Raw genomic sequence first — 45388 nt, forward strand, 5'->3', positions numbered from 1 at the left:
GTCGGAGGAGCTCATAAGCGGCCACACTACTGCGAGTCCCATCGGTGCCGCGGCCAATCCCTCTGGCCGCCAAAGGCAAAGACGTGAAGCAGCGCACACAACCAGCGGTTGTGTCCCCACAACAATCGCACCTCTACTGACGCCGCCGTAGCTCGTGCACTATGGAAATCGCGACCCGTGGGTCCAATGACGAACCTGCGGGTGCCACAGACCCAACATCATCGCGATGCCCGGTAGCCACGAAGGCCCTGCCCGCCTCTGGCCGCCCGCCGCCAATCTGAGCCGCCGCGAGGAAGTTCGCGAAGGAGATACACCGCATGACCACCGCACGTCCCGTCAAGACCCGCAATGAGGGTCAGTGGGCGCTGGGGGATCGCGAGCCCCTCAACGACACCGAGAAGATCAAGAACGACGATGGGCCGCTGAACGTCCGCGACCGCATCATCAACGTCTACTCCAAGCAGGGTTTCGACAGCATCGACAAGTCCGACCTGCGCGGACGGTTCCGTTGGATGGGCCTCTACACCCAGCGCGAGCAGGGCTACGACGGCAGCTGGACCGGCGACGAGAACACCGACAAGATCGAAGCCAAGTACTTCATGATGCGGGTCCGCTCCGACGGCAAGGCGATGACCGCACACACAATGCGCACACTGGGCCAGATCTCGACCGAATTCGCCCGCGACACCGCCGACATCAGCGACCGGGAAAACCTGCAGTTGCACTGGGTCCGCATCGAGGACGTCCCCGAGATCTGGCGCCGCCTCGACTCCGTCGGGCTGCAGACCACCGAGGCGTGCGGCGACTGCCCGCGCGGCATTCACGGTTCGCCGCTGGCCGGCGACTCGCTCGACGAGGTGCTCGACCCGTCGTCCGCGATCGACGAGATCGTCCGCCGCTCGCTGAACAACCCCGAGTACGCGAACCTGCCGCGCAAGTACAAGACCGCGGTCTCCGGTTTGCAGGACGTCTCCCACGAGACGCATGACATCGCGTTCGTCGGCGTCCACCACCCCGAGCACGGCCCCGGCCTGGACCTGTGGGTGGGCGGCGGCCTGTCGACCAACCCGATGCTGGCCCAGCGGCTCGGCGTCTGGGTTCCGCTGGCCGAGGTGCCCGACGTCTGGGAGGCCGTCACCCAACTGTTCCGCGACTACGGCTATCGGCGGCTGCGCGCCAAGGCCCGCCTGAAGTTCCTGGTCAAGGACTGGGGCGTGGAAAAATTCCGCGACGTCCTGGAAACCGAATACCTCAACCGCAGGCTGATCGACGGCCCGGCCCCGACGCCGGTCAAGCACACCATCGACCACGTCGGGGTGCAGCGAATCAAGAACGGCCTCAACGCTATTGGCGTTGCGCCGATCGCCGGGCGCGTGTCGGGCAGCACCCTGTCGGCCGTGGCCGACCTGATGGAAAAGGCCGGCTCCGACCGGGCGCGGTGGACCCCGTTCCAAAAGCTGGTCATCCTCGACGTGGCCGACGACAAGGTCGACGAATTGGTCGCGGGCCTGGACGCGCTGGGGCTGCCGTCGCGACCGTCGTCGTGGCGCAAGAACACCATGGCGTGCACCGGAATTGAGTACTGCAAGCTGTCGTTCGCCGAAACCCGCGTTCGCACCCAGACTTTGGTGCCCGAGCTGGAACAGCGCCTGGCCGATGTCGAGTCCCGGCTGGACGCGCCGATCAGCGTGCATCTCAACGGCTGCCCGAACTCGTGCGCCCGAATCCAGGTCGCCGACATCGGGTTCAAGGGCCAGTGGATCGACGACGGCGACGGCAATTCGGTCGAGGGCTTCCAGGTGCATCTGGGCGGCGGCCTGGGCGAGCAGAGCGGCTTCGGCCGAAAACTGCGCCAGCACAAGGTCACCAGCGACGAGCTGGGTGACTACATCGACCGGGTGACCCGCAAATACCTCGAAAAGCGCGACGCTGGTGAGGCTTTCGCGTCCTGGGCGCTGCGCGCCGAGGAGGACGACCTGCGGTGAGCACCCTCGTCCTCACCGCGCACGGCAGCCGCGACCCAAGGTCGGGGGCCAACGCCGAAGCCGTGGCCGACCGGCTGCGGGGGATGCGGCCGGACCTCGACGTGCGGCTGGCGTTTCTCGAGCTCAACGCCCCGAACTTCGTGGACGTGCTGGCCGGGCTGCCGGACAGCCGCCGCGCCGTCGTCGCGCCGTTGCTGCTGGCCAGCGCCTACCACGCGCGCCTCGACATCCCCGAGCAGATCGCCCGCGCCGGGGCCCACGGGATACGGCAGGCCGACGTGCTCGGCGAGGACGACCGGCTGGTCACCGTCCTGCGCGAGCGCCTGACCGAGGTCGGGGTTTCCCCGCTCGACGACGACCTCGGGGTGATGGTGGTCGCGATCGGTTCGTCGAACCTGGCCGCCAATGCGCGCACCGCGAAGGTGGCGTCCCGACTGGCCGCCGGCACCCGATGGGCCGGCGCCACAACGGCGTTCGCCACCCGGCCCGAGGCGTCGGTGGCCCGGGCCGCCGACCAGCTGCGCCGCCGCGGCGCGCGCCGGCTGGTGATCGCGCCATGGTTCTTGGCGCCGGGATTCATCACCGACGGCGTGTCAACCTTCGCCCGCGACAACGGCATTCGGATGGCCACCCCGCTGGGCGCGCACCGGCTGGTGGCCGAGACCGTGCTCGACCGCTACGACGAGGTGCTGGCCGCCGACGCCGCGGCCTGAGCGCTCCCGGCCCCTTCCCTTCCCGCCGAGCGTCCTATGCCGTTGCGCGGCTGATGATGTGACTCAACAGGTCGCGGATCGCCCCGGGCGGCGGGGTACGCCCGCCGACCCAGATGGCCCGAAACTTGCGGCGCAGATCCAGCTTGGGGATGTGGACCGCGTGCAGACGGCCGACCGCCAGGTCGTCGGCCACCGCCAGCCGGCTCATGGCCGCCGGGCCCGCGCCGGCCAGGACGGCGGCGCGCATCGCCGCCGACGACGTCAACTCCAGCACGGGTGCGGCTTGCTGCGTGTCCTCGCCGAGCACCTGGCGCAGCGCCGCCGCCAGCGAATCGCGGATGCCGGAATGGAGTTCGCGAGACACCAACGGCGTCTGCGCGAGCTCACGCGCGGTCACGATCCGCGACCGTCGGGCCCACTTGTGGTCCGGCGGGACGACGATCACCAACTCGTCCTCCCCCACCACGCAGCTACCCAAACCCTTTGGTGTGCCCGGGTTCTCGACGAACCCGAGATCGGCGGTCCCGTCGCGCACCGAGGCGATGGCGTGGTCACTGTTGGTGGCGGTCAAAATGACCTGCGGCGCGGTTTCGCCGCGCCGCGCCGCATCGGCCTGTAGGGACAGCAGCCAGTGCGGCATGAGCTGTTCGGAGATCGTCTGGCTGGCCGACACCCTGATGCGTTCGCGGCCCTCTTTGCGCAGCGAGCCCAGGCCGGCGTCGATCTCGTGGGCGACGTCGAGCAGGCGGGTCGCCCAGTCCGCGACGATCAGGCCCGCGGGCGTCAGCTGCGAGCCGCGCGTGGTCCGGACGGCCAGGGTGACGCCGATCTGGGCCTCCATGGTGGCCAGGCGCCGCGATATCGCCTGCTGGGTCAGTCCCAGCTCGCGCGCGGCCCGGCCGAGGCTGCCGGTCTCGGCGATCGCCAAAAACGCCTCGAACGAGGACAGTTCGGGCAGCCGAGGGCTGAGTGGCATGGTGCGGCGCTCACAATCAAATCGTGTGACCACAACTATAGCTTGTGACACCACAACGCCAAACCTCTACTCACGCCCCGCGCGGACCGGAAGCATGGGGACATTGCCGCCTCGAAAGGGCCGGTGAGCCGCGCGGATGCCGCCGCGCTAAATTAGCCAGCCTGACCGAGTTGCTGCGGCCCGCAGCCGGCCGACCCCGCTAGCCAGACGGAAGGACAACATTCGTGGCCTACGTGATCGCCGAACCCTGCGTCGACATCAAAGACAAGGCATGCATCGAGGAATGCCCGGTCGACTGCATCTACGAGGGCGCCCGGATGCTCTACATCCACCCCGACGAGTGCGTGGACTGCGGCGCCTGCGAGCCGGTGTGCCCGGTCGAGTCCATCTTCTACGAAGACGACCTGCCCGACGAGCACAGCGGATACCTGCAGATCAACGCCGACTTCTTCACCGAGCTCGGCTCGCCCGGCGGAGCCGCGAAGGTCGGCCTGACCGAGAACGACCCCGCCCCGGTGAAGAACCTGGAGAGCAGGGCCGAGGCGTCGTAGCCCGCTAATCCGACACGAACCCACACGTTTCGTAAGGTGAGGCAATGCGGACAGCTCGAATCATCCACCTCACCCGGCAAATAGGGTCGCTGGCGGTCACCGCGGCGACGGCGGCGTCCACCCTCAATGCCTACCGCCCCCTGGCGCGCGGCGGCTACCCGTCGCTGTACTCCTGGATGATCGGGCTCGTCGTCACCGAGTTGCCGCTGCAGACGTTGGTGAGCCAGCTCGGCGGGCTGGCCCTGACGGCACGCCGCCTGACGCGGCCCGTGCGGATAACGGCCTGGTTGGTCGCCGGGCTCTCGGCGCTCGGCTTGCTGAACCTGAGCCGCGCGGGCCATCGCGCCAACGTGCCGCTGACCGAGGCGTTGGACAGCGGGCTGGGAGCCGACCGGCTCACCGAATCGGCCAGCCTGTGGCGCCGGCCGAGCGGCAGCGGCACCGCCAAGACGCCGGGACTGCTACGGATGCTGCGGATCTACCGCGACTACGCCCACGACTCCAACATCAGCTACGGCGAATTCGGCGGCGCCAACCACCTCGATATCTGGCGGCGCCCCGATCTCGACCCGGCCGGCAAGGCCCCGGTGCTCTTCCAGATCCCCGGCGGCGCCTGGACGACGGGAAACAAACGCGGACAAGCGCATCCGTTGATGAGCCACCTTGCCGAGCTGGGCTGGATCTGCGTGGCGATCAACTACCGGCACAGCCCGCGCAACACCTGGCCCGACCACATCGTCGACGTCAAGCGCGCCCTCGCCTGGGTCAAACAACACATCGCCGAATACGGCGGCGACCCCGACTTCATCGTCATCACCGGCGGCTCGGCCGGCGGCCACCTCTCGTCGCTGGCCGCGCTCACGCCCAACGACCCGCAATTCCAGCCGGGCTTCGAGGACGTCGATACCCGCGTGCAGGCGGCCGTGCCGTTCTACGGCATCTACGACTTCACCCGATTCGACAAGACGCTGCACCCGATGATGCCGGGGCTGCTGATCAAGTCGATCATCAAGCAAAAGCCCTCGACGCACCTACAGACGTTCGAAGCCGCGTCGCCAGTCAACCACGTCAACGCCGACGCTCCCCCGTTCTTCGTGCTGCACGGCCGCAACGACTCGCTGGCCTACGTCGAACAGGCGCGCACGTTCGTCGAAAAGCTGCGCCAAGCCAGCGCGCAGCCGGTGCTCTACGCCGAATTGCCTTTCACGCAACACGCTTTCGACATTTTCGGCTCGGTCCGCGCCGCGCATACCGCGGTGGCCGTCGAGCAATTCCTCGCCGAAATCTACGCGCGCCAACGCCAGGTCGCCGTCGCGTAACCGCTACCGCCGCAAGGACTTACCGCACGGTCACGGTGAGGGTGTACACGCACCCCGGTTTGGCGTCCTTGTCCACAAAGCTGTTGTACGTCGCGACGATGGTGGTGGTCCCCGGCCGCATGGCCGCGAACGTCCACGTCTCGGTGCCCGGCGCCCCCAAGGCGTCAGAGGCCGGCGGCACGAACTCGTGACTGAGCTGCCTGACGATCGCGGAATCGCCGATCTTGGTGTCGGGCGTCCACCGGTAGGGCGTGGTGTAGTTCGAACCCAACTCCACGACCAACGTGTTGCCGACGTCCAAGGTGATGCTCTGGCTGATCTCGCTCTGCGTCAGCACCTCGGTCATGGGGACCTGGAGGGTTTTGGTCGACGGCGGATTCCGGGACGCGAAGTGGCAGCCCACCACCGACGACAACATGAGCACGGCGACTGTTGCCAGCAGCCTCACCTTCACCAGATCCCCCTTCAAGTCCGCTCCGGAGCCTAATAGGTCTGACCCAGACCGAAGATAGGCGCCGACGCCGTCGCGCGTGACCCCGACGGGTCGACATTGGGTCGCGCGGCCGCCCACCGTCTCATCCGGCAGGATGGGCTGGTGTTTGGCCTCGAACTGATCGTCGCCCTGGTCTCCACCGTCATCGTGGGGACGGTCATCGGTCGGCGCTATCGCGTGGGTCCCCCGGTGCTGCTCATCCTGATGGGCGTGTTGCTGGGTCTGGTCCCCCATTTCGGTCACGTGCGGGTCAACGGCGAGATCGTGTTGCTGCTGTTTCTCCCCGCGATCCTGTACTGGGAGGGCCTGAACACCAGCTTCCGCGAGATCCGGGCGAACGCGCGCATCATCGTGTTCCTCAGCGTCGCCCTGGTGATCGCCACCGCGGTCGCGGTGTCGTGGACGGCCCGGGCGTTGGGCATGAATCCGCACGCGGCGGGCGTGCTGGGCGCGGTGTTGTCGCCCACCGACGCGGCGGCGGTGGCCGGTCTCGCGAAGAAGCTGCCACGGCGGTCGCTGACCGTGCTGAAGGCCGAGAGTCTCATCAACGACGGCACCGCCCTGGTCTTGTTCGCCGTCAGCGTCCACGTCGCGATCGGCGGGGCCGCGATCAGCCCGCCCGAGGTGACCGCCCGGTTCATCGGCTCCTACCTCGGCGGCATCGCCGCCGGACTGCTGGTCGGCGGCGCGGTCACCCTGCTGCGCAAGCGAATCGACGCGCCCCAGGAGGAGGGGGCGTTGAGCCTGGTGACGCCGTTCGCAGCGTTCTTGCTCGCCCAATCGATGGACTGCAGCGGGGTGGTCGCGGTGATGGTGTCGGCGCTCGTGCTGGCCTACGCCGGACCCGTGGTGATCCGCGCGCGCTCGCGGCTGCAGTCCTCGGCCTTCTGGGACATCGCGACCTTCCTGCTCAACGGCTCGCTATGGGTCTTCGTCGGCGTCCAGATCCCGGGCGCGCTGCGCGGCATCGCCGGCGTCGACGGCGGCGTTCGCCACGCCCTGTTCGTCGCGCTGGTGGTCACCGCCGTCGTGATCGTGTCCCGCATCTTCTGGGGCGAGATCACCACGCTGCTGATCCGGCTCATCGACCGCCGCCAAGCGCAACGCGAACGTCGGGTCAACTGGCGCCAGCGGTTCGTCACCGTCTGGGCGGGATTCCGTGGGGCCGTATCGCTGGCCGCCGCGGTCGCCGTGCCGATGACCACCCTCAACGGCGCGCCGTTCCCGGACCGCAGCCTGCTGATCTTCATCGTGACCGTCGTCATTTTGGTGACCGTCCTGGTCCAGGGCAGCACCCTGCCGGCCGTGGTCCGATGGGCGAAAATGCCCGAGGACGCCACCCACGCCGAGGAACTGCAACTCGCGCGTTGCCGGGGGTCCCAGGCCGCCCTCGCCGCCCTGCCGACGGTCGCCGACGAGGTCGGCATCAGCGACGACCTGCGCCGGCGGCTGCAAAAGGAGTACGAGGAGAAGGCCGCGCTGGTGCTGGCCACCGAGGACGGTTCGCCAGACCACCGCATCCTCAAGGGCCGCGAGAAGGTCCGACAGGTGCGTTTGGGCGTGCTCGAACACAAGCGCCGCGAAATCACCGCGCTGCGCAACCAGAACCTGATCGACGACATCGTGCTGCGCGAGCTGCAGAACGAGATGGACCTCGAGGAAGTGCAACTCCTCGCCGCCGCGGCCGACGAGGACGAGGACGAATAGGGGCCCGTCGGTGGCCGACCGTACAGTCGGCCGCATGCTGCAGACCGTCGCCATCCGCGGATATCGCTCGCTGCGCGAGGTGATCCTGCCGCTGGGCCGGCTGTCGGTGATCACCGGCGCCAACGGGTCCGGCAAGTCGTCGCTGTACCGCGCGCTGCGACTGCTGGCCGACTGCGGGCGCGGCGAGGTGATCGGGTCGCTCGCCCGCGAGGGCGGGCTGCAATCGGTGCTGTGGGCGGGCCCCGAGCAGTTGGCCGGCGCGCGACGCACCGGCAAAACCGAGGGCACCATGCGTACCCGTCCCGTGTCTCTCGAAATGGGCTTCGCCGCAGACGATTTCGGCTATCTAGTGGATCTGGGCATCCCGCAGTCCGCCGGAAAGTCGGTGTTCGCCCGCGACCCGGAGATCAAACGGGAGCTGTTGTTCGCCGGCCCGGTGCTGCGGCCGAGCACGACGCTGGTGCGCCGGTCTCGGGGGTTCGCCGAGGCCCGCGCGGACTCCGGTGGTGGTTTCGACGAGTTGTCCCGATCGCTGCCGTCGTATCACAGCGTGCTCGCCGAATACGCCCACCCGCACGCGCTTCCCGAGCTCGCGGCCGTGCGAGAACGGCTGCGCGGGTGGCGGTTCTACGACGGCTTCCGGGTCGACGACGGGGCGCCCGCGCGGCACCCGCAGGTCGGCACCCGCACCCCGGTGCTCTCCGACGACGGCAGCGATCTCGCGGCGGCGATCCAGACGATCCTCGAATCGGGGTTCGACGACCTCAGCCGCGCGGTCGCCGAGGCGTTCGACGGCGCCACCATCTCGGTGGCCATCCACGACGGATTGTTCGACGTCCAGCTGCGACAGCGCGGCATGCTGCGCGCGTTGCGCGCGGCCGAATTATCCGATGGCACACTGCGTTTCCTGCTGTGGGCCGCCGCGCTGCTCAGCCCGCAACCGCCCTCGCTGATGGTGCTCAACGAGCCGGAGACCTCGCTGCACCCGGACCTGGTGGCGCCGCTGGCGTCGCTGATCCGCACCACCGCCGCCAAGTCCCAGGTGGTGGTGGTCACCCACTCCCGCTCCCTGCTGGAGTTCCTGGACGCCGTGCCGCTGAGCGAAGACTCCGACGGAGCCCTCGAGATCGAGCTGTACAAGGACTGGGGCGAAACACGCATCAGCGGCCAGACCCTGATCACCACGCCGCGCTGGGATTGGGGCGCGCGCTAGGCGGTCTCGGCTCCTGCGGTGAATGTCCGCTCGCCTTCGCGGCGAGTGTGAATCCTGGGCGTTGCGAGTGAATCCTTGTCGGCCTTTCACGGCGTGTCGCCGCCGTGGCTTCACTCCGGAAGCCCTCAGCGCACACTCAAAGCAAATTGCCTGTCGGGCAATATTGCCTACCGGGCAGGTTTTGCGTACGGTGGCACCTATGTCCGGACTGCGCGAGCGAAAAAAAGCCGACACCCGTCGCGCGCTCAGCGATGCCGCCCTGCGCCTGGCTTTCGAGCGCGGACTGGACAACGTGACGCGCGAAGACGTCGCCAACCTGGCCGGCGTCTCACTGCGCACGTTCAACAACTACTTCAGCGGCAAATACGAGGCGCTGGCCTACCGGCAAGCCGAACGCCTGCGCCGCAGCATCGCATTGCTGCGCGAGCGCCCCGCCGACGAGCCACTGTGGACGGCGATCACCCACGCCGTGCTGGAGCCGCTGGAGGACGACTTCGGCGACGTGTACGGCGACGAGAACCGGGCGCCCAGCCGCCAGGAACTCGTCGAGGTGCGAAAGCTGCTCATGCAGCCACAGGTTCGAAACTCCGTGCCGCAGCAGCTTTTCGACGAATTCCTCCACGTCATCGCCGAACGCACCGGCACGGACCCGAAGCATGATCTGTACCCGCGATTGGTCATGGCCGTCGTGCGGGCCGTCGGCGACGCCGCGGCGGACGCCTATGCGTGGGCCGATCCCCCGGTGGCGATCACCGCGCTGATCCGGTCGGGCTTCGCCGACGTCGAGGCGGGGCTACCGGAACCCACCAGAAAGAAGGCAGCTCATGGCTGACGAACACGCCGACGTCGTCATCGCCGGCGCCGGCCCCAACGGGCTGATGCTGGCCTGCGAGCTGGCCTTGGCCGGTGTCAGGCCCGTCGTGCTGGACGTCCTCCCCGGGCCCAGCTCCGAACCGAAGGCCAACGGCCTTGTCGGACAAGTCGTTCGGATGCTCGACATGCGCGGGATGTATCAGGACTTCACCGGTGACGAGGGGCCGCCCCAGCCCAGCCCGGGATGGATGTTCGCGGCCATGCCGCTGGTCTTCTCCGAGGGCCACGACAACCCGATGTACGCGATGCTCATGCCCCAGCCCCGGCTCGTGCGGCTGCTCGAGAAGCGGGCCCGCGACCTCGGGGTGGATGTGCGCTGGGGCCATGGACTCGTCGGGATCGTGCCGGGGCCGGAATCCGTTGCGCTGCACGTCTCGTCACCCGAAAGCGACTACGCCATCTACGCGGGTTACGCCGTCGGCGCGGACGGCGGGCGCAGCCTGGTGCGCAAGTCCCTGGGCATCAACTTTCCCGGCACCACCTCAGAGATGGTCGGTCGGCTGGCCCACGTGCACATTCCCGACGAGTACCGCCGCCCGGACATCGCCAGCATCGAGGTTCCGGGATTCGGTCCGCTTCGCTTCGGGCACAGTCGCTTTGACCGGGGCGGGATGATCTATGCCGAGTTCGAGCAGGGTCGTGCGCTGCTCGGGACCATCGAATTCGGCCCGCCGGTCGATGAGGTGCCGATGAGTCTGGCCGAGCTGCGCGAGAGCGCTCGCCGCGTGCTGGGTGTCGACGTTCCGTTCGAGGCGCCGAAAGGTCCTGGGCCGCATGCCCTTCGGCGCATCAACGGGCAGAACACTCGGCACGCCGAACGCTACCGCGACGGCCGGGTCCTGCTGCTCGGCGACGCCGCGCACGTGCACAGCGCGATGGGCGGTCCGGGGCTGAACCTGGGGCTGCAGGACACCGTGAACCTGGGCTGGAAGCTGGCCGCCGAGATCAATGGCACGGCGCCGCCCGGATTGCTCGACACCTACCAGTCCGAGCGCCATCCGGTCGGTCAGCGCGTCATGATGCATTCGCTGTCCCAGATCGCGCTCATGGCGCCGGGGCCCGAAGTCGCCGCGCTGCGAACGTTGTTGGGCGAGCTCTTCACCTTCCCGGACACGCAACGGCACATGGCGGCGCTGCTCGCCGGCTCCGACGTGCGGTACGACGTGGGCGACGACCACCCGCTGTCGGGCCGCCTCGTGCCGGATCTGACCCTCGATGACGGCCGACGGGTGGCCGAAGTTCTCCACGATGGCCGGCCGGTCCTGCTCGACCTCGGCGGCGGCTTCGCGAACGCGGCGGGTGGCTGGGCCGGCCGCGTCGACGTCGTCGCCGCGAGCGCCGCCGAGCCACCCGCCGCGGCGCTGCTGATCCGGCCGGACGGCTATGTGGCATGGGCGGCCGACGAGTTCGGGGCGGCGCACGCAGAGGCCCTGCGCGCGGCGTTGCGCCGCTGGTTCGGGCCGCCGGCGACCGGATAGCGCCGCGCGCAAGCGAAATTCACAGACTGTTCAGGTGGGCGTCGGGTCGGCATTGGTGAGTGCACACGCGCACCGCGTGTCCTCGCCTAATGCGCGTTGTACAGGTCGCCAATTTCTACGGCCCTCGCTCCGGTGGCCTGCGCACCGCGATCGACCGGCTGGGCGCCGAATATTGCGCCCACGGTCACGAGGTCTTCTTGATCGTTCCCGGCCAGCGCACCGGGCGCGTCCAGCTGTACACCGGCGTGGTGCGAATCACCCTGCCCGCCCGGCTGATTCCCTTCACCGGCGGCTACCGTGCGGTGATGCCGGGACCCGTCAAGGCCCTGCTGGCGGCGCTGCGACCCGACGCGCTGGAGGTGTCGGACCGGCTCACGCTGCGGTCGCTGGGCCGGTGGGGACGCGATCACGGCGCCACGACGCTGATGATCTCCCATGAACGCCTGGATCGCCTTGTGGGCCAAATCCTTCCGCGCCGGGCCGCGCGGAAGTTCGCCGACGTGGCCAACGCTCGCACCGCCGCGAACTACGACACCGTGGTGTGCACCACCGGTTTCGCGCGCGAGGAATTCGACCGGATCGGCGCCGGCAACACCGTCACCGTCCCGCTGGGCGTGGATCTGCAGACGTTCCATCCGCGCCACCACTCGTACCTGGTGCGCCGGCGCTGGGCGGCGCCGACACAGCTGCTGCTGGTCCACTGCGGCCGGCTGTCGGTGGAAAAGCGCGTCGACCGCAGCATCGACGCGCTCGGCGCGTTGCGCCACGCCGGCGTCGACGCGCGGCTCGTGGTGGTGGGCGAGGGCCCATTGCGGGCCCGGCTGCAGCGCCAGGCCACGCGGCTACCGGTCGATTTCACCGGTTTCATCTCCGATCGCCACGTCGTGGCGCAACTGCTGGCCTCGGCCGATGTGACGCTGGCCCCGGGACCGCACGAAACCTTCGGGCTGGCGGCGCTGGAGTCGCTGGCGTGCGGAACACCGGCCGTCGTCTCGCACACGTCGGCGCTGAGCGAGATCATCACGCCGGACAGCGGCGCGTCGGCCGACAACGACCCGGCCGCCATCGCACAAGCGGTCAGCGCCATCGCTGGCCGGCCCGAACGGCAACGCCGCATGTCCGCGCGGCGTCGCGCCGAGGACTTCACCTGGCATCGGGCCGCGACCGGCATGCTGGCATCGATGGGTGCGCCGGCCTTTGACGGCGGCGCCTCCGAACGGACCGCCTAGCCGCCCACCGTGCCATTCGGCTGGCTAGTCTCGATAGAGACGACAAGGAGGAGCCGGTGCAAGCACGCGATCGGGTGTTGATCACCGCCGACGAGTTGGCCGGCATCATCGAGGCCGGCGACCCGGTGAGCGTCCTGGACGTGCGGTGGAGGATCGACGAACCCGACGGGCGCGCGGCCTACCTGGACGGCCACATTCCGGGGGCGGTGTATGTCTCGCTCGAGGACGAGCTCAGCGACCACTCGATCTCCGGCCGCGGCCGCCATCCCCTGCCGTCCGGACGCGACGTGGAGGCCGCCGCGCGTCGCTGGGGGATCCGGCAGGACGCGCCGGTCGTGACCTACGACGACTGGAACCGCGCCGGTTCCGCGCGCGCATGGTGGGTGCTGAGCGCGGCCGGACTGCAAAACGTCCGCATCCTCGACGGCGGCTTGGCCGCGTGGCGCTCGGCCGGCTACGGTCTCGAGGCCGGACCCATCGAACCGCCGACCGGCAATGTGACTGTGCCGCACGGTGATTTGTACGCCGGGAGCCGTCCCACGCTGACGGCCGAGCGGGTGGCCGAGGGCACCGTGACGCTGCTCGATGTGCGAGCGCCGGAGCGCTACCGCGGTGACGTGGAACCCCTCGACGCCGCCGCGGGACACATCCCCGGCGCGAAGAACCTTCCCAGTGTCGCAGTCTTGGGGGCCGATGGCACGTTCCTCGGCGACGATGCGGTTGCGCGACTGTTGTCCGATCGCGGGATCGAGCGTCACGACACGGTGGGCGCCTACTGCGGCTCGGGTGTCACCGCCACGGTCGCGATCGCGGCGCTCGCCGCGATGGGGCGGGAGGCGACCTTGTATCCGGGGTCGTGGTCGGAGTGGAGTTCGGATCCGTCCCGTCCGGTGGAGCGCGGCTGAATCACGTTGTGCACGGCAGCCTTTTGATGCCGTGGAAGAACGACGAGCGCAGCCGGTCGGGCGGTCCGGTGACGGCCAGGCCGGCCACGTTCGGATAGAGCTCTTCGAGCATGACGCGCAGCTCGAGCCGGGCCAGTTGCGCGCCGAGGCAGAAGTGCACTCCCCCGCCCCCGAATGCGGCGTGTCCGGCGTCGGGGCGGGTGATGTCGAACTGGTCCGCCCGGTCGAAGACGTCCTCGTCGCGGTTGGCGGACAGGTAGTGCATCAGCACCCAGTCGCCGGAAGGGATTCGCTGCCCGCGGATCTCGACGTCACGGGTCACGGTGCGCCGGAAGTGCATCACCGGGGTCGCCCAGCGCAACAGCTCTTCCACCGCGGGCTTGATCGCCGCGGGGTCGCGGGCGAGCAGCGCCTGTTGCTCGGGGTGCTCGGCGAGCGCCAAGATGCCGTGGCTCAGCGTGTTGCGGGTCGTTTCGTTGCCGGCGATCGCCAGCAACAGGAAGAACTCGTTGAGCTGGTCCCGGTTGAGCTTTTCGCCGTCGACCTCCGCGGCGAGCAGCGCCGACAAGATGTCGTCGGTGAGGCCGTGCTTGCGCCGATGCTCCACCAATTCCCCGCAGTAGTCGAACATTTCGGCGGCGGCCCGGCCCAGCGCCTCCGGCGTGGGGGCGTAGTCGGGATCTTCGATGCCCAGGCTGCCGATGGCGTTGCTCCAGCGGAAGACCTCCATCCGGTCCTCGGCGGGAACGCCGAGCACGTCGGCGATCACTTGCAGCGACATCTCGGCGGAAATGTCTGTCACGGCGTCGAATTCGCCCTTATCGATGATGGTGTCGACGATGTCGCGGGCCACGAGCCGCATCCGCGGCTCCAGCCGCTGCACGTTGCGCACGGTGAAGCCCTGGTTGATCAGCTTGCGAAAGTGGATATGACGCGGCGGATCGATGCCGGGCAGCATCGCCGAGTTGGGGCCGGCCTCGGCCTCCACCAGTGTGTTGCCCTTGCTGCTGCTGAAGGTGTCGGTATCGCGGCTGACCAGGCGCACGTCGGCGTGTTTGGTCAACAGCCACGCCCTGGGCAACCCGGGCAGCTGCACCGGGTGCACCGGCGAGCTGGTCCGCAGCCTCGTCATCGCGTCGTACGGGGCGCCGGTGACAAAGGTGTCGGGGTCCAGCACGGCGGCCGCGTCGCGGTCAGCCGCGGTGTCCAGGTTCTGTGGGACCAGGGATTTCACCAGCGTGGGTTTGGCAATGCTCATCGCCGCTCCGTTCCTTCTTGTAGCGAGGCCCTGATTCCGGCGACGATTACCTCGAGGCCCGCACGAAAGTGGTTGGCGGCCTGGCGCTTTCCGCGCTGCCCGGGCCGCGTCTCCTGCAGGCCCACCGAGCCCAGCAGATAGGTGTACAACACCGAATGGGCCGCCGCCGCAACCGGTTTGGTCAGGCCCGCCTCGGCGAGCAGCGATCGGCTGAGCGTGTCGAGCCGACAGGCCGACTCGCCGCCGCCGGTTTGCAGGACGCCCGCGATGCCGGGCACCGACAGGATGACTTCGCGGGCGGCGCAGTAGAGCTCGGCCAGCCGGGTGTCCCACGGCCCCGTCTCGATGACCGGGATGTCGGCCAGCACCGATTCGGCGAGCAGATCCAGGCAGGCCTGCTTGCCCGGCACGTGGTAATACACCGAGGGCACCGCGGCGCCGAGCTCGGCCGCCAACTCGCGCATCGTCACGCCCTGCACGCCGACGCGGCAGGCCAAATCCCGCAGGGACGCCACCACGCGCGCGCGGTCGAGTTCCCCATAAGGTCGGCGCACCGCGGCCGTCATCGCGACCCTCGCTTACTCGCAGCGGGCGGTCGACTCGTGCCAGATTCGAGCACTGTTAGAATCTACCCCGGTATGAATCATCCTGGGAAGAGCCCGTTATGACCGGCCGGCCGGCCAAACTGTCGGTGGCCACCCCGGTCGTGACGATGTTCCCCCAGAGCAGCGGCGACTGGGAAAAGAACGCGACCATCGAGGACCTGGCGCAGATCGCCGAGGCCGCCGATCGGCTCGGCTACCACCACCTGACCTGTAGCGAGCACGTTGCGCTGCCCGCGGCCGAGACGGACCGCCGCGGCACCCGCTATTGGGACCCGCTGGCGACCTTCGGCTACCTTGCCGCGCGCACGCGACGAATTCGGTTGGCCACCAACGTGCTGGTGCTCGGCTACCACCACCCGCTCGAGATCGCCAAACGCTACGGCACCTTGGACCAGGTCAGCGGCGGCAGGGTGATCCTGGGGGTCGGCGTGGGCAGCCTCAAAGCCGAGTTCGATCTGCTCGGCGCGCCGTTCGACGACCGCGGCCGGCGCGCCGACGACGCCCTGCGGGCCCTGCGCGCCGCACTGTCGGCACCCGAACCCGAATACCACGGCGAGTTCTACTCCTTCGGCGGCATGGTCGTCGATCCCTGCGCGACGCAGGACCACGTCCCCATCTGGATCGGCGGGCAAACGCTGCGATCGCTGCGCCGCGCCGCCACCCTGGCCGACGGGTGGGCACCCTTCAACGTGAACCTGCGCCAGGCGCGAGACTGGCTGAGCCGCTTCGAGTTCAGCCCCGGTTTCGACGTCGTCCTGCCGCCTCCCGCGCTGCTGGACCCGATCGGCGAGCCGGAACGGACCCGCGACCTCGTCGGCGAGACCGCCGCGCACGGCGCGACCATCGTCAGCGCCGCGTTCCGCCACACCTCGCTGCCGCATTACCTGGAGAACCTGCAGGCCCTCGCCGAACTCCACCCCCCGTCCGGCGGCGCCACGTAGGACCCGCTGACCACCATCGGCGCCTACGAGGCGCAGCAGGTGGGCTGCGATTCGTCGGCGGGCCCGAACGTCTCGGAATCGGCCTTCACGGTGTAGATCTCCCAGCGCTCACCGCCCGGTCCGCTCACCCACACCTTGTCTTGGGTGGCGTAGCAACAGGTCGAGTCGATCTCTTCGTCGGTGAGCAGACCCGTCTCTGCGAGCCGCCTGTTCTCGGCGAGCACGGCGTCGCTGGAGGCGACCTCGACCCCGAGATGGTTGAGGGTGCCGCCGTCGCCGGCGTTTTCCAGCAACACCAGTTTGAGCGGCGGGTCGGCAACGACGAAGTTGGCGTAGCCGGGCTTGACCTTGGCCGGCTCGACGTCAAAAAGCTTGCTGTAGAACGTGATCGCCTCGTCGAGGTTGTCGACGTTGAGGGCCAGTTGGATGCGCGACATGGTTACCGTCCTTTCGTGGCGGGTACATCGATCGTCATCGCGATCCCGAGCAGCTCCCGAATGAGGGCATGCACATGCTCGGCGATGTCCTCACGGATGGCCCGCACCGTCTCGACCGGCTGGCCGGCGGGATCGCGCAGGGGCCAATCGCGGTACGAGACGCCTGGGAAGAACGGACAGGTATCACCGCAGCCCATGGTGATCACCACGTCACTCGTCCGCACCACGTCGGCGTCAAGTGCTTTCGGGACGTCGGTGATATCGATGCCCCATTCGGCCATCACGGCCACCGCCGCGGGGTTGATCTGATCGGCGGGTTCGGTTCCGGCGGAACGGACCTCGATGCGGTCGCCGGCCAGCTGGTGCAGCAGCGCGGCGGCCATCTGGGAACGACCGGCGTTATGCACGCAGACGAACAGAACGCTGGGCCTGTCGCCCGACGAGGAACTGCCGGCACCGAAGAGCCGCGGGCGCAAAGCCAGCGAAACGTAAACGAGGGCGACCAGGATCGGAACTTCGATCAGGGGTCCGACCACGCCGGCCAGGGCCTGACCCGAGGCGGCGCCGTAGGTCGCGATCGCCACCGCGATCGCGAGCTCAAAGTTGTTGCCGGCGGCGGTGAACGCCAGGGTTGTGGTGCGCGCATAGCCGAGCCGCAGCAGCACCCCCAGCGCATATCCGCCCGCCCACATGATCGCGAAATACGCCAGCAGCGGCACCGCGATTCGGGCGACATCCCAAGGCCGGGAGGTGATTTGGTGGCCCTGCAGCGCGAAGAGAATGACGATGGTGAACAGCAACCCATACAACGCCCAGGGCCCGATCCGGGGCAGGAAGCGGCCCTCGTACCAACCGCGGCCCCTGGTGCGTTCGCCCAGACGGCGCGACAGGTACCCGGCCAGCAGCGGCAGCCCCAGGAAGATGAGCACCGATTTCGCGATCTGCCAGGCAGACACGTCGATTCCGGTGGTGCTCAGACCCAACCACCCCGGCAGCACCGACAGATAGAACCAGCCCAGGGCGGCGAACATGACGACCTGGAAGATCGAGTTCAGCGCGACCAGGACGGCGGCGCCTTCGCGGTCACCGCGGGCGAGGTCGTTCCAGATGATGACCATGGCGATGCAGCGTGCCAGCCCCACGATGATCAGCCCGGTCCGGTACTCCGGTAGATCCGGCAGCAGGAGCCAGGCGAGCGCGAACATGACCGCGGGTCCAACCAGCCAGTTCAGCGCCAGCGATGTCACCATCAATTTGCGATCCGCGGTCACGGTGTCCAGCTGGTCGTACCGCACTTTGGCCAGGACCGGGTACATCATCACCAGCAGCCCGATCGCGATCGGCAAGGAGATCCCGTCGACCTGAACGGCGCTCACGGCTTTTCCCAGGCCCGGGACAAGCCGGCCCAGCAGCAGGCCGACCACCATCGCCATCGCGATCCATCCCGGCAGGAAGCGATCCAACGTCGATAGCCGCGCGCTTACCGGTTGGCTCATGACCCGCATCCCGCGGCCGACAGGGCGTCAACATGCAACACCGACGAAAGTTGTTGCAACGCTTCGGGGACCACCCAGTAGTACACCCACGTGCCGCGTCGTTCGCAATCCAAAAGCCCCGCAGACCGCAGCGTCTTCAGGTGATGGGAGATCGTCGGCTGCGACACGTCGAACGTCGGGGAGATCTCGCAAACACAGGCCTGACCGCGCGGGTGGCTGGCGACCAGACTCAACAGTCGCAATCGCACCGGATCGCTGAGCGCCTTGAACATCGCCGCCAGCTGCGCGGCTTGCGGCTCGGCCAGGGCGGCCGCCCCCAGCGCGGGGCAACACTCCTTGGTTTGATTCGGCATTGGTCTATATAAACACGTATCGAATCAGGATGCCAGGTTCTATAGTCCTCATGACCGTCTAACGGAGGACCGATATGACAAACCTTCAGCGGTGGATCGTTCGTGCGGCTGCCGCGCTCGGTGCGCTCGCACTGGGGGCGAGTCTGCCGGCCTGTTCCGGCAAGGAAAGTCACCCGGCCGCTCCCACAAGTTCGACTCCGGCCTTGACGAGCACGACCGTCATGATCGACGGGAACAAGCACACGCTCATCGCCGCGGTCGACTGCACAAGCTCGGCGGCCCAACCGAATGCGTCGCCACCGGAATCGGGAGACCTCACGACCCGCATCAGCGTGCGCGACGACGCGGCGTCGGTGTCCCTGGCCGTCTCGGACGAACGGCCCCCCACCGTGGACGGCTTCGCGATTTCGCTCAAGCTCGACAATGGCAAGTATCAGCTGCCCTATCAGGGAACTAATTCGCCGACGCAGGTGCAGGCGACCAAGGACGGTAAGAGCTACACGATCACCGGCACGGGCCAGGCGACCACGCCCGGGCAAAGCGGTGTGCGCGACGTGAGATTCGGCATCCACGTGACATGCCCTTAGTCGTCGCGGTTGTTTGCCGCGACGTCCTCTGAGAGGCTGACAGCTTGGACATCTTCGCGCAGTGGCAAAACGGCGGCACCGAACTTCGCTGGCGGTCGACCACCGCGGCCAACGATGCCAGAGAAGTCGCGATTTTCAGCCGCCGTTGCGGCACCCCGGGCGCGCCCGCGCTAGTGCTGGTGCACGGCTTTCCGACGTCGAGCATCGACTACTTCGCCCTGACGGCCGAGCTCGCCGCGGAGTTCGACATCTACCTGCTCGACTTTCCCGGCTACGGGCTCTCCGACAAACCGCCCGCGCCGTACGTGTACTCGCTCTACGACGACGCGCGGCTGCTGGTCTACGCCATCACCGAGGTGTGGCAACTCACCGGCTACCGCATGCTCACCCACGACCGCGGCAGCAGCGTCGGCATGATCGCGCTGGGCATGCTGGCGGCCCTTGATCCGCCGGCGGTGCCCGCCGACCTGATCGTGACGAATGCCAATATCTACCTTCCGCTTTCGAATCTGACCGCGTTCCAGACCGCGCTGCTCGATCCCGGGACCGGGCGCGCCACCGCGGCGGCGACGACGCCGGAGATGCTGGCGGCCGGGATGGGCGCCAGCACGTTCATGCCGCGACGGACATTGGACGATCCGGAAATCGCCGCCTTGGCCAAGTGCTTCGCCCACAACGACGGAATCCGCGTGCTGCCCGACACCATCCAATACCTCAACGAGCGCGCCGCCGACGAAACAGGTTGGCTGGAAACGCTTTCCACGAGCGATGTCAACACCACCGTGGTGTGGGGCGTGCACGACAATGTGGCACCGTTGCGGGTTCCCAACCACGTGTGGCTGACGTATTTGAAGAACAAGCCGGGCCGCAACCGCTATTGGCTGGTGCCGGGCGCCGACCACTATCTGCAGTGCGACGCCCCGAGGCAGCTGGCGCAGATCGTGCGCGTCACCGCCCAGGGCGACGACATTCCGTTGCAGACATTGGGAAACCGGCCCGACGGCGCGGTGCTGGTCGACCAGAGCGACCAGAGCGCGCCCTAGCGGGTCACTACCCTAGCCCCGCCCAGCGTGACGCCACAGTCACGTTCGGCGCCGAGCGTGACTGCACAGTCACGCTGGCGCGCGAAACGGGCCGAAAGTCATCCCGTCACGACGGGCAGGCGCGCCCACCCACGCACACTCGCGGTGTGCGCGCGCTCGGCGTTGGCGTAGTCGACCTCCCAGTCCGGCCAGCGTTTGAGGACCTCTTCGAATGCCACCCGCGCCTCCATCCGGGCCAGCGCCGAGCCCAGGCAGAAGTGCAGGCCCTGCCCAAAGCTGAGGTGGCCGCCCGCCTGCCGGTGGATGTCGTAGCGGTCCGGATCGGCGAACCGCCGCGGGTCACGGTTGGCGGAACCGTTGAGCAGCAACATGAATGAGCCCTCGGGGACGACGCGTCCGTACTGCTCGGCATCGCGGGCCACGTAGCGCGCCTGGACCGGCGACGGGGGTTCGAAGCGCAGCGTCTCCTCGATCGCGCCCGGGATCAGGGACGGGTCGGCGACGAGCTCGCGGCGCTGCTCGGGGTGATCCGACAGCAGCTGTCCCATGAAACCGATGAGCCGGGCGGTCGTCTCGTTCCCGGCGCCGGCGATCATGGCGGTGTAGGCCAGCACCTCGGTGCGCGACAGCGGGCGCCGGGTCCCGTCGGGCTCGTCGATCTCGGCCCGCAGCAGCTCCGTCATCAGGTCGTCGGAGGGATGACTGGCCCGCCACTCGATGTACTCGGCGAACAGGGCAATGGAATTCGCGAAAACGTTCGCATCGACCGCAGCGGGGTCGCTGTCCTTCGACAATTCGATGTTGGCGACGCTGCGGTCGCGGATCTTTTCCTGATCGGCCTCGGGGATGCCCAGCAGGTAGCCGATGGTCCGCATCGGCATCATCGCCCCGAGATCGGCGATGAAGTCGAACCTCCCGGCGCCGACCAGCGGGTCCAGCTCGCGGACACAGAATCCGCGCACCAGATCCTCCACGGCCAGCATCCGCCGGGGCGTGAAAACACGCGAGAGCAGGCGCCGATGCAGATCGTGCAGCGGAGGATCTTCGAACAGCAGAATCCCCGGCGGCACTTCGATATTGGCGAACAAGATATCGGCGGTGGTGCCCCGGCCGGATCGGTAGGTCTGCCAGTTCGGCAATTCGCGCGCCACGTCGTCGTAGCGGCTCAGCGCGTAGAAGTTGTACTTCTCGTTGTAATACAACGGCGCTTCTTCGCGCATCCGCTTCCACACCGGATAGGGGTTGTCATCGATCGCGGAGTCGAAGGGATCGTAGTACAACTCGATCGCGCTCGTGTCTGTCATGAACTAATTCCTCTGAGTAGAGCGGTCTTTGGAGAGCTCAGCCGTTCCTGTGCAGGAAGCCGTGCAAGATGGCCTGGATCAGTTCGTCGACGATGGTCTCCCTCGACGGCGGCTCGGCCCCGAAGTAGGTCGACCGCAACGCCGCCATGCCGGCGATCATCGCGACCGTCGAATGGGCGGGCAGGTCGGGATGGTCGGAGCGCAGCCCGCGCAGGTGCATGCCCTCGGCGCTGATCTGACCGAGCGCCGTGACCGCCTGCCGGATCTCGGCGATGCCGGCGTCGGCCTTTTCCTCCTCGGACAGCGCCTCGGAAGCCATCAGGGTCAGCAGCAGACCCTGATGTTCGACGAACACGTCGTAGAGCTGCCCCACGAAACGACGCGCCAGCTCCTCCTCGTCGGTCTCCTCCGGGACGACCGACTGCCAGGTCTGGCGAAATTCCTCGACGAAATCGGTGAAGGGCAGGACGAGCGCCTCACGAAACAACGCCGCCTTGGAGCCGAAGTGGCGAAACAACAGGTGCTCGGTAACCCCTGCGGCCTGGGCGATTTCACGCGTCGTCGTGCTGCGGTAGTCCTGGCGGGCGAAGCGGGCCCGGGCGGTGTCGAGCAACAGCTGGCGCGGAGCGCCGCGGGGCCGGCGCACCGAGGCCGACGCCGCACTGCGTTTCGTGGTGGACGGCCGCTGGGCCACGTCGCTGCCTCCTCACCCGATGGTTGACTGTCTTTAGGATAGTGTGCACTATCTAACGAGTCGAGCTCGAATCGGAAGGGGTTGCGACTGTGGGCGCCGTCATCATGCTGGGCACGCTGTTCGGCTTGATCGTTGTGATCTTCGGGCTGGTGCTGCGCTTCGACCCCCAGGCACGCCGCAGCCAAGGACGCGACCAGTGAGCTCCCAGATGACACCGGTGATGCAGGCGGCCAGCGACTTCGCGCTCGTCGGGGGCATCACGTTCACCGCCCTGGGGATCTATCTGAGCGTTCGTCAGCGGCGCGTGCACCCCCTTCTGCTGCTGTGCATCTCGGCGATGTCGTTCTCGTGGATCGAGGCCCCCTACGACTGGGCGATGTACGCGCAGTTCCCGCCTGCCATCCCCCGGATGCCGTCGTGGTGGCCGCTGAACATGACGTGGGGTGGGCTGCCGCTGTTCGTCCCCGTCGGCTACGTCTCCTACTTCGTGCTGCCGGCCGTGACCGGCGCGGCGCTGGGGCGATGGGTGGCCGCCCGGTTCGACTGGCGCAGGCCCCAAACGCTCTTGGTGGTCGGCCTTGTCGTCGGCTTCTGCTGGGCGCTGTTCTTCAACGGGTTCCTGGGCGCCAAACTCGGCGTGTTCTATTACGGCCGCGTGATTCCCGGGCTCTCGATCCGCGAGGGCACCCTGCACCAGTACCCGCTCTACGACTCGCTGGCGATGGGCATCCAGATGATGCTCTTCACCTACCTGCTGGGCCGCACCGACGCCCAAGGGCGCAACGTCATCGAGATGTGGGCGCAGAACCGGGCGAAGAACCGCGTCGCCTCGTCGATCCTGTCCGTCGTCGCGGTGGTGGTCATCGGAAACGTCCTCTACGGCGCCGTTTTCGCGCCCCACCTGGTGACGAAGCTGGGCGGCTGGGTGACCACCGAGCCGCCCGGCCAGCTGTTCCCGGGCGTCCCGAACCAACCGCGCTAGCCGCCGAAAAATTACGACAGAGCCTCGGGCAGCACGACCTCGCCCACCCGCTTGAGATAGGTCCACGCGATGTCCGGGGACAGCCCGCCGCACAGCGGCGACAGGTTGAGCACCTGACCGGCCTTCACCCGCGAAATCGCCTCGGGGACAGAGATGATCACGTGCGACGTGCCGGTCTCGCGCAGCTCGTCGACGGTGTTCACGTGCGAGAAGCCGGCCGTCGTCTCGTCGCCGGGGTTCCACGCGGCATAGGTTTTCACGTCGTGCAGCAGGTGATCGCCGATCTCTTTCCACGCCTGATCGACGTCTTCGGCGACGAACACGACGGAAGGGGTGTTGCGGTCGGGAAACATCGTCGGGCCCGGCGTGTGGCCGTGCTCGCGGCAGGCCTCCTCGTAGGCCTCCCGGATGCCCGGCGCGTTGGCGTTGCCCAGCATGCCCAGGCCGTACCTGCCGGCCCGGCGGGCCGCCGCCAGGGTTCCCCCACCCCACATCAGGCCGGGGCCCCCGGGGGTCAGCGGGCGCGGCGTGACCGTGATCCGCCGCCCGTCTTCGACCACGGTTTCACCGGCGAGCAGTCGCCGCAGCAGCGCGAGTTTCTCGTCGCAGAGGCGACCGCGCTTCTTGATGGGCACGCCGAAGTGCTCGAACTCCTCGGGCCGGTAGCCCAGGGCCAAAATGTATGACGCCCGGCCGTTGCTGATGATGTCGAGGACCGCCATGTCCTCGGCGAGGCGCACGGTTTCGTAGAACGGAAGGATCAAAATCAGGCTCAGCGCCAGGCGCTGCGTTCGCGCCGCCACCGCCGAGGCCAGCAAGAACGGCGAGGGCAGGTAGCCGTCCTCGGAGCCGTGGTGCTCACACAGCACGGCGGCGAGACCGCCGTGCTCCTCGGCCCAGGCGGCCATTTCGGGCGCCGCGGCGTACAGATCTGTTGGGGCCGCGGCCCATTCGGGATCGCGCATGTCGAAGCGCAGTGTGTACACGGCAGACTCCTAGGTGGCCTAATCTTGGTGATGCACGTTACACCTTCAGTCGAAGGCGTAAAGCGGCAGCGTCATGGGAATGTCCAGCGAGCTGAGCAGGCCCGCGGGCGCCGCGACCACATACGGGATCGCGTTGACGACCCGCATCGCCGTCGACGCCATGGCGGCGTGCCCGGCGCCGTGGCCCGCGGCCTCCCCCATCGTCATCTCGCAGTGCACGTCGGGATCGCCGTCGATGTCGACCCGATAGGTGGCGTCGGACTCCGAGGTCGGCCAATCGGGCGCGACGTCGCGGGCCATCCGGATGACGTGCTCGATGACGATGGCCTCGCGGCCGTTCACCACGCCCGCCGCCCGCGTCCGCACGGCAGCGCAGGTGCCCGCCTTGATGGTGCCGAATGCCACCTCGATGTCGCGGTCGGTCAGCCGTCGGTCCAGCGACCCGCACACCTCTTCCACCTCGACCCCGAGACCGCTGGCGATCAGGTATATCGGTGCCTTCCAAGCTATTTCGATGAATCCGGGGGTGGCGAGCATCGGTTGGAAATCCAGCGGGTGGCCGAAACCCATCCCGTTCATCATCACGTCGGCCACCGGATAGTGGTCGTTGAGGGCGACCTCGCTGGCGGTGATGGTCCGGATGCGCTTCGACTGCGTCGTCATCAGCAGCGCGAGCTGATCGGAGGCGAATCCCGGAAAGATGCCGGACGCGTAGAGCGAGGCACCGCCGGCCGTGGCCGCCGCCTCGAGCTGGTCGCGCCAGTCCGGGGCGAAATACGACGGCGGATGCACCAGGCTGGTCGACGACGTCGACACGACGTTGATGCCGGCCGTCAGCAGCCGCACATAGTCGGGCACTGCCGCCCCGTCGCGCTCCGGACCGCTGGCCGCGTACACCACGCAGTCCGGGGCCAGGGCGATCAGGGCGTCGGCGTCGTCGGTCGCCGTCACGCCGAGCGGGTCGCCGCCGGCCAGCTCGCCGGCGTCGCGACCGACCTTGTCCGCCGAATGTACCCATACCCCAACGAGTTCCAGATCCGGGCGTCGGCGGACGGCGTCGATCGCGACCTTGCCGACGCCGCCGGTGGACCACACGACAACCCGCATAGCGCTTCTCCTCACCTGTTCTGCGCCGAGGGTGAATCCTGCGACGCGACACGCCGCCACGGCGTCGTGGAATTCACTCTCGCGGCCCCGCTGAATCGTGCGCGCGGGTGGCGGCGCGCGCGGCGCGTTCTAGATAGGGCCAGGCAACGTCGGGTGCGATGCCGCCGCACAACGGGTGCAGGGGCAGCGGCCGGCCGCCACGGACGTACTCGGTTGCCTCGTCGGGAGTGAAGATGCGGTAGGGGCCGCCCTCGTCGCGCAGTGCGTCCACGCTGTCGGCCCGGGTGATGCTGGCCACCGAGTCGTCATCGGGGCGGTAGGAAGCGGCCATCACGGCGTCGTGCACCAGGTGCGGACCCAGGGCATCCCAAGCCCGGTCCACGTCGTCGGCGACGAAAACCGTTGTGGGGTGGCCGGGGACGGGAAACTGGACGATGCCGGGTTCATGCCCGTGGGCCCGGCACTGCGCCTCGTAGAAATCCTTGAGGGTCGGCGATTCCGTTTGGGACACGAAGCCCAGGCCGAGCCTGCCGGCGCGCCGCGCGGCGGCTTCGGTGCCCCCGGCGATGAGCATCATCGGCCCGTTGGGCGACGCGCACGCGGGTGTGACACGCACCGTGCGGCCCTGGTATTCGACGGCCTCACCCCGAACCAGCGGGCCGAGCACGGCGAGGATTTCGTCCGCTTTTCGCCCGCGGGTGGCCATGTCGGCGCCGAAGTGGTCGTACTCCTCGCCGCGGTGCCCGACGCCGAACACATAGGACACCCGCCCCCGGCTGATCAGGTCCAGCACGGTCATTTCCTCGGCGAGCCGGACCGGGTCCCACAGCGGAATCGGCACCGCCGCCAGCAGGATTGCCAGCGTACGGGTCCGGGCCGCGATCGCCGACGCCAGCAGCAACGGCGCCGGCAGGTGGCCGTCGTCGGCGCCGTGGTGCTCGGAAAGCACCGACATCACGGCGCCGCGCGTCTCCGCCCACGCGCACATGTCGATGGCCGCCGCATACAGATCGGTGGGCGGCGCGCCCCAACCGGGCGCGCGCATGTCGAACCTGAGCGTGAACATCAACTCCCGCCCGCGCTCCGCTGAGGATCGGGCGTAGTGCCCGCCTCGCAGCGACAACGCGGTCCCGAATCGTCGCCCGGAGGCGGGAAAAACCCTGATTCGGCGCTCACCGCTGCAGACTAACCTAAAATTTGTTCGTTAAGATAGTGCTTGCTTTCCTAACCTGAAACCACCCGCATTGGCGCGCACGTCGCGAACGCACGAAAAGCGCGGCGGCCCTTAGCCTTACACCGCCGGCGGGCGGATGAACCTGAGGAGGAACGAGATGACAACACATCGCGTGGTGGTGTGGGCGACCGGCGGCATCGGCTCAATCGCGATCCGCGCCCTCTCGCGGCGCCCCAATCTGGAACTGGCCGGCGTCTGGGTGCACTCGGACGAAAAGGTCGGCAAGGACGCGGGCGAACTGGCCGGGGGCGAGCCGATCGGCCTGGAAGCCACCAACGACGCGGACGCGCTGATCGCGCTGAAGCCCGACTGCGTCATCTACGCGGCCAGCGGCCCGGAACGCGACGCGTTGGCCATCCCCGACTACGTCAGGCTGCTCGAAGCCGGGATCAACGTCGTGACGACCAGCACCACGCGGCTGGTCAACCCGCACGCCTACGAACCCGCGGAATGGCGCGACCAACTCGTCGCCGCCGCCAAGCAGGGCCAGGCGTCGCTGTACGCGTCGGGGATCGAGCCGGGCTTCGCCGCCGACTACCTGCCGCTGGTGCTGTCCACCCAGTCGTCGTTCATCGAAAAGATCCACTCGTTCGAGATCGGCCTCTACGACGACTACGGGGTGCCCGACATCATGAGCGACGCGCTGGGTTTCGGCCGTCCGCTCGACTACCAACCCTGGATCAGCTATCCCGGCGCGATCGCCGGCGAATGGCAGGGGCAGATCCGGTTGATCGCCGACGCGTTGGGGGTCGAAGTCCAGGAAGTCCGCGAGAGTTTCGATCGCGCCGTCACCAACCGGACGCTGGAAGTCGCGATGGGTACCGTCGAGGCCGGAACCTGTGGCGCGCTGAGGATGCAGGCGATCGGGGTGGTCGGCGGTCGCGAAGCCATCGTCATCGAACACGTCACGCGGCTGGCCCACGACGTCGCGCCCGACTGGCCCACCGGGATCGGCGATCTGTCCTATCGCGTCACGATCACCGGCGACCCCGACCTCGACTGCACCCTGGCGGCGACGTTGCGCCATCCCGGCAGGGCCGGGATCGCGGGCATGACCTCGGGGGCGGGCGCCATGGTCGCCACCGCGATGCGCGTCGTCAATGCCGTGCCCTATGTCGTTGCCGCCGAGCCGGGATTGCTCAGCTCGGTCGACCTGCCGTTGACGATTCCGAAGCACGCGTTCGCCACCTAATCTGCCCGAGTGACGTTTAATCCCCTCGAGGAGCTCACGCTCGCGCAACTGCGGCTTCGCACCAGCATGAAATGGCGGGCACACCCCGCCGACGTCCTGCCGCTGTGGGTCGCCGAGATGGACGTCAACCTGCCGCCGACGGTGGCCGAGGCGCTGCGCAGGGCCGTCGACAACGGCGACACCGGATACCCCTGCGGCACGGCGTTGGCGGAGGCGGTCGGCGCGTTCGCGGCGCGGCACTGGCAGTGGCATGACCTGGAGGTGGGCCGCACCGCGCTCGTACCCGACGTCATGCTCGGCATCGTCGAGGTGCTGCGCCTGGTCACGGATCGCGGTGACGCCGTCGTCGTCAATCCGCCTGTCTACGCACCGTTTTACGCGTTCGTGGCGCACGACGGTCGGAGGGTGATCGAAGCGCCGCTCGCCGAGGGGCGGATCGATCTGGAGGCGTTGGAGGAAACCTTTTCCCGGGCCCGCGCGACGCACGGGAACGTGGCGTACCTGTTGTGCAATCCGCACAACCCGACCGGCACGGTGCACACCGCCGAGGAGCTGCGCGCCGTGGCCGAGCTCGCGCGCCGATACGGCGTCCGGGTGGTGTCCGACGAGATTCACGCGCCCGTCATCCTGCCGGGATCGCGCTTCACCCCCTTCCTGACCGTCCCTGGAGCGGAGAACGCCTTCGCCCTGACGTCGGGGTCCAAGGCCTGGAATCTGTCCGGACTGAAGGCGGCCCTGGCCATCGCCGGGCCGCAGGCGGCCGCCGACCTGGACCGGATGCCGGAGGAGGTCAGTCACGGGCCCAGCCACCTCGGCGTCATCGCCCACGCCGAGGCGTTCCGCAGCGGTGACGATTGGCTCGACGCGACGCTGAGGGGCCTCGACGAGAACCGGAAACTGCTGGGCGAGTTGGTCGCCGAGCACCTTCCGGGCGTGAAATACCAATGGCCACAAGGCACTTACCTCGCGTGGCTGGACTGCCGAGCACTCGGTGTCGACGAAGAGGTCAGCGATGGCCTCGCGGTGGTTGCCGACCTGTCCGGACCCGCCCGCTGGTTCCTCGATCACGCCCGGGTGGCGCTCAGCTCCGGACACGTGTTCGGTACCGGCGGAGCCGGGCACGTGCGACTGAACTTCGCCACCTCGCGCGCCATCCTCACCGAGGCCGTGTCGCGCATGGGCCGCGCCCTCGCCGAGGCTCGATAGCGCCGCGGCCGCGGCCTTCGGCTACGCGGAGATTTCTTCGGCCCCTCGCCCCAGGTTCCGGAACCCTTCGGCGGGCTCTTTCATGCCCAGGGTGAACGGCAGGGTGTTGAACTCGAGCTTCATCGTCGCGCCGAGTCGGCGCAACAAGCTGCGCTCGGGCGCCACGGCCGGAAGCTGCAGCGCCGCGAGGTCGATGTAGTGCGTCGATGTTTCGCCGATGCCGTCAAACACGTGGAGCATGGGTGTGCACAGCCCACGCATCTGCTCGTCGAGGCATGCCGCGACGGGATCGGTCATGAGTACGTATTCGGCAACCGGCACGGTGTTTTTCAGCATTCGGTGCACCAGGATGACATCGAGGCCGGCGAGCTCGGTATGGCGTTTGACCCTCTGATCCGCCACCTCGCCCACGTGCACGACGAACTTGAGCGACAGGTTCTCCAGCTGCGAGCAACTCGCACACTGGCAGGCGATGTCGTTTTTCAGACGCTCCCGCCGCTCCAGGAACGACGTGCGCATCCGTGACAGCCGCTCGCACACCACCACTTTGGCGTTGGTGTCCGGCGCCCAGAAGAACGCGGCGTCGCCCTCGAGCTTGGCGAGTTTCAGACCCTTGGCGGCGTTGATGACCGACTCCAGCAGGCCGGCTACCGTCAGCTGGGCATGGGCAAGGTGCGTCCGGTTCCACTGCATGTAATGCGTGTAACCGCCGATGTCGGCTATGAGCAGAACCGCGCGCCGAATTGCCATGAATAAGCCAGTTTAGTGGCCTGCGCGGCGTAGCTCAATGAATCTCCCACTAGACGAAAGCGCGCCGGCGAGAGAGGCTAGCAGAGGTGCCGGTTCACCGGAGGAGCTGATATGCATGTGCTGCGAACCCCGGACTCCCGATTCGAAAACCTGGAGGGCTACCCGTTCGTAGGGCACTACCTCGACGTCAAAGCAAGCGACACCCGGCCGCTGCGCATGCACTACCTCGACGAGGGGCCGATCGAAGGGCCCCCGATCGTCCTGCTGCACGGCGAGCCCACGTGGAGCTATCTCTACCGCACCATGATCACGCCCCTGGCCGACGCCGGGAACCGCGTGCTCGCGCCCGACCTGATCGGCTTCGGCCGTTCGGACAAGCCCAGCCGGACCGAGGATTACACCTACCAGCGGCACGTGGAATGGGTGATGATGTGGTTCGAGCACCTCAACCTCACCGATGTCACGCTGTTCGTGCAGGACTGGGGATCGTTGATCGGGCTGCGCATCGCCGCCGAGCAGCCTGACCGCGTCGGGCGGCTGGTGGTGTCCAACGGGTTCCTGCCCACCGCCCAACGGCGCACCCCGGCCGCCTTCCACGCCTGGCGCGCCTTTGCGCGCTACTCCCCCGTGCTGCCCGCGGGCCGCATCGTCGGCGCCGGGACCGTCCGCAGGGTGTCGTCGAAGGTGCGGGCCGGGTACGACGCCCCCTTCCCCGACAAGACGTATCAAGCCGGGGCCCGCGCGTTCCCCCAGTTGGTCCCCACCTCGCCCACCGATCCGGCGATTCCGGCCAACAGGCGGGCGTGGGACGCGCTCGGCCGATGGGACAAGCCGTTCCTTGCCATCTTCGGTGCCCGCGACCCCATCCTGGGGCAGGCGGACACACCGCTGATCAAACACATTCCCGGCGCCGCGGGCCAGCCGCACGCCCGCATCAACGCCAGCCATTTCATCCAAGAGGACCGCGGACCCGAACTGGCCGAACGCGTCCTGTCGTGGCAGCAGGCCTTGCTCTGAGAGGCCTTGATGCGCTGGGGCTCTTTCGGGAGCGAGCGCGACGGGATCTACGCGCGACCGGCAACCGCGGAGAAACTGTACCGGCCGATGACGATCTTGTAGGATGATAATCCTCGCGCCGGCAACGCTTCACACGTAAAGCATTGCGGCGCAAAAAGTCCAGTACTCCAGGAGCCGACGTTGCCCAAGCCGACGAGTGAACACCACTCCGGCATCGCTGAACTCGACGAACGAATCCCGTTTCTCCTCGCCCAGCTCGGCGCCTATGTCAGCAGCGACTTCCAGCGCCGCCTTTCGTCGATAGGGGCCGATCCCCGCACGTACGCAGTTCTGCTGGCGCTGGCCAGCGCCGACGGCCAGTCTCAGCGTCAGCTCTCCGAACGCCTCGGGATCCACCGCAATGCCATGGTCGTGGTCATCGACCAGCTTGAACAGCGAGGGCTCGCAAAGCGGTTGCCGCGCCCCGAGGATCGGCGCGCGGTCGCTGTCACGCTCACCGCCAAGGCCCGCCGCCTGCTGCCCGCGCTGCATGAGCAGGGCCGTGACCTCGAAAACGAAATAGCCGCGCCCCTGTCCGCGAAAGAACGCGCCACGCTGCGCCGCCTTCTTCAACGCGTCGCCACGGGCGCAGGGCTCATTCCCGGAGTTCATCCCCAATTGGCATGATCGCCGGTCATTGACCGAGCGGCGCGACGAGCAAAGCCCTCGTCAGCCGCTTCTCCGCGTCACACGACGCGAAATCACCACCACCTTGCTGCCGACGCCGATTCAGCGCGGCCTCAGTCCCCTCCATTCAATCTGGCACCACACGTGATTGTCATGTAGCGTGATAATCATTAATCGTGACTACTTGGGGAAGTGAACGATGAAGACGGTCATCTTCGGCGCCAATGGGCCAACCGGTCGACTCGCCGTCCGATGCGCGTTGACTGCCGGCCACGCAGTGACCGCCGTGACGCGTCATCCACGCGAATTCCCGATCGCCCACCCGCAATTGACGGTTGTGGGGGCCGATGTGCGGAATGACTCCGCCGTCCATGCGGTCATCGCGGGAGCCGACGCCGTGGTCTCGGCGCTCGGGGTGCCGTTCACCCGCCGCCGGGTCGACACCTATTCGGCCGGAGCGACCAACATCGTCAACGCCATGCGTGCGTCGGGGACGCGCCGCCTCATCGTCGTGAGCTCCACGTCGGTACATCCCACGCGACGCCTTCACGCCCCGCTCACGGTGCGACTGGTCGACCCCGTCATCAGGACGACGATCGGTAAGACGGTGTACGACGACATGCGTCGCATGGAATTCATCGTGTGCGACAGCGGTCTCGATTGGACGATCGTGCGGCCCTCCGGCCTGTTCGACCTGCCCGAACCGACCGATTACAGCAGCGGACCCGTCGAGCCGGTGGGCGCGTTCACCGCACGCATCGACTTGGCCGACTATCTGGTTTCCCTCGTCGCCGACTCGACTTCCGTCGGCCGCATCGTGGTCGTCTCGACGACCCAGTCCACCCCGACCCTGTGGCAAATGCTGCGCCGGGAGGCGCTGTCCGCCAAAGACTCTGACTCCATACCGAAACGATGAATCCCCCGAGGAGGGCACGGTGCACGCCGCATATCTGATCGTGACATTCATTGCGATCGCCTTCGATGGATTCTCGGGTGTCGCGGCGCTGGTGCACTTCGCGCCGATTCTGCCCGGGATGCAAAGCGCGGGCGTGCCGGTGTCGTGGTTGAGGTTTCCAATCGGCACCCTGAAGACGTTGGGAACCGTGGGACTCATTGTGGGCCTGTGGATTCCCGCGATAGGCATTGCCGCTGCCGCGGGGCTGGTGATCTTTTTCGTGTGTGCGGTGTACACCCACGTGCTGGCCCACGACATCAGCGGTCAGATGATGTTCGGCGGATTCCTGCTGGCGCTGAACTGCGCCGCCCTCGGTGTCGCGATCGCAGCACACCCGGCGGTCCTGTGAACGCCGATGTGCGGCAAGGCCCGACCGCACGTGGGCCGCTGCTGTTGGCGCGCGCCAGCACCGCGTTGATGGTGGTGCTCGCGCTCGTACAGGCAATCTTGGCGGGCGACTTTCTCGGCGGCCAGTACGACGCGCTGATGCTGCACGCGCTCGTGGCGAGAGCGATCACCATCACGTCCGCGGTGCAAGTCGTCATCCTCGCCTGGATCTGGCGCCTCGGCGGCCCGCGGGGCGCGTTCTTGGGCGGCGTGGCGCAGACGTTGTTGCTCGTCGCCGAGTTCGCCGCAGGCGAATTGCGGTTGACCGCCGTACACATCCCGCTCGGTGTGCTGCTCGTCGCCGGGATTGTCCAAGTGGCGATGGCGATCTGGCGTACCCCGCTACCGGCTCGGCGCCCCGCCGCCGGCGAGGTAACGCCGTGAAGCGGCGCACCCTGCTGCGCGCCGGCCTGCTCACGGCGGGCGTCGGTGTCGCAGGAGCGGGATGGCCCGCGGCGCAGATGGCGCTGGGTCCCGCCGAGCCCGGCAAGCTGCTGCGCAGCCAGGTACCGCTGCCGCCGCGTTACCAAGCGCGGTTGCCGATCCCAATTCAGCTGTCCCCCATCGCCAGCGACGCCGCGAGCGACTATTACGAGATCACCCAGTGCGCCGCCGATCTGCCGATACTGCCCGGCCTCACGACGCACGCCTGGACGTATGGCGGAACCTTTCCCGGGCCCACAATCGTCTCTCGGTCGGGTCGGCGCACCGTGATCCGCCACCACAACGCCTTACCCGTTCCCGTCGCTGTGCACCTTCACGGCGGCCACACCCCACCCGACAGTGACGGTTATCCGCTCGACCTCATCGAGCCCCAGGGCGCGAAGATTACTGACGGCGACAGCGGCATGGCCTCGGGGATGTCACGCAACTCCGTTGTCGGGCAACGCGAATACGTCTACCCCATGCAGCAACGCGCGGCGACGCTGTGGTATCACGACCACCGAATGGGCTACACCGGCCAAGCCGTCTGGCGAGGGCTGGCCGGATTTCACATCGTCCACGACGATGAAGAGGCCGACCTCCCACTGCCGAAAGGTGATCGCGACATCGCTCTGATGATCACCGATCGATCGTTCGCCGCGGACGGCTCGTTCCAGTACCCGCTCACCGACGGAGGTGACGTCGCCGCCCCCTATATGAACGGCGTGCTGGGCGACGTCGTACTGGTCAACGGCGCGCCGTGGCCCGTGCTGGACACCGACCCCGCGCGGTATCGATTCCGAATACTCAACGCCTCCAACGCCCGCCGCTACCGATTGCGGCTCGACCCACCGCCGCCCGAGGGACCGGCATTCACCCAGATCGGCAGTGACGGTGGCCTTCTGGCCGGTCCGGTCACGCATGACGAGATTGACATCGCGCCGGCCGAACGCTTCGACGTCGTCGTCGACTTCTCTCGCTATCGTCCCGGCACCCGGGTACGGCTCCTCAACACCCTTGGTACACAGACCACTACGCACGTGATGCGCTTCGACGTCATCGGCGCCGACCGATCGGACGAATCAACCGTTCCCGAACGGCTCAGCGAAACCTGCGCTCCCCTGGACCGCAGGCGTGCCACGACCACCCGCACCTTCCTGTTCGGACAAGGCCGAGCCGGTGTGTGGACGATCAACAACAAGCCCTACGCGCCCGGCTCCCCGGTCGCGACACCGCGCATCGGTGACGTCGAAATCTGGCGTTTCATCACCGATGTCCGGCATCCAATCCACGTCCACCTCAACCCGTTTCAAGTCTTGTCGCGCAACAACAGGCCACCGGGGCGCTTCGATCGCGGTTGGAAAGACACCATCGACGTGGCACCCGCCGAAGCCGTGGAAGTGATCGTGCGGTTCACCGACTATCGCGGAACCTATCTGGTGCATTGTCACAACCTCGAGCACGAGGACATGGCCATGATGGCCGACTTCGTCACGGTCTAGCGATCGCTTGGATGCGGGCCGGCGGGAATGTCAGCGGGTAACCGCGAGTACGGCTTCCGCGAGCTCGGGACGGCACACCACGAGGTCGGGCAGCTTCGGGTCCGGTTGGTTGTAGGCCAGGGCGGATCCGTCGATGCGGGAGGTGTGCAACCCTGCGGCGCGTGCCACCGCCACCGGGGCCGCGGAGTCCCATTCGTACTGCCCGCCGGCGTGCACGTACACATCGGACAGGCCTTGGACGATCGACGCCACCTTGGCGCCGGCCGAACCCATTTCGACCAGGACGCCGTCCAGGGCGTCCCGGACGTTCAACGCGATGGCGGGTGGGCGGGTGCGCGAGACCACGATGCGCGGCTTGCCCGGCGCCGCCGGAGGCGACGCGATGTCGGGAGTGGCGAAGGTGATGCCCTGCGCCGGCAGCGCCACGGCGCCGGCAGTCAGCTCGCCGGCCTCCCAGAGCGCGACGTGCACCGCCCAGTCGTCGCGCCCGAGCTCGGAGAATTCCCGCGTCCCGTCCAGCGGATCGACGATCCAGACACGCTCCGAGCGCAACCGCACCGGGTTGTCGGCGCCCTCCTCGGACAGCACCGCGTCACCGGGGCGCTCCGCGGTGAGCGCCGCCATCAGAAAGTCGTGGGATCGCTTGTCCCCCGCCGCTTTCCGTTCGCTAGCTTCCGCATCGGCGAACTCTTGCCGGACCCCGAGCAGCAGCTGACCGGCCTCGGCGGCCAACCGCGCGGCCAGATCATGATCATTCATCGGCGTCTCCACGGAATCCTCAATAAGTTGGCAGTGATGACCAACTTTACCCTCAGTAGCTGCGGCGGGCGGGCGCCACCCCCGACGAAGAATTCGTCCGTAATCTGGTGGACGTGAGCGGCAACGCCAACGTTCCTTTATCGCAGCGGTTGCGGCACATCTCGCGGGGGCGCTTGATCGCGATCGGCATTGCGGCGGTCGTGCTGGTCGGGGTATTGGCCGTCGTGGGGGTGCGGGTAACCGAAGGCAATCAACGCGCGACGGGCCCCACTACCAGCCCACCGCCGTCGGCGCCGGAGAACTTCGCCATCCCCGGCTGCTACAACCCATCCGTCCCGCCGGTCCCGCGTCCCAAGAAACTCAACGTCCTGGGCTGCGCCAGCGTGGCGATTGCGCTGCAGGACATGTCGTGGAACTCCTGGGGACCCCAGGGCGCCGACGGGACCGGCACGGCGGTGTTCAAGCTCTGCGACCCGAATTGCGCGACCGGATCTCAGCTGACCGAGCCGGTGGTGGTGCACGCGTGGAATCCGCAGCCGCCCCGGCGCGAGGCCATCTGCCAGGCCGGCCTGGAGATCTTCGCCGACATGATTTTGGCGTTCCCCAAAGACGTCCCACCGCCGACCGTGCAACAGATGAACACCCAGTACGACGGAAAACCGGCGGTGCACTTCGCCAACTACGCCAGCGGCGACACGCGCGGCACCCAGTTCATCGGCTACACGTTCTGTAACTGACGCGAGGCTGAACCTGAAGGCGCCGACCCGCGCTAGACCTCGATGACGACAGCGCCGCCCTGGCCGCCGCCGGCGCACATCGCCGCGACGCCGATACCGCCGCCGCGGCGGGCCAGCTCGTAGGCCAGCGTGGTCACCATGCGCGCGCCGGAGGCCGCGATGGGGTGGCCGAGGCTGCAACCACTGCCGGAGAAGTTCACCTTCTCCTCGTCGAGGCCGTACTCCCGGCATGCCGCGATCGGCACGGACGCGAACGCCTCGTTGATCTCCCACAGCGCCACGTCGCCGGGCGACAACCCGGCGCGCTGCAACACCTTCCCGATGACCTTGACCGCACCCAGGCCGCAGTCCCGCGGCGGCACGCCCGCCGCGGCCCACGCCCTGACCGTGCCCATCACGTTGAGCTTCTCGGCCTCGGCGTACTCGCGATCGACCAGCGCGACCGCGGCCGCGGCGTCGTTGGTGCCGCTGCTGTTGCCCGCCGTGATCGAGAAGCCCTCGATCTCGGGGTGCAACACCTTGAGGCCGGCCAACTTTTCGACGGTGGTGTCCCGCCGCGGGTGCTCGTCGACGGCGAACTCGATGACCGAACCGTCCGCCTGCGAAATCTTCAGCGGCAGGATCTCGTCGACGAACTTGCCCGCATCCTGGGCCGCGACGGCCCGCTGGTGCGAGCGGGCCGCCCACGCGTCCATCTCCTCGCGCGTGATGCCCACCGTCTGGGCGGTGTTCCAGCCGACCGTGATCGACATGTCCTTGGCGGGCGCGTCGGGCGTCTCGACGTGCGTCGGCGGCATCCAGCGCTCCTCGAACTTCAGCTCGGGCCCGGGGATGCGCCAGTTGGTCAGCGGTGTCATCGACAGCGACTGCACGCCGCCGGCGATCAGCACCCGTTCCATGCCGGAGCCGATCTGGGCCGCCGCGTTGCCGATCGCGGTGAGGCTGCCCGCGCAATGCCGGTTGACCGACTGGCCGGGAACATGCTCGAGGCCGGTCGCGGTGGCCGCGTACCGCGCGAGATCGCCACCGCCGTAATGGGATTCGGCGAAGATGATGTCGTCGATGGCGGCCGGGTCGACACCGGATCTGCGCACGACCTCGGGAAGCACCGCGGTGATCAGTGTCTCGGGCGGCGTGTTGACAAGCGTTCCCTTGAAGGAACGGCCGATCGCCGTTCGGACGGCTCCGACGATTACGGGTGTACCCATGTTTTCAACCTCGAGCGGTCTGGCGGCGTTCAGTCGCGGCGAATCGTTTCAAATACTGTATAGACAATAGTATTGGTCTAAGTTCGGTGGGGGCCGGTCTGTGACCGCGCTAACAATTAAGCGGTTAGTACACGTTTCCAGGAGGCCTCCCCGTTGAAAACCAAAGGCGCCTTGGTCTGGGACCTCAACGAACCGTGGGTGATCGACGAGATCGAGATCGGCGATCCCCGCCGCGGCGAGGTGACGGTCCAGTTGGAGACGGCCGGTTTGTGCCACTCCGACCATCACTTGCTGACCGGTGACTTCCCCATCCCGAGCTTCCCGGTGCTCGGCGGGCACGAGGGCGCCGGCATCATCACCGAGGTCGGCGACGGCGTCGAGCACCTGGCCGTCGGCGACCACGTGGTCATGTCGTTCATCCCGTCCTGCGGCAAGTGCACGCCGTGCCAGGTCGGATTGCGCAACCTGTGCGACTTGGGAATGGGGCTGCTGTCGGGGGCGTCGGTCTGCGACGGGTCCTTCCGGGTGACGGCCAAGGGGCGCGATGTCGTGCCGATGTCGCTGCTGGGCACGTTCGCGCCCTACGTGGTGGTGCACCACACCTCGGTGGTCAAGGTCGACCCCGCGATCCCGTTCGACGTGGCCTGCCTGGTGGGCTGCGGGGTGACCACCGGCTATGGCTCGGCGGTGCGCAGCGCGGCGGTCGGGCCCGGAGAGGACGTCGCGGTCGTCGGCGCCGGCGGCGTCGGTATCGCCGCGATACAGGGCGCCCGCATCGCCGGGGCCCGCCGCATCTTCGCGGTCGATGCGTTCGAATGGAAGCGCCAGCAGGCGTTGAAGTTCGGTGCGACCGAAGCGTTCGCGGACGTCGCCACCGCCGCCGCAGCGATCGCCGAGACGACGTGGGGGGTGATGTGCCCCAAAGTGATTGTCACGGTGGGTCATTGCGACGGCCGCGACGTCGAGGCGTGGATGGGTCTGACGGCCAAGGGCGGCACGTGCGTGCTGACGGCCATGGGCAACGTGATGGCCACCGACACCACCCTCAACCTGGCGGGGCTGACACTGCTGCAGAAAAGCTTGCAGGGCAGCCTGTTCGGCGGCGGCAACCCGCAGCACGACATTCCGGCCATCCTGGAGCTGTACAAGTTGGGTCAGCTCAACCTCGATGACATGGTCACGCGCGAATACAGCCTCGAGGAGATCAACGACGGCTACCGCGACATGCTCGAGGGGCGCAATGTCCGCGGCATCATCCGCTTCACCGACGCCGACCGGGCGTAAGCAGTGGACGCAATGGGCACAATGTCTTCATGACAACCAAACCCCTCGCTGGCGGTGACGCCACCCAGCAACTCGCCTACCGTGTGGCGGCGATGCTGCTCGGCATCGGCACCCTGCACTTCGTGGCGCCCAAACCGTTCGACTCGATCATCCCCGTCGAACTGCCCGGCAGCCCGCGGCTCTACACCTACGGATCCGGAGTGGCGGAGCTGGCGATCGGGGCGCTGCTGGTGCCGCGACGCACCCGGCGAACCGCCGCGCTGGCCGCCGTGGCCCTGTTCGTCGGGGTCTTCCCGGGCAACGTCAACATGGTCCGGTTGTGGTGGAACAAGCCGTGGGCGATGCGGATCGTCGCCCTGGCGCGGCTGCCGCTGCAGATTCCCATGATCACCACCGCGCTCAAGATCCGGCGCGACAGCTGACGCGCGCGTCGCGGCATCACCCGCCCCCATGACCACGGAGGTCACACCGGGCGCGTCGGCCCGCCGGGGAGGCGCACGTTGCCCCTGTGACCGGGGCGCCGTGACGTCGCTACCGCAAAGCCGTTGCGGCGCAAGCGGTTGATCGTCGAGGGAAGGACCAGTGGACAAGACAGCCATTGCCGCGGCGCTCGCGATTGCGGCCGCCTTGATGGTGGGCATCGGAGACGTCGCCCAGCAGCGATCCGCTCAGCAGGTCACCGACCAACCGGTGGGCACCGTCGCGCTGTTTCGCCGGCTGCTGCGCGATCGCCGATGGTGGGCGGGCAGCCTGGTGGCCGCCGCCGGCTTCGGGTTCCAGGCCGCGGCGCTGGGCGTGGGCTCGGTGGTGCTCGTGCAGGCGCTGTTGGTGACGTCGCTGCTGTTCGCGTTGGTCATCAGCGCGAGGGCGAACCACCGCAGAGTCACGCGCCGGCAAGGGATTTGGGCCGCGTTGCTGGTGGCCGCGGTCGCGGTGATCGTGACGGTCGGTGACCCTCAGGCGGGGACCCCGCGCGGGTCGGTGCAGACCTGGACCATCGTGGCGCTGGTCATGGGCCCGGCACTGATCCTGTGTGTGATCGGCGCGCGCATGTTCCCCGGTTCGGTCGCCGCGTTGTTGCTGGGCCTGATGTCCGGTTCGCTGTGGGGACTGTTTTCGGTCGTGACCAAGGGCGTGGTCGACCAGCTCGACCGCGGCGTCCCGGCGTTGGTGCGGACGCCCGAGATGTACGTGTGGATCGCACTGGCGATCGCGGCGACCGCCTGGGAGCAATCGGCGTTTCGGGCCGGCCCACTCACCGCGTCGCTTCCGGCGGTGACCGTCGCCGAGCCCGTCGTGGGATCGATGCTCGGCGTCACCGTATTGGGCGAGACGCTGCACACCGACGGCGCCGGCCTGGTGGCCTTGGGCATTTCGATCGCCGTGATGGCGGCGGCGACGGTGGCGCTGGCCCACAGCCAGGCCACTTCCGCCCCGTCGGGTGACGAAAACCCCAGTCTCTCAAGGGAAACGGCCTGATCAGGCCAGGGGCGAGCCGACCCGGTGCGCGGTGCCGTCGGGATCGACATAGGCGAATTCCCGCAAGCCGTAGGGCGTGTCCTGCGGCGCGACCAAGCGGCCCTCGAGGTTCTCCAGCGCGGACCACTCGGCGTGGAGGGCGTCGGCGTCGCTGACGTAGAAGTACACGCTCGCGGCGGTGCGCAACGGGTCGTGTTCGTCCCATTCGCTGAGGTGCAGCGACACCGACCCGCGGTCGACGAAGCCGTAGCGGTCCGGGCCGTCGTATGCGCGGGCGTCGAACCCGAGTCGCCGGTAGCGGTCCAGGGCGACATCGAGATTTCGAACGGGGACGATCGGCGCGACGGAAGCGAAGTTCACTGCGGACACCCCGCGAAGATAGCGCTTCGCTGCGAACCGGCACGCCACGCCCGGTGCTGTCGTATGCTCCCCGCAAACGACCCCTGAGGAGTCGGCTCAAGCAGGAAGGGCACCCACCATGCGCCAGCTAACTGCCGCCGTCGCCGTCGCTGCTGCCGGGATCCTCGTCGCCGGGTGCGGTGGCAGCAGCGCGGGCGACACCGCCGCGTCGTCGAGCGGCACCACCGCGTCGCCGAAGACTCCCCTCGCGAAGGGTGCGCTGCCCGATGTGATGCTCACGCCCGACGACATCGACAGCGCGCTGGGCACCAGGGGAACGACGAGCGATCCGCCGTTCACCAACCTCGGCGAAGACCCGGTGCACCGCACCGACTACACATTCCCGCCCGAATGCAAGTACACGATCCATGCCGGGTTGGCCTCCGAATACGCCGACAGCGGAAGCACCGCCGTGTACGGCTACCACGACCTCGCGCCGACTCCCACCGGCGCCAGCCAACTGGAAAGCCCTGACGTCTACCAGTTTGTGGTGTTGTTTCCCTCCCCCGAACAGGCGAACGCCTTCTTCACCACGTCGTCCCAGCGCTGGCCCGCCTGCGCCAACCGCCAGGACACCGTCCCCGCCGACGGCACCCACCCCGAACTCCAGTGGAAGGTGGGGTCGGTGTCCAACGCCAATGGGGTGCTGAGCGCTCCGGTGACCGTGACCGTCAACGGGGACGGCACGAACGTCACGATGCCCTGTCAGCGGGCCCTGACCGCCCGCCGAAACGTGGTCGTCGACGTCGACGCGTGCCGCAAGGACGTCGGGGACCTCGGCGTCACCATCGCCAATCAGATCGCCGCCAAGGTCGACAAGCAGTAGCGGCCCGGGCACGCCGACCCCAAACGCCTTCTGCCCTAAGCCTGTTGGCGGCGCCGGATGCGGCGGGCCACCTCGCCGTAGCGCTCGAAGCGATCCTGATCGGCCACGGAGTTGTACATCACCAAACGCGTGGCCATGCCGGCGTATTTGTCGGTCAACGCGTCGGCCAGCCCGTCCCAGCTTGACTCGGTGGCGAAGACGGCGATGTGGTCGTCGCTGACCTGCGCCGCCATGCTGGCGAAGTCTCCAGCCTTCTGCTTCTCGCGGATCCGGGCGGTCGTCCCCTCGAAACCGGCCTCGTCCCAAATGAACGCGTAGTTGGGCGTGCTGCCGTAGAACGCCATGCTGGCGCGCACGACTTCGCGCTGCTTGTCGCGCTCTTCGTCGCTGTCACCGACGATCGTCATGACGGGCACGATGATCGCGAGGTCCGACACCGAGCGCCCGGCCTTCGCCGCCCCCTCGGCGACCGTCGGCAGCACGTGACGGGCCAGGTATCCCGGCTCACCGATCGGGTGGACGTGCACCCCGTCGGCGACCTCGCCGGCCATCCGCAGCATCCACGGATTCACCGCCGCGATATCGACTTTCGGGTCGGGAGCGCCGATGGGGCCCGGGCTCCACTGCGGGGTGATGAAGTCGAGATCGTAGAAGTCGCCGTGGTGGTCGAGCGTCCCCGAGCGAAACGCCGCGAAACACGCCTTCACGGCGAGCAGGTAGTCGCGCAGCCGGGGCCCGGGCCGCTCGAATGCCGTGCCGTAGCGCCGCACGACGTGGGTGCGCACCTGAGTTCCCAAACCCAGCCGGAACTTTCCCTTGGTCGCTTCCTGCAATTCCCATGCCGCGGCGGCGGTGACGAACGGGCTGCGCGGGAAGGCCACCGCGACACCCGTGGAAAGTTCGAGATCGGGCGCGGCCTGCGACGCGACGGCGGCGTTCAGATAGGCGGTGCGACCCGTCTCGGTGAACAACAGACCGGAGAAGCCGGCGGATTGGGTCCGGCGGGCAAGCTCGCCGATCTGACCGAGCGGCTGGGGCGTCGTCATCGCGTCGACATGCATGGGGGGAGCCTACGTGGTCGACCGCGCGCGTCGATCGTCGATTCAGCGCTTCATCGGCCGGCGGCTCACCGGTGCGGTAAAGCCTTCGGTGTCATCGAAGAAGGCCCACTGCCCGTCGTCGTTGACCTCCATGCGCCAGCCCAGCTCGGTGTTGCCGCCGACCGAGTGGACGAACCAGGCGTGGGCGGCCTCCGCGTTGGCGAAATTCTTCGTCGCGACCACCCGCCCGTGCGGGTCGATGACGCGAAACTCAGCCATGGGACCTAATTATCCCCGCCCGCGGCGTTTCAATCCGCAAAACTTCGCCATCTGGCGGCGAAGGCCCGGTCTACACCGTGCGGGCCAACCGATCGGCCAGCATCTCGGCAAACCGTGCGGGATCGTCGAGCGCGCCGCCCTCGGCGAGAAGCGCTGTGCCGTACAGCAATTCGGCGGTCTCGGCGATCGAGGGGTCGTCACTGCGGTCCTGGTGCGCCTGGCGCAGGCCCGTGACGAGCGGGTGGTTCGGATTGAGTTCGAGGATCCGCTTCCCCACCGGGATGTCCTGCCCCGAGGCGCGGTAGAGGCGCGCGAGCGCCGGTGTGATCCCGAAGGCGTCGGTGATCAGGCAGGCGGGCGAGTCGGTCAGCCGGGTGGAGAGCCGAACCTCCTTGACGTGGTCGGCCAGGGTGTCCTTCATCCAGGTGAGCAGGTCGGCGAATTCCTTCTGCTGCTCTTCGCGCTCGGCCTCGCTCTCCTCGCCCTCGGCGCCCAGGTCCACCTCGCCCTTGGCGATCGACTGCAGCGGCTTGCCGTCGAATTCGGTCACCGTTCCCACCCACACCTCGTCGACCGGGTCGGTGAGCAGCAGCACCTCGTAGCCCTTGGCTTTGAACGCCTCGAGGTGCGGCGACTTGAGGATCTGCTGTCGCGTCTCCCCCGTGGCGTAGAAGATCTGCGTCTGACCGTCCTTCATGCGCTCGACGTACTGCGCGAGCGTGGTCGCCTCCTCCTCGCTGTGTGTCGAGGCGAACGACGAGATCTGCAGCAGCGTCTCCTGGTTGTCGAAGTCCGACAGCAGACCTTCCTTGACGACCCTGCCGAATTGGGTCCAGAACGTCCGATAGTCGTCGGGGCGCTCGGACTGCAGATCCTTGATGGTGGACAGGACCTTCTTGGTCAACCGGCGCCGGATGGCCTTGATCTGCCGGTCCTGTTGCAGGATCTCACGCGAGACGTTGAGCGACATGTCTTGTGCGTCAACCACACCCTTGACGAAGCGCAGGTATTCGGGCATGAGTTGGTCGCAGTCGCCCATGATGAACACGCGCTTGACGTACAGCTGGATGCCGGTCTGGGCGTCGCGGTTGAACAGATCGAACGGCGCGTGCGACGGAATGAACAGCAGCGCCTGGTATTCGAAGGTGCCCTCGGCCTTCATCGCGATGACCTCGAGCGGGTCGTCCCAGGCGTGCGCGATGTGCTTGTAGAACTCCTTGTACTCCTCCTCGGAGACCTCGTCTTTGGGCCTGGCCCACAGCGCCTTCATCGAGTTGAGGGTCTCGGTCTCGATGGTGACGGTCTCCTCGCCACCCTCCTCGCTGGCCGGTTCTCGGCGCTCGACCTGCATGCGAATGGGCCAGGCGATGAAGTCGGAGTACTTCTTGACCAGGCCGCGGAGCTTGAACTCCGAGGTGTAGTCGTGCAGCTCATCCTCGGCGTCTTCGGGCTTGAGGTGCAGGGTGACCGACGTCCCCTGCGGCGCATCGTCGATCGATTCGATCGTGTACGTGCCCTCGCCGCTGGATTCCCATTTGGTGGCGTCGCTTTCGCCGGCCTTGCGGGTCAGCAGTTCGACCTTGTCGGCCACCATGAAGCTCGAATAGAAGCCGATGCCGAACTGGCCGATGAGTTCCTCGGAGGCGGCCTCGTTCTTGGCGTTCTTGGCCTCGCGGAGTTGCTGGCGCAGCTCGGCGGTGCCCGACTTGGCCAGCGTGCCGATCAGGTCGACCACTTCGTCGCGGGTCATGCCGATGCCGTTGTCGCGGATGGTCAGGGTGCGCGCCTGGTGGTCGACGTCGATCTCGATGTGCAGGTCTGACGTGTCGACGTCGAGGTCCTTGTTGCGGAACGCCTCGAGCCGCAGCTTGTCCAACGCGTCGGACGCGTTGGAGATCAGCTCCCGCAGGAACGAGTCCTTGTTGGAGTAGACGGAATGGACCATCAGATCCAGCAGTTGGCGAGCCTCTGCCTGAAACTCCAACTGCTCGACGCGCGCGTTCATGGCTTCTCCTACATCTCCTTTCCAGGGCCGGACGGTCTCAAATTTACCGAGCCGCCGGCCGTCGGTGTTCGGTGGACCCGTCCTGCTCGGGGGTGAGCGCTCTACGCTGAACCCATGTCTGTTGCTCAACGCGAACGCGCCGCCCTCGTGGACACCATGCGCGGCGTCGGTCCGGACGCGCCCACCCTTTGCGAGGGCTGGACGACGCGGGACCTTGCCGCCCACCTGGTGATCCGGGAGTATCGCCCCGACGCCGCCCCGGGCATCCTGATCCCGTTCTTCGCCTCCCACACCGCCAAGGTGCAAACCCAGGTGAGCGAGCGAAACGAGTGGGACGCGCTGGTCGACAAGGTCGCCGCAGGCCCGCCGGTCTACTCACCGCTCAAGCTGCTCGACCCGGTGGCCAACGTCGCCGAGATGTTCATTCATCACGAGGACGTGCGCCGCGCGCAGCCGGGCTGGCAGCCGCGCGCGCTGGAGCCCGCGCTGGCCAAGATGCTGCGCCGCACTTTGCCGCTGATGGCCCGGCTGACCCTCGCCAAGGTGCCCGCCCGGGTGGCGTTGCGCACCCCGGAGGGCAAGACGCTGCTCACCGCCGGCCAGGGTCCGGCGGTCACGGTGACCGGCGCGCCCGCGGAGCTGTTGCTGTTCTCCGTCGGGCGCGCGGCGCAGGTCGAGTTCGACGGCGACGCCGCGGCGGTGCAGGCAGTTCGCGATGCGCCCAAGGGGCTATAGCGCGGACCGCCTCCGCTGGGGAATCGCGGGAATCGCGCCGCGGGCGTAACGCCACGGCGAAAAATTCAGC

Annotated in this window: 47 protein-coding genes; 28 read left to right on the plus strand and 19 right to left on the minus strand. The window is 67.9% G+C overall.

What is annotated here, in order from left to right:
• Positions 1-317: 317 nt before the first annotated feature.
• Entirely contained in the window at positions 318-1985 is a 1668-nt protein-coding gene (locus JF781_RS21690; RefSeq protein WP_225329548.1) for a nitrite/sulfite reductase, read from the plus strand.
• Positions 1982-2698, plus strand: coding sequence for a sirohydrochlorin chelatase (locus JF781_RS21695; RefSeq protein ID WP_225329547.1), 717 nt, complete (start codon positions 1982-1984; stop codon positions 2696-2698). Before JF781_RS21690 ends, JF781_RS21695 begins: the two co-directional genes overlap by 4 nt.
• 34 nt (positions 2699-2732) lie before the next feature.
• Here the strand turns inward: JF781_RS21695 and JF781_RS21700 are convergent, their stop codons facing one another.
• The gene (locus JF781_RS21700) at positions 2733-3674 is read right to left on the minus strand and encodes a LysR family transcriptional regulator (RefSeq protein WP_225329546.1); all 942 of its coding nucleotides are present in this window, start codon (positions 3672-3674) and stop codon (positions 2733-2735) included.
• 224 nt (positions 3675-3898) lie between these two features.
• Here JF781_RS21700 and fdxA point away from each other — a divergent pair, with 224 nt between their 5' ends.
• A complete protein-coding gene (gene fdxA / locus JF781_RS21705) occupies positions 3899-4225 on the plus strand; it encodes a ferredoxin (protein ID WP_225329545.1) in 327 nt (108 codons plus the stop codon).
• Positions 4226-4269: 44 nt separating this feature from the next.
• Positions 4270-5544: an alpha/beta hydrolase gene (locus JF781_RS21710; protein ID WP_225329544.1), complete on the plus strand. Its 1275-nt coding sequence runs from the start codon at positions 4270-4272 to the stop codon at positions 5542-5544.
• Positions 5545-5563: 19 nt separating this feature from the next.
• On the opposite strand, the gene JF781_RS21715 is transcribed toward JF781_RS21710, so the two are convergent.
• The gene (locus tag JF781_RS21715) at positions 5564-5998 is read right to left on the minus strand and encodes a protease inhibitor I42 family protein (RefSeq protein WP_225329543.1); all 435 of its coding nucleotides are present in this window, start codon (positions 5996-5998) and stop codon (positions 5564-5566) included.
• A 141-nt stretch (positions 5999-6139) separates the two neighbouring features.
• On the opposite strand from JF781_RS21715, the gene JF781_RS21720 reads away from it, so the two are divergent.
• From JF781_RS21720 to JF781_RS21745, 6 genes are all read left to right on the plus strand, one after another.
• The gene (locus JF781_RS21720; protein WP_225329542.1) at positions 6140-7744 is read left to right on the plus strand and encodes a Na+/H+ antiporter; all 1605 of its coding nucleotides are present in this window, start codon (positions 6140-6142) and stop codon (positions 7742-7744) included.
• 34 nt (positions 7745-7778) lie between these two features.
• Positions 7779-8957, plus strand: a complete 1179-nt coding sequence (locus tag JF781_RS21725; RefSeq protein WP_225329541.1) for an AAA family ATPase — start codon at positions 7779-7781, stop codon at positions 8955-8957.
• Positions 8958-9156: 199 nt separating this feature from the next.
• The gene (locus JF781_RS21730; RefSeq protein WP_225329540.1) at positions 9157-9789 is read left to right on the plus strand and encodes a TetR/AcrR family transcriptional regulator; all 633 of its coding nucleotides are present in this window, start codon (positions 9157-9159) and stop codon (positions 9787-9789) included.
• Positions 9782-11308 carry an FAD-dependent monooxygenase gene (locus tag JF781_RS21735; protein ID WP_225329539.1) on the plus strand — a complete coding sequence of 509 codons (1527 nt, stop codon included), beginning with the start codon at positions 9782-9784 and terminating at the stop codon, positions 11306-11308. The genes JF781_RS21730 and JF781_RS21735 overlap by 8 nt, the downstream gene beginning before the upstream one ends.
• Before the next feature lie 89 nt (positions 11309-11397).
• A complete protein-coding gene (locus JF781_RS21740) occupies positions 11398-12537 on the plus strand; it encodes a glycosyltransferase (protein ID WP_225329538.1) in 1140 nt (379 codons plus the stop codon).
• 56 nt (positions 12538-12593) lie between these two features.
• Complete coding sequence (locus JF781_RS21745) at positions 12594-13442, plus strand: sulfurtransferase (protein WP_225329537.1); 849 nt, start codon at positions 12594-12596, stop codon at positions 13440-13442.
• A 1-nt stretch (position 13443) separates the two neighbouring features.
• On the opposite strand, the gene JF781_RS21750 is transcribed toward JF781_RS21745, so the two are convergent.
• Both JF781_RS21750 and JF781_RS21755 read right to left on the minus strand, forming a co-directional pair.
• Positions 13444-14700, minus strand: coding sequence for a cytochrome P450 (locus tag JF781_RS21750; RefSeq protein WP_225329536.1), 1257 nt, complete (start codon positions 14698-14700; stop codon positions 13444-13446).
• On the minus strand, positions 14697-15266 hold the full coding sequence (locus tag JF781_RS21755) for a TetR/AcrR family transcriptional regulator C-terminal domain-containing protein (RefSeq protein WP_225329535.1): 570 nt from the start codon (positions 15264-15266) through the stop codon (positions 14697-14699). The genes JF781_RS21750 and JF781_RS21755 overlap by 4 nt, the downstream gene beginning before the upstream one ends.
• 98 nt (positions 15267-15364) lie before the next feature.
• On the opposite strand from JF781_RS21755, the gene JF781_RS21760 reads away from it, so the two are divergent.
• A complete protein-coding gene (locus JF781_RS21760; protein ID WP_225329534.1) occupies positions 15365-16246 on the plus strand; it encodes an LLM class F420-dependent oxidoreductase in 882 nt (293 codons plus the stop codon).
• A 23-nt stretch (positions 16247-16269) separates the two neighbouring features.
• On the opposite strand, the gene JF781_RS21765 is transcribed toward JF781_RS21760, so the two are convergent.
• Genes JF781_RS21765 through JF781_RS21775 form a run of 3 tightly spaced genes read right to left on the minus strand, consistent with a single transcriptional unit; the run spans position 16270 to position 18532 of the window.
• A complete protein-coding gene (locus tag JF781_RS21765; protein ID WP_225329533.1) occupies positions 16270-16683 on the minus strand; it encodes an ArsI/CadI family heavy metal resistance metalloenzyme in 414 nt (137 codons plus the stop codon).
• Between the two features lie 2 nt (positions 16684-16685).
• Positions 16686-18188 (minus strand): ACR3 family arsenite efflux transporter, encoded by a 1503-nt coding sequence (gene arsB, locus JF781_RS21770; RefSeq protein ID WP_225329532.1) that lies wholly within the window; start codon positions 18186-18188, stop codon positions 16686-16688.
• On the minus strand, positions 18176-18532 hold the full coding sequence (locus tag JF781_RS21775) for a helix-turn-helix transcriptional regulator (RefSeq protein WP_225329531.1): 357 nt from the start codon (positions 18530-18532) through the stop codon (positions 18176-18178). The genes arsB and JF781_RS21775 overlap by 13 nt, the downstream gene beginning before the upstream one ends.
• Before the next feature lie 74 nt (positions 18533-18606).
• On the opposite strand from JF781_RS21775, the gene JF781_RS21780 reads away from it, so the two are divergent.
• Positions 18607-19119 (plus strand): lipoprotein LpqH, encoded by a 513-nt coding sequence (locus JF781_RS21780; protein ID WP_225329530.1) that lies wholly within the window; start codon positions 18607-18609, stop codon positions 19117-19119.
• Between the two features lie 44 nt (positions 19120-19163).
• The gene (locus JF781_RS21785; protein WP_225329529.1) at positions 19164-20162 is read left to right on the plus strand and encodes an alpha/beta fold hydrolase; all 999 of its coding nucleotides are present in this window, start codon (positions 19164-19166) and stop codon (positions 20160-20162) included.
• A 98-nt stretch (positions 20163-20260) separates the two neighbouring features.
• On the opposite strand, the gene JF781_RS21790 is transcribed toward JF781_RS21785, so the two are convergent.
• Together JF781_RS21790 and JF781_RS21795 are read right to left on the minus strand one after the other, a co-directional pair.
• The gene (locus tag JF781_RS21790) at positions 20261-21466 is read right to left on the minus strand and encodes a cytochrome P450 (protein ID WP_225329528.1); all 1206 of its coding nucleotides are present in this window, start codon (positions 21464-21466) and stop codon (positions 20261-20263) included.
• A 37-nt stretch (positions 21467-21503) separates the two neighbouring features.
• The gene (locus JF781_RS21795) at positions 21504-22160 is read right to left on the minus strand and encodes a TetR/AcrR family transcriptional regulator (protein WP_225329527.1); all 657 of its coding nucleotides are present in this window, start codon (positions 22158-22160) and stop codon (positions 21504-21506) included.
• Positions 22161-22356: 196 nt separating this feature from the next.
• Between JF781_RS21795 and JF781_RS21800 the strand changes: the two genes are divergently transcribed.
• Positions 22357-23142 carry a spirocyclase AveC family protein gene (locus tag JF781_RS21800; RefSeq protein WP_225329526.1) on the plus strand — a complete coding sequence of 262 codons (786 nt, stop codon included), beginning with the start codon at positions 22357-22359 and terminating at the stop codon, positions 23140-23142.
• 11 nt (positions 23143-23153) lie between these two features.
• Here JF781_RS21800 and JF781_RS21805 read toward each other — a convergent pair whose 3' ends face one another.
• The 3 genes from JF781_RS21805 to JF781_RS21815 all read right to left on the minus strand — a co-directional run bounded on the left by JF781_RS21805 (position 23154) and on the right by JF781_RS21815 (position 26301).
• Positions 23154-24128 carry an LLM class flavin-dependent oxidoreductase gene (locus tag JF781_RS21805; protein WP_225329525.1) on the minus strand — a complete coding sequence of 325 codons (975 nt, stop codon included), beginning with the start codon at positions 24126-24128 and terminating at the stop codon, positions 23154-23156.
• Between the two features lie 45 nt (positions 24129-24173).
• Positions 24174-25235, minus strand: a complete 1062-nt coding sequence (locus JF781_RS21810) for a dihydrodipicolinate reductase (RefSeq protein ID WP_225329524.1) — start codon at positions 25233-25235, stop codon at positions 24174-24176.
• Positions 25236-25308: 73 nt separating this feature from the next.
• A complete protein-coding gene (locus JF781_RS21815) occupies positions 25309-26301 on the minus strand; it encodes an LLM class flavin-dependent oxidoreductase (protein WP_225329523.1) in 993 nt (330 codons plus the stop codon).
• Positions 26302-26566: 265 nt separating this feature from the next.
• Between JF781_RS21815 and JF781_RS21820 the strand changes: the two genes are divergently transcribed.
• Both JF781_RS21820 and JF781_RS21825 read left to right on the plus strand, forming a co-directional pair.
• Positions 26567-27661 carry a dihydrodipicolinate reductase gene (locus JF781_RS21820; protein ID WP_225329522.1) on the plus strand — a complete coding sequence of 365 codons (1095 nt, stop codon included), beginning with the start codon at positions 26567-26569 and terminating at the stop codon, positions 27659-27661.
• Positions 27662-27727: 66 nt separating this feature from the next.
• Positions 27728-28867, plus strand: coding sequence for a MalY/PatB family protein (locus tag JF781_RS21825; RefSeq protein WP_255642188.1), 1140 nt, complete (start codon positions 27728-27730; stop codon positions 28865-28867).
• A 21-nt stretch (positions 28868-28888) separates the two neighbouring features.
• On the opposite strand, the gene JF781_RS21830 is transcribed toward JF781_RS21825, so the two are convergent.
• Complete coding sequence (locus JF781_RS21830) at positions 28889-29617, minus strand: DUF2652 domain-containing protein (RefSeq protein WP_225329520.1); 729 nt, start codon at positions 29615-29617, stop codon at positions 28889-28891.
• A gap of 111 nt (positions 29618-29728) precedes the next feature.
• On the opposite strand from JF781_RS21830, the gene JF781_RS21835 reads away from it, so the two are divergent.
• The 6 genes from JF781_RS21835 (at position 29729) to JF781_RS21860 (ending at position 34567) form a co-directional block, all read left to right on the plus strand.
• Positions 29729-30634, plus strand: a complete 906-nt coding sequence (locus tag JF781_RS21835) for a haloalkane dehalogenase (RefSeq protein WP_225329519.1) — start codon at positions 29729-29731, stop codon at positions 30632-30634.
• 180 nt (positions 30635-30814) lie between these two features.
• Positions 30815-31300, plus strand: a complete 486-nt coding sequence (locus tag JF781_RS21840) for a MarR family winged helix-turn-helix transcriptional regulator (RefSeq protein ID WP_225329518.1) — start codon at positions 30815-30817, stop codon at positions 31298-31300.
• Between the two features lie 199 nt (positions 31301-31499).
• Entirely contained in the window at positions 31500-32216 is a 717-nt protein-coding gene (locus tag JF781_RS21845) for an NAD(P)-dependent oxidoreductase (protein ID WP_225329517.1), read from the plus strand.
• Positions 32217-32235: 19 nt separating this feature from the next.
• A complete protein-coding gene (locus JF781_RS21850) occupies positions 32236-32604 on the plus strand; it encodes a DoxX family protein (RefSeq protein WP_225329516.1) in 369 nt (122 codons plus the stop codon).
• Entirely contained in the window at positions 32601-33026 is a 426-nt protein-coding gene (locus JF781_RS21855; RefSeq protein WP_308011589.1) for a hypothetical protein, read from the plus strand. The genes JF781_RS21850 and JF781_RS21855 overlap by 4 nt, the downstream gene beginning before the upstream one ends.
• Positions 33023-34567 carry a multicopper oxidase family protein gene (locus JF781_RS21860; RefSeq protein WP_225329514.1) on the plus strand — a complete coding sequence of 515 codons (1545 nt, stop codon included), beginning with the start codon at positions 33023-33025 and terminating at the stop codon, positions 34565-34567. The genes JF781_RS21855 and JF781_RS21860 overlap by 4 nt, the downstream gene beginning before the upstream one ends.
• A gap of 30 nt (positions 34568-34597) precedes the next feature.
• On the opposite strand, the gene JF781_RS21865 is transcribed toward JF781_RS21860, so the two are convergent.
• Positions 34598-35326 carry a 3'(2'),5'-bisphosphate nucleotidase CysQ gene (locus tag JF781_RS21865; protein WP_225329513.1) on the minus strand — a complete coding sequence of 243 codons (729 nt, stop codon included), beginning with the start codon at positions 35324-35326 and terminating at the stop codon, positions 34598-34600.
• 173 nt (positions 35327-35499) lie between these two features.
• Here JF781_RS21865 and JF781_RS21870 point away from each other — a divergent pair, with 173 nt between their 5' ends.
• Positions 35500-36063, plus strand: a complete 564-nt coding sequence (locus tag JF781_RS21870) for a hypothetical protein (protein ID WP_225329550.1) — start codon at positions 35500-35502, stop codon at positions 36061-36063.
• 32 nt (positions 36064-36095) lie between these two features.
• Here JF781_RS21870 and JF781_RS21875 read toward each other — a convergent pair whose 3' ends face one another.
• A complete protein-coding gene (locus JF781_RS21875) occupies positions 36096-37271 on the minus strand; it encodes a thiolase family protein (RefSeq protein ID WP_225329512.1) in 1176 nt (391 codons plus the stop codon).
• A 153-nt stretch (positions 37272-37424) separates the two neighbouring features.
• Between JF781_RS21875 and JF781_RS21880 the strand changes: the two genes are divergently transcribed.
• From JF781_RS21880 to JF781_RS21890, 3 genes are all read left to right on the plus strand, one after another.
• Entirely contained in the window at positions 37425-38555 is a 1131-nt protein-coding gene (locus JF781_RS21880; RefSeq protein WP_225329511.1) for an NDMA-dependent alcohol dehydrogenase, read from the plus strand.
• Positions 38556-38584: 29 nt separating this feature from the next.
• On the plus strand, positions 38585-38977 hold the full coding sequence (locus JF781_RS21885) for a hypothetical protein (RefSeq protein WP_225329510.1): 393 nt from the start codon (positions 38585-38587) through the stop codon (positions 38975-38977).
• Between the two features lie 160 nt (positions 38978-39137).
• Positions 39138-40034, plus strand: coding sequence for a DMT family transporter (locus JF781_RS21890; RefSeq protein ID WP_225329509.1), 897 nt, complete (start codon positions 39138-39140; stop codon positions 40032-40034).
• Here JF781_RS21890 and JF781_RS21895 read toward each other — a convergent pair whose 3' ends face one another.
• Positions 40035-40394 (minus strand): VOC family protein, encoded by a 360-nt coding sequence (locus JF781_RS21895; RefSeq protein ID WP_225329549.1) that lies wholly within the window; start codon positions 40392-40394, stop codon positions 40035-40037.
• A 118-nt stretch (positions 40395-40512) separates the two neighbouring features.
• Between JF781_RS21895 and JF781_RS21900 the strand changes: the two genes are divergently transcribed.
• Positions 40513-41259, plus strand: coding sequence for a sensor domain-containing protein (locus tag JF781_RS21900; RefSeq protein WP_225329508.1), 747 nt, complete (start codon positions 40513-40515; stop codon positions 41257-41259).
• Positions 41260-41294: 35 nt separating this feature from the next.
• Here JF781_RS21900 and JF781_RS21905 read toward each other — a convergent pair whose 3' ends face one another.
• From JF781_RS21905 to htpG, 3 genes are all read right to left on the minus strand, one after another.
• Positions 41295-42320, minus strand: coding sequence for a TIGR03617 family F420-dependent LLM class oxidoreductase (locus JF781_RS21905; RefSeq protein ID WP_225329507.1), 1026 nt, complete (start codon positions 42318-42320; stop codon positions 41295-41297).
• A 42-nt stretch (positions 42321-42362) separates the two neighbouring features.
• A complete protein-coding gene (locus tag JF781_RS21910; RefSeq protein ID WP_225329506.1) occupies positions 42363-42578 on the minus strand; it encodes a hypothetical protein in 216 nt (71 codons plus the stop codon).
• 70 nt (positions 42579-42648) lie between these two features.
• Entirely contained in the window at positions 42649-44583 is a 1935-nt protein-coding gene (gene htpG, locus JF781_RS21915; protein ID WP_225329505.1) for a molecular chaperone HtpG, read from the minus strand.
• Between the two features lie 114 nt (positions 44584-44697).
• Here htpG and JF781_RS21920 point away from each other — a divergent pair, with 114 nt between their 5' ends.
• Positions 44698-45318, plus strand: a complete 621-nt coding sequence (locus JF781_RS21920) for a TIGR03085 family metal-binding protein (protein ID WP_225329504.1) — start codon at positions 44698-44700, stop codon at positions 45316-45318.
• Positions 45319-45388: the final 70 nt, after the last annotated feature.

The sequence above is a fragment of the Mycobacterium sp. WUMAC-067 genome (assembly GCF_020217485.1).
Taxonomy (GTDB): domain Bacteria; phylum Actinomycetota; class Actinomycetes; order Mycobacteriales; family Mycobacteriaceae; genus Mycobacterium.

Excerpts from the sequence above, each read along its gene's own strand:
- JF781_RS21910 (WP_225329506.1), bottom strand. The coding sequence starts at position 42,578 with ATGGCTGAGTTTCGCGTCATCGACCCGCACGGGCGGGTGGTCGCGACG.
- JF781_RS21735 (WP_225329539.1), top strand. The coding sequence starts at position 9,782 with ATGGCTGACGAACACGCCGACGTCGTCATCGCCGGCGCCGGCCCCAAC.
- JF781_RS21765 (WP_225329533.1), bottom strand. The coding sequence starts at position 16,683 with ATGTCGCGCATCCAACTGGCCCTCAACGTCGACAACCTCGACGAGGCG.
- JF781_RS21730 (WP_225329540.1), top strand. The coding sequence starts at position 9,157 with ATGTCCGGACTGCGCGAGCGAAAAAAAGCCGACACCCGTCGCGCGCTC.
- JF781_RS21775 (WP_225329531.1), bottom strand. The coding sequence starts at position 18,532 with ATGCCGAATCAAACCAAGGAGTGTTGCCCCGCGCTGGGGGCGGCCGCC.
- JF781_RS21755 (WP_225329535.1), bottom strand. The coding sequence starts at position 15,266 with ATGACGGCCGCGGTGCGCCGACCTTATGGGGAACTCGACCGCGCGCGC.
- JF781_RS21780 (WP_225329530.1), top strand. The coding sequence starts at position 18,607 with ATGACAAACCTTCAGCGGTGGATCGTTCGTGCGGCTGCCGCGCTCGGT.
- JF781_RS21700 (WP_225329546.1), bottom strand. The coding sequence starts at position 3,674 with ATGCCACTCAGCCCTCGGCTGCCCGAACTGTCCTCGTTCGAGGCGTTT.
- JF781_RS21690 (WP_225329548.1), top strand. The coding sequence starts at position 318 with ATGACCACCGCACGTCCCGTCAAGACCCGCAATGAGGGTCAGTGGGCG.
- JF781_RS21905 (WP_225329507.1), bottom strand. The coding sequence starts at position 42,320 with ATGCATGTCGACGCGATGACGACGCCCCAGCCGCTCGGTCAGATCGGC.
- JF781_RS21920 (WP_225329504.1), top strand. The coding sequence starts at position 44,698 with ATGTCTGTTGCTCAACGCGAACGCGCCGCCCTCGTGGACACCATGCGC.
- JF781_RS21810 (WP_225329524.1), bottom strand. The coding sequence starts at position 25,235 with ATGCGGGTTGTCGTGTGGTCCACCGGCGGCGTCGGCAAGGTCGCGATC.
- JF781_RS21845 (WP_225329517.1), top strand. The coding sequence starts at position 31,500 with ATGAAGACGGTCATCTTCGGCGCCAATGGGCCAACCGGTCGACTCGCC.
- arsB (WP_225329532.1), bottom strand. The coding sequence starts at position 18,188 with ATGCGGGTCATGAGCCAACCGGTAAGCGCGCGGCTATCGACGTTGGAT.
- htpG (WP_225329505.1), bottom strand. The coding sequence starts at position 44,583 with ATGAACGCGCGCGTCGAGCAGTTGGAGTTTCAGGCAGAGGCTCGCCAA.
- JF781_RS21900 (WP_225329508.1), top strand. The coding sequence starts at position 40,513 with ATGCGCCAGCTAACTGCCGCCGTCGCCGTCGCTGCTGCCGGGATCCTC.
- JF781_RS21740 (WP_225329538.1), top strand. The coding sequence starts at position 11,398 with ATGCGCGTTGTACAGGTCGCCAATTTCTACGGCCCTCGCTCCGGTGGC.
- JF781_RS21750 (WP_225329536.1), bottom strand. The coding sequence starts at position 14,700 with ATGAGCATTGCCAAACCCACGCTGGTGAAATCCCTGGTCCCACAGAAC.
- JF781_RS21835 (WP_225329519.1), top strand. The coding sequence starts at position 29,729 with ATGCATGTGCTGCGAACCCCGGACTCCCGATTCGAAAACCTGGAGGGC.
- JF781_RS21815 (WP_225329523.1), bottom strand. The coding sequence starts at position 26,301 with ATGTTCACGCTCAGGTTCGACATGCGCGCGCCCGGTTGGGGCGCGCCG.
- JF781_RS21830 (WP_225329520.1), bottom strand. The coding sequence starts at position 29,617 with ATGGCAATTCGGCGCGCGGTTCTGCTCATAGCCGACATCGGCGGTTAC.
- JF781_RS21760 (WP_225329534.1), top strand. The coding sequence starts at position 15,365 with ATGACCGGCCGGCCGGCCAAACTGTCGGTGGCCACCCCGGTCGTGACG.
- JF781_RS21725 (WP_225329541.1), top strand. The coding sequence starts at position 7,779 with ATGCTGCAGACCGTCGCCATCCGCGGATATCGCTCGCTGCGCGAGGTG.
- JF781_RS21875 (WP_225329512.1), bottom strand. The coding sequence starts at position 37,271 with ATGGGTACACCCGTAATCGTCGGAGCCGTCCGAACGGCGATCGGCCGT.
- JF781_RS21865 (WP_225329513.1), bottom strand. The coding sequence starts at position 35,326 with ATGAATGATCATGATCTGGCCGCGCGGTTGGCCGCCGAGGCCGGTCAG.
- JF781_RS21825 (WP_255642188.1), top strand. The coding sequence starts at position 27,728 with ATGAAATGGCGGGCACACCCCGCCGACGTCCTGCCGCTGTGGGTCGCC.
- JF781_RS21710 (WP_225329544.1), top strand. The coding sequence starts at position 4,270 with ATGCGGACAGCTCGAATCATCCACCTCACCCGGCAAATAGGGTCGCTG.
- JF781_RS21885 (WP_225329510.1), top strand. The coding sequence starts at position 38,585 with ATGACAACCAAACCCCTCGCTGGCGGTGACGCCACCCAGCAACTCGCC.
- JF781_RS21790 (WP_225329528.1), bottom strand. The coding sequence starts at position 21,466 with ATGACAGACACGAGCGCGATCGAGTTGTACTACGATCCCTTCGACTCC.
- JF781_RS21820 (WP_225329522.1), top strand. The coding sequence starts at position 26,567 with ATGACAACACATCGCGTGGTGGTGTGGGCGACCGGCGGCATCGGCTCA.